The 57671-nt window shown below is 69.7% G+C and carries 46 protein-coding genes; 23 read left to right on the top strand and 23 right to left on the bottom strand.

Annotated features, from left to right (window positions below; translation table 11 throughout):
• The first annotated feature begins 672 nt into the window (after positions 1–672).
• The 4 genes from ABT170_RS26140 (at position 673) to ABT170_RS26125 (ending at position 4663) form a co-directional block, all read left to right on the top strand.
• Positions 673–1635: a 3-oxoacyl-ACP synthase III family protein gene (locus ABT170_RS26140; RefSeq protein ID WP_329943629.1), complete on the top strand. Its 963-nt coding sequence runs from the start codon at positions 673–675 to the stop codon at positions 1633–1635.
• The gene (locus ABT170_RS26135) at positions 1628–1888 is read left to right on the top strand and encodes an acyl carrier protein (protein ID WP_329943630.1); all 261 of its coding nucleotides are present in this window, start codon (positions 1628–1630) and stop codon (positions 1886–1888) included. Before ABT170_RS26140 ends, ABT170_RS26135 begins: the two co-directional genes overlap by 8 nt.
• Positions 1878–3443: an amino acid adenylation domain-containing protein gene (locus tag ABT170_RS26130; RefSeq protein WP_351871250.1), complete on the top strand. Its 1566-nt coding sequence runs from the start codon at positions 1878–1880 to the stop codon at positions 3441–3443. Before ABT170_RS26135 ends, ABT170_RS26130 begins: the two co-directional genes overlap by 11 nt.
• A 74-nt stretch (positions 3444–3517) precedes the next feature.
• Entirely contained in the window at positions 3518–4663 is a 1146-nt protein-coding gene (locus ABT170_RS26125; protein ID WP_329943632.1) for an acyl-CoA dehydrogenase family protein, read from the top strand.
• Positions 4664–5139: 476 nt separating this feature from the next.
• Here ABT170_RS26125 and ABT170_RS26120 read toward each other — a convergent pair whose 3' ends face one another.
• On the bottom strand, positions 5140–5583 hold the full coding sequence (locus ABT170_RS26120; RefSeq protein WP_351871247.1) for a GNAT family N-acetyltransferase: 444 nt from the start codon (positions 5581–5583) through the stop codon (positions 5140–5142).
• Positions 5584–5945: 362 nt separating this feature from the next.
• Between ABT170_RS26120 and ABT170_RS26115 the strand changes: the two genes are divergently transcribed.
• Both ABT170_RS26115 and ABT170_RS26110 read left to right on the top strand, forming a co-directional pair.
• Positions 5946–9560, top strand: a complete 3615-nt coding sequence (locus tag ABT170_RS26115; RefSeq protein WP_351871244.1) for an nSTAND1 domain-containing NTPase — start codon at positions 5946–5948, stop codon at positions 9558–9560.
• Entirely contained in the window at positions 9553–9978 is a 426-nt protein-coding gene (locus tag ABT170_RS26110; RefSeq protein WP_351871241.1) for a CU044_2847 family protein, read from the top strand. Before ABT170_RS26115 ends, ABT170_RS26110 begins: the two co-directional genes overlap by 8 nt.
• Before the next feature lie 414 nt (positions 9979–10392).
• Here the strand turns inward: ABT170_RS26110 and ABT170_RS26105 are convergent, their stop codons facing one another.
• Entirely contained in the window at positions 10393–11064 is a 672-nt protein-coding gene (locus tag ABT170_RS26105; RefSeq protein WP_329941780.1) for a TetR/AcrR family transcriptional regulator, read from the bottom strand.
• Between the two features lie 61 nt (positions 11065–11125).
• On the opposite strand from ABT170_RS26105, the gene ABT170_RS26100 reads away from it, so the two are divergent.
• The 6 genes from ABT170_RS26100 (at position 11126) to ABT170_RS26075 (ending at position 16624) form a co-directional block, all read left to right on the top strand.
• On the top strand, positions 11126–12538 hold the full coding sequence (locus tag ABT170_RS26100) for an MFS transporter (protein ID WP_329941781.1): 1413 nt from the start codon (positions 11126–11128) through the stop codon (positions 12536–12538).
• 182 nt (positions 12539–12720) lie between these two features.
• A complete protein-coding gene (locus ABT170_RS26095) occupies positions 12721–13356 on the top strand; it encodes a TetR/AcrR family transcriptional regulator (protein ID WP_351871237.1) in 636 nt (211 codons plus the stop codon).
• Between the two features lie 122 nt (positions 13357–13478).
• The gene (locus ABT170_RS26090) at positions 13479–13961 is read left to right on the top strand and encodes a nitroreductase family deazaflavin-dependent oxidoreductase (RefSeq protein ID WP_329941783.1); all 483 of its coding nucleotides are present in this window, start codon (positions 13479–13481) and stop codon (positions 13959–13961) included.
• Positions 13962–14309: 348 nt separating this feature from the next.
• The gene (locus tag ABT170_RS26085) at positions 14310–14933 is read left to right on the top strand and encodes a hypothetical protein (protein ID WP_351871233.1); all 624 of its coding nucleotides are present in this window, start codon (positions 14310–14312) and stop codon (positions 14931–14933) included.
• Positions 14934–15247: 314 nt separating this feature from the next.
• Entirely contained in the window at positions 15248–15544 is a 297-nt protein-coding gene (locus ABT170_RS26080; RefSeq protein ID WP_329941785.1) for a hypothetical protein, read from the top strand.
• 177 nt (positions 15545–15721) lie between these two features.
• The gene (locus ABT170_RS26075; protein WP_351871230.1) at positions 15722–16624 is read left to right on the top strand and encodes a serine hydrolase domain-containing protein; all 903 of its coding nucleotides are present in this window, start codon (positions 15722–15724) and stop codon (positions 16622–16624) included.
• Between the two features lie 20 nt (positions 16625–16644).
• Here the strand turns inward: ABT170_RS26075 and ABT170_RS26070 are convergent, their stop codons facing one another.
• From ABT170_RS26070 to ABT170_RS26045, 6 genes are all read right to left on the bottom strand, one after another.
• Positions 16645–18321, bottom strand: a complete 1677-nt coding sequence (locus ABT170_RS26070) for an ABC-F family ATP-binding cassette domain-containing protein (RefSeq protein WP_351871227.1) — start codon at positions 18319–18321, stop codon at positions 16645–16647.
• A gap of 79 nt (positions 18322–18400) precedes the next feature.
• Complete coding sequence (abc-f, locus tag ABT170_RS26065) at positions 18401–20035, bottom strand: ribosomal protection-like ABC-F family protein (protein ID WP_329941788.1); 1635 nt, start codon at positions 20033–20035, stop codon at positions 18401–18403.
• Positions 20036–20357: 322 nt separating this feature from the next.
• The gene (locus ABT170_RS26060) at positions 20358–20792 is read right to left on the bottom strand and encodes a spore-associated protein A (RefSeq protein ID WP_351871224.1); all 435 of its coding nucleotides are present in this window, start codon (positions 20790–20792) and stop codon (positions 20358–20360) included.
• 387 nt (positions 20793–21179) lie between these two features.
• Positions 21180–22388: an NADH:flavin oxidoreductase gene (locus tag ABT170_RS26055; RefSeq protein WP_351871222.1), complete on the bottom strand. Its 1209-nt coding sequence runs from the start codon at positions 22386–22388 to the stop codon at positions 21180–21182.
• Between the two features lie 428 nt (positions 22389–22816).
• Positions 22817–23398 (bottom strand): snapalysin family zinc-dependent metalloprotease, encoded by a 582-nt coding sequence (locus ABT170_RS26050; RefSeq protein WP_329941791.1) that lies wholly within the window; start codon positions 23396–23398, stop codon positions 22817–22819.
• 994 nt (positions 23399–24392) lie between these two features.
• On the bottom strand, positions 24393–25352 hold the full coding sequence (locus ABT170_RS26045) for an Lrp/AsnC family transcriptional regulator (protein ID WP_351871218.1): 960 nt from the start codon (positions 25350–25352) through the stop codon (positions 24393–24395).
• 119 nt (positions 25353–25471) lie between these two features.
• On the opposite strand from ABT170_RS26045, the gene ABT170_RS26040 reads away from it, so the two are divergent.
• Entirely contained in the window at positions 25472–27016 is a 1545-nt protein-coding gene (locus ABT170_RS26040) for an MFS transporter (protein WP_351871215.1), read from the top strand.
• Between the two features lie 151 nt (positions 27017–27167).
• Positions 27168–28115, top strand: a complete 948-nt coding sequence (locus tag ABT170_RS26035) for an isopenicillin N synthase family dioxygenase (RefSeq protein ID WP_329941794.1) — start codon at positions 27168–27170, stop codon at positions 28113–28115.
• A gap of 207 nt (positions 28116–28322) precedes the next feature.
• Here the strand turns inward: ABT170_RS26035 and ABT170_RS26030 are convergent, their stop codons facing one another.
• From ABT170_RS26030 to ABT170_RS26020, 3 genes are all read right to left on the bottom strand, one after another.
• Positions 28323–28874 carry a hypothetical protein gene (locus tag ABT170_RS26030; protein WP_351871211.1) on the bottom strand — a complete coding sequence of 184 codons (552 nt, stop codon included), beginning with the start codon at positions 28872–28874 and terminating at the stop codon, positions 28323–28325.
• Between the two features lie 452 nt (positions 28875–29326).
• Positions 29327–30670, bottom strand: a complete 1344-nt coding sequence (locus ABT170_RS26025) for an outer membrane protein assembly factor BamB family protein (RefSeq protein WP_351871208.1) — start codon at positions 30668–30670, stop codon at positions 29327–29329.
• Between the two features lie 316 nt (positions 30671–30986).
• Positions 30987–31670 carry a hypothetical protein gene (locus ABT170_RS26020; protein WP_329941796.1) on the bottom strand — a complete coding sequence of 228 codons (684 nt, stop codon included), beginning with the start codon at positions 31668–31670 and terminating at the stop codon, positions 30987–30989.
• Between the two features lie 336 nt (positions 31671–32006).
• Here ABT170_RS26020 and ABT170_RS26015 point away from each other — a divergent pair, with 336 nt between their 5' ends.
• Positions 32007–32222 carry an Lrp/AsnC family transcriptional regulator gene (locus ABT170_RS26015; protein ID WP_329941797.1) on the top strand — a complete coding sequence of 72 codons (216 nt, stop codon included), beginning with the start codon at positions 32007–32009 and terminating at the stop codon, positions 32220–32222.
• On the opposite strand, the gene ABT170_RS26010 is transcribed toward ABT170_RS26015, so the two are convergent.
• Positions 32186–32818: an SMI1/KNR4 family protein gene (locus tag ABT170_RS26010; RefSeq protein WP_329941798.1), complete on the bottom strand. Its 633-nt coding sequence runs from the start codon at positions 32816–32818 to the stop codon at positions 32186–32188. The two genes, ABT170_RS26015 and ABT170_RS26010, sit on opposite strands and share 37 nt — an antisense overlap.
• Positions 32819–33254: 436 nt before the next feature.
• On the opposite strand from ABT170_RS26010, the gene ABT170_RS26005 reads away from it, so the two are divergent.
• Positions 33255–33980, top strand: a complete 726-nt coding sequence (locus tag ABT170_RS26005; RefSeq protein ID WP_351871203.1) for a dienelactone hydrolase family protein — start codon at positions 33255–33257, stop codon at positions 33978–33980.
• A 250-nt stretch (positions 33981–34230) separates the two neighbouring features.
• On the opposite strand, the gene yidD is transcribed toward ABT170_RS26005, so the two are convergent.
• Entirely contained in the window at positions 34231–34683 is a 453-nt protein-coding gene (gene yidD, locus ABT170_RS26000) for a membrane protein insertion efficiency factor YidD (protein WP_351871200.1), read from the bottom strand.
• 153 nt (positions 34684–34836) lie between these two features.
• Between yidD and ABT170_RS25995 the strand changes: the two genes are divergently transcribed.
• The 3 genes from ABT170_RS25995 to ABT170_RS25985 are packed head-to-tail and all read left to right on the top strand — an operon-like array spanning position 34837 to position 38491.
• Positions 34837–35262, top strand: coding sequence for a hypothetical protein (locus ABT170_RS25995; protein WP_329941801.1), 426 nt, complete (start codon positions 34837–34839; stop codon positions 35260–35262).
• The gene (locus ABT170_RS25990) at positions 35259–37418 is read left to right on the top strand and encodes an NACHT domain-containing protein (RefSeq protein WP_351871197.1); all 2160 of its coding nucleotides are present in this window, start codon (positions 35259–35261) and stop codon (positions 37416–37418) included. The genes ABT170_RS25995 and ABT170_RS25990 overlap by 4 nt, the downstream gene beginning before the upstream one ends.
• A complete protein-coding gene (locus ABT170_RS25985; protein WP_351871195.1) occupies positions 37418–38491 on the top strand; it encodes a DUF6801 domain-containing protein in 1074 nt (357 codons plus the stop codon). Before ABT170_RS25990 ends, ABT170_RS25985 begins: the two co-directional genes overlap by 1 nt.
• A 24-nt stretch (positions 38492–38515) precedes the next feature.
• On the opposite strand, the gene ABT170_RS25980 is transcribed toward ABT170_RS25985, so the two are convergent.
• On the bottom strand, positions 38516–39466 hold the full coding sequence (locus ABT170_RS25980) for an aldo/keto reductase (protein WP_351871192.1): 951 nt from the start codon (positions 39464–39466) through the stop codon (positions 38516–38518).
• Entirely contained in the window at positions 39466–41361 is a 1896-nt protein-coding gene (locus tag ABT170_RS25975; protein ID WP_351871189.1) for a DUF8034 domain-containing protein, read from the bottom strand. The genes ABT170_RS25980 and ABT170_RS25975 overlap by 1 nt, the downstream gene beginning before the upstream one ends.
• Positions 41362–41522: 161 nt before the next feature.
• Between ABT170_RS25975 and ABT170_RS25970 the strand changes: the two genes are divergently transcribed.
• Both ABT170_RS25970 and ABT170_RS25965 read left to right on the top strand, forming a co-directional pair.
• On the top strand, positions 41523–42389 hold the full coding sequence (locus ABT170_RS25970) for an amidohydrolase family protein (protein ID WP_329941806.1): 867 nt from the start codon (positions 41523–41525) through the stop codon (positions 42387–42389).
• A gap of 303 nt (positions 42390–42692) precedes the next feature.
• Positions 42693–43424 (top strand): GntR family transcriptional regulator, encoded by a 732-nt coding sequence (locus tag ABT170_RS25965; protein ID WP_329941807.1) that lies wholly within the window; start codon positions 42693–42695, stop codon positions 43422–43424.
• A 279-nt stretch (positions 43425–43703) separates the two neighbouring features.
• Here ABT170_RS25965 and ABT170_RS25960 read toward each other — a convergent pair whose 3' ends face one another.
• From ABT170_RS25960 to ABT170_RS25945, 4 genes are all read right to left on the bottom strand, one after another.
• The gene (locus tag ABT170_RS25960; RefSeq protein WP_351871185.1) at positions 43704–45695 is read right to left on the bottom strand and encodes a right-handed parallel beta-helix repeat-containing protein; all 1992 of its coding nucleotides are present in this window, start codon (positions 45693–45695) and stop codon (positions 43704–43706) included.
• A 41-nt stretch (positions 45696–45736) separates the two neighbouring features.
• Positions 45737–46576 carry a carbohydrate ABC transporter permease gene (locus ABT170_RS25955; protein ID WP_329941809.1) on the bottom strand — a complete coding sequence of 280 codons (840 nt, stop codon included), beginning with the start codon at positions 46574–46576 and terminating at the stop codon, positions 45737–45739.
• A gap of 81 nt (positions 46577–46657) precedes the next feature.
• On the bottom strand, positions 46658–47611 hold the full coding sequence (locus ABT170_RS25950) for a carbohydrate ABC transporter permease (protein ID WP_329941810.1): 954 nt from the start codon (positions 47609–47611) through the stop codon (positions 46658–46660).
• Positions 47590–48837, bottom strand: coding sequence for an ABC transporter substrate-binding protein (locus ABT170_RS25945; protein WP_351871180.1), 1248 nt, complete (start codon positions 48835–48837; stop codon positions 47590–47592). Before ABT170_RS25945 ends, ABT170_RS25950 begins: the two co-directional genes overlap by 22 nt.
• 528 nt (positions 48838–49365) lie before the next feature.
• Between ABT170_RS25945 and ABT170_RS25940 the strand changes: the two genes are divergently transcribed.
• Positions 49366–50175: an RraA family protein gene (locus tag ABT170_RS25940; protein ID WP_329941812.1), complete on the top strand. Its 810-nt coding sequence runs from the start codon at positions 49366–49368 to the stop codon at positions 50173–50175.
• Between the two features lie 67 nt (positions 50176–50242).
• On the opposite strand, the gene ABT170_RS25935 is transcribed toward ABT170_RS25940, so the two are convergent.
• The 4 genes from ABT170_RS25935 to ABT170_RS25920 all read right to left on the bottom strand — a co-directional run bounded on the left by ABT170_RS25935 (position 50243) and on the right by ABT170_RS25920 (position 54919).
• The gene (locus ABT170_RS25935; protein WP_329941813.1) at positions 50243–51547 is read right to left on the bottom strand and encodes a BNR-4 repeat-containing protein; all 1305 of its coding nucleotides are present in this window, start codon (positions 51545–51547) and stop codon (positions 50243–50245) included.
• Positions 51548–51701: 154 nt separating this feature from the next.
• Positions 51702–53003: a sugar ABC transporter substrate-binding protein gene (locus tag ABT170_RS25930; protein WP_351871176.1), complete on the bottom strand. Its 1302-nt coding sequence runs from the start codon at positions 53001–53003 to the stop codon at positions 51702–51704.
• A 69-nt stretch (positions 53004–53072) separates the two neighbouring features.
• Positions 53073–53993 (bottom strand): carbohydrate ABC transporter permease, encoded by a 921-nt coding sequence (locus tag ABT170_RS25925; protein ID WP_329941815.1) that lies wholly within the window; start codon positions 53991–53993, stop codon positions 53073–53075.
• Positions 53993–54919: a carbohydrate ABC transporter permease gene (locus ABT170_RS25920; protein WP_329941816.1), complete on the bottom strand. Its 927-nt coding sequence runs from the start codon at positions 54917–54919 to the stop codon at positions 53993–53995. The genes ABT170_RS25925 and ABT170_RS25920 overlap by 1 nt, the downstream gene beginning before the upstream one ends.
• Before the next feature lie 344 nt (positions 54920–55263).
• On the opposite strand from ABT170_RS25920, the gene ABT170_RS25915 reads away from it, so the two are divergent.
• Positions 55264–57552 (top strand): FAD-dependent oxidoreductase, encoded by a 2289-nt coding sequence (locus ABT170_RS25915; RefSeq protein ID WP_329941817.1) that lies wholly within the window; start codon positions 55264–55266, stop codon positions 57550–57552.
• The last annotated feature ends 119 nt before the right edge of the window (positions 57553–57671 follow it).

Below are 57671 nucleotides of genomic sequence, written 5' to 3'. Positions count from 1 at the left end.
GGACTTCCTCGCGGAGTCCTCCCGTCCGAGGAGGTGGCCTCTGTCCTTTGGAGCCGGCACCGCATCGAGGCGGGACGGCGGGCGTGGCGGGCGGCGGCGTGGCGGACGGCGGCGTCCGGCTCCCGGACGGTGGGGCGGATCTCCGTGAGCCCAAGGGTGGGCGGTCGGTCGGGCGTACCCGATTCCTGGCCATCGCGCGGACCTTGCCGGTGGAGTACCCGCCCGGACGCCCCCATGGCCGATATCAGGGCTGAGAAAGTTCCTATTCAGTCACCGCGCAAGCATCTCTCTCGAAGAGGGCGGCATTTTCCGAGGTGGCCCGAACGGCTTTCCGGCCATTCTCGCTCCTTGGACATTTTACGAGGTCTTAACAGTGGTAACGCGTGAGACGTGAGGGAACTCAAGTGGCGTGTGTGGTTTCCTATTGGCCCGCACAGTTGGCCTGAAAATCAACCTCCTGTCGCTCCGGGCGGAACGAGTCGGCTGTTAGTGTGAGGGCGCCAAATACCCAGGAGGGTGGTTATGCGTTCCGTTGGAATACAGGCCCTATCCGTTCATCTCCCGGACACAGTGCGCACCAATAAATGGTGGGGTGCGGATTCCACTTCCGTGGAAAACTCGCAGCCCGCGCAGCCGTCCGGACCGAGGCCACGAAACTTATTCGATGCCGCAATGCAGCCGTACATCGACGATCCGTTCTTCGGGAGCGTCGAGCGTCGAATAGCCGATCCGGGAGAGGGATCGGTTTCGCTGGGCATCAAAGCCGCCCGCAGCGTGCTGGAGACCGCGAACATCACGCCCGGCGACGTGGACGGCCTGATCTCGGTGTCCATGTTCCCCGACCGGGTCGGCGCGGGAGACGCCGGTTACCTCGCCCAGGCCCTGGGCACGGCCGGTGGCGCCTTCAGTCTGGAGGCGACCTGCTCCGGTTCCATGTCCGCGCTGCTGACGGCCAGTTCGCTGGTGCGGTCGGGGCTCAAGGAACGGGTCCTGGTCGTCGTCGCCTCCATGCTCTCGCGGGCGATCGACGCGGACGATGTCACGGCGCGACTCTGCGGAGACGCCGCTGCCGCCTTCCTGGTCGGTCCCGTGGACGAGGGCTACGGGCTGCTGGGTTCCAAGACGCTGCAGACGGGCGAGACGTGCGGCACCTGGCTGCTGGACACCGTCGAGGAGCCCGAGGGAACCACCGCGGGGGGCCGCCGAATCCGCCTGCGGGTCGATCCGACCATCACACACGTCCTGCGCGCCACCGCGAAACCGTATCTGCTGGGGACGGTCGAGGGCGCGCTCGAAGCCGCGCAGCTGAAGATCGACGAAATCGACGTGGTGGTACCGAACACCCCCACCGCCTGGCACGCGCGGTTCAGCGCCGACACGCTGGGCGTGGACCCGGACCGCGTGGTGAACACCTTCCCCAGCGTGGCCAATATCGGGCCCGCCCTGATGCCGGTGAACACCCACCTCGCCGCGGTCGAAGGCCGCATCAAGCCGGGCGACCGGGTGCTGCTCTACACCTTCGGAGGCCAGGCGGAGGCGGGAGCCGCCGTCTTCCGCTGGCCCTCGGTACTCCTCGGCCCGGCGCCGGCCGGGGCGACCACCACTCTGAACTCCGTCGGAGGCAACCATGGCTGAGGTACGCGACCAGATCCGCTCTTTCATCATCAAGGAGATCCTCAAGGGCGGCAGCGAGGACGACCTGTCCGACGACTTGAACCTGCGCGAGTCGGGGGTGCTGAACTCGCTCGCCACCATGCAGCTGGTGACGTTCATCGAAGACGAGTTCGGTATAGATGTGGCACTCCAGGACCCCCGGCTGCACTTCACGACCGTCTCCCACCTGACGCAGTACGTGAAGGATCGGCAGGCGCAGCCTGATGAGCGATAACTCCGTGCAGGCGTTCGAGGAGGCCGACCTCGCGGAGTACCTCGACGCCGCCGCCGAGCGTGCACCGCTCAACCGCGCCGTCGTCGGGCCGGACGGGCAGTCACAGACCTACGGCGAGTTCTCCGCGCAGGTCGACCGGGTGGCGGCCGTCCTGCACGGGCGGGGCGTCGGCCAGGGGGACAGAGTCGGGCTGCTGATGCCCAAGAGCGTGCATTCCGTGGCCCTGATCCACGGCATTCTCCGGCTCGGGGCGGCCTATGTGCCGGTCGACGCGTACGGATCCCCGCAGCGTGCCGCGACCATCTTCGAGGACTGTCAGGCGCGCATCGTCCTGGCCGACGAACGGTCCGCGGGGCGGCTCGGGGAGGCTGCCCCCTCTCTCACCGCACGCACGCTGATCAGCGACGGCTCCTGGCCGGACGCGGACGCTTCGGGGGAGCCCGACTACCCTCGCGCGGAGAGGGACCCCGACCGGTTGGCGGCGCTGCTGTACACCTCGGGGTCGACCGGGACGCCCAAAGGCGTGATGATCACTCACCGGAACGCCGTGGCCTTCGTCGAGTGGGCGTCGGCCACGTTCGGGATCACGGAGACCGATGAGGTCGCCAGTCACGCGCCCTTCCACTTCGATCTCTCGGTCTTCGATCTCTTCGTGGCCGTCAAACACGCCGCGTGCGTCCACCTGATCGACACGGATCTGGCGGCCAGCCCCCGGCACCTTCCCGCGTTCATCGCCGAGTCCGGCATCACCGTCTGGTACTCGGCCCCCGCGATCCTGGGAATGATCGCCGAATCACCCAGACCGGAGAGGTTCCCCGCGAACAGGCTCAGGCTCGTCCTCTTTGCCGGTGAAGTCTTCCCGATCGACAAGCTGCGGCGCCTCCTGCACCTCTGGCCCACGCCCCGTTACTACAACCTGTACGGCCCGACCGAGACGAACGTGTGCACCTACTACCCGGTCCCCGCACAGATCCCGGCCTCCCGCACGGCCCCCCTGAGCATCGGCCATGCCTGTTCCCACTGCGACATCATCGTCGTGGACGAACAGCTGGAGCCCGTCCCCTCCGGACAGTCGGGGTTCCTGAGCGTCGCCGGCCCCTCGGTCTATCCGTCCTACTGGAACATGCCCGCGCGTACCGCGGAACGCACATTCCACTTCGGGGGGCGCCGCTGGTACAACACCGGCGACATCGTCCGCGCGACGCCGGAGGGCTACGTGTTCCTCGGACGCGCGGACCGCATGGTCAAACGCCACGGCCACCGCATCGAACTGGACGAGATCGAGCACAGCCTCCGGCACAACGACGCGCTCGCCGACGCGGCGGTCGTCAGCACCGGAGTGCCCGGCGACGTCACCATCACCGCCTTCGTCGTGGCCCCCGGCACCGCGCCCACCAGCGTCGAGCTGCGCCAGTACTGCCACAGCAGGCTCGCCCGCTACATGGTGCCCGACGACTTCCAGTTCCTGGACGAGCTCCCCCGCACATCGACCGGGAAGACCGACTACCAGGAGCTGAGCAGGCGCTGCCGCACCGCCGAAGCGATGAGCGGATGACCGCGGGAAAGACCTCGACCACCAGTCCTCACGAACGAGCGGGAGGACACGATTCAGTGAACGCAGGGGTGGCTATGTGGAGTGGATGGGACGACCACCGCTCAGCTCTCTATCAGGGCGCGGATCGATTCGCCCGTGAGGTCCTGAGCACCGACATCGCCGAACGCGATGCGAGCGGGGAGTTCGACCGGGCCGGCTGGAAACAGTGCGCGGAGTTCGGACTTCTGAGGATGCCCGTCCCCGTGGACCACGGCGGCACGGGCGCGCCTCTGGGTGATCTCCTCGCCGTCATGGAGGGACTGGGACACGGGACGGAGGACCAAGGGCTCCTCTTCGCACTCAACGCCCACCTGTGGACGGTGGTCCTGCCCCTGTCCGTCCACGGAACACCGGCGCAGCGAGCCCAGTACCTGCCGATGCTGATGCAGGGATCATCCATCGGTGCGAACGCGTCGACCGAGGACGAGGCCGGGTCGGACGTGTACGCCATGCGGACCCGGGCGACGAAGGACGGCGACAGCTACGTCCTGAACGGCACGAAGAGCTACATCACCAACGCGCCCGTGGCCGACCTCTTCGTCGTGTACGCGACGGTGGACCCGGCGCTGGGCGCCCTGGGTGTGACCGCCTTCCTGGTCGACGCCCGGACGCCGGGACTCCACAGGAGCCCCCCGGTGGAAAAGATGGGAATGCGCACAGCCCTCATGGGACGCATCACGCTGAAGGACTGCCGCGTCCCGGCGGACGCCGTTCTCGGCCGACCGGGACGCGGTGTCAGTGTCTTCGACGGCGCGATGGAATACGAACGAGGCTGCATACTCGCCACCGCTCTGGGCGCCATGCAGCGTGAACTGGAGCAGTCCATCGAGCACGCCCGCACCAGAAAGCAGTTCGGGCGCCCGATCGGAAAGAACCAGGCGGTCTCCCACCGCATCGCAGACATGAAAGTCACGCTGGATGCCGCTCGCGAACTCACACACCGCGTCGGTGTGCTCAAGGATTCCGGAAAAAGCACTGCACTCGCCTCGGCCAGCGCGAAACTCTTCGTATCCGAGGCCTATCTGAAATTGTCCGTCGACGCCCTGAGGATCCAGGGGGGCCGAGGCTACCTCACCGGAACGGAGTCCGAACGGCACATGCGGAACTCGGTCGCGTCCGTACTCTATTCAGGAACGTCCGACATCCAACGCAATCTCATCGCCACCCATCTCGGCCTCTGACCAAGACCTCACCGAAGCCCGGCGAGGTACGAACCCTTCGCGGAAACGATCGGTGCTACGTCCGATGTCGCCCGCACCTTCCGGGTGGCAGCCGGACCCGGAGACGGCAGAGGGCCCTCACCCACGGGATCCGTGGGTGAGGGCCCTTTGGCGTGGGACGGCAACCGAGGTCGCGGTGCGGTGCCAGCGGTCGGTGCCGGACGAGTTGGGGGAGTTGCTTGATCCGGGCCCGTCCGGTCCGCGCGCTCTCCGACCGCATCGACCGCTTCCAGACCGCTGACGGCCGGGCGCCCTGAACCACTCATCCGCACGGGCGGACCGCGAGCCGTTTCGGGCACCGTGGCACCAACTGCGGCTCGGCGGCAGAGACGTGCGAAGCGACCGAGGCGACCGAGGCGTGCGAAGCGACCGAGGCGACCGAGGCGTCCGAAGTGACCGAAGGGGGTGTGGCAGACGGCACGCCGATGGTGCGTCGGTCAGTCCTGCCGGCGGAACATGACGATCAGGTGGTGCCCGGTTTCCTCGTCCAGGCGCCGACTCCGTTCCTCGAAGCCCATGCGCTCGTAGAAGCCACGCGCTCCGGGATTGGCCTCGAACACCTCCAGGAGCAGTTCGCCTCGCAGCGCCGCCGCATGGTTCACCAGCGCTCGCCCGATTCCCCGCCCCTGACACCGGGGCGCGACGAACAGACCACCGATCTCGCTGCCGATCATGCCCAGCAGGGCAACGGCGACCCCGTCCTCCTCCGCGACCCAGTTCTCGGCCTCGCGCAGATAGACCTCCCGGACCTTGAGCGCCCGCTCGCCTTCTCCCTCACCCGGGATGAACGGGTGGGCGAGTTGTGAGGCACTCGACCACAGAGCCATGACCTCGGCTTCGTCGGATACTTCGTAGCGTCGGATGACAGGCTTGGTGTCCATCGTGCGGACGCTATGCAGACTCTCCCGTTCGATCAAATGAGTTTTGACCCGGACGATCCCTCTGTGAAACGGCACGCATCGGGCGGAGGAAGGCCGATCCCGCGCCGCGCCTGGGGGAGCGGGTCGTGCCGCGTCACCGCGGGGCCTGCACGGCACGGCGCCCGGCCTGTCGCAGGCATGGTCATGTTCGTCGAGGTCCCTTCCTCGTACGTGAGTCCACGCGTGCTTCCGGCGTACCGGTCGCAGGGGAAGACGTCCGGACGGCCGCCGAGGAAGGAGGACACGGTCGAGACGGAGTGCGGACGGGGCGGGGTCGGGGCCCGTGTCCGGAATCGCCCCTGGACATTGGTGGATACCTGGATATGCTCAGCGCCTTCACATGGATCTGGTGCACGGGGGTGGACACCATGGAACCGGGAAGCGCAGCGCTCAGTGATGCCTCGGTGGCACGGATCCTGGGGGCCGACGGGAGCCCAGAAGGGGCCGGGTTCCGCGCCGGGCAGCGCGAGGTCATCACCTGTGCGCACGTGGTCGCCACGGCGCTCGGTCTGCCGCCGGACACCCAGAAGTCACCCGGCGGCCGATTATGGGTCGACTTCCCACTCGCCGAGCGCGGCACCCGGGTGCCCGCGCGGGTCGGCTCCTGGACACCGGTCCGGCCCGACGGCTCCGGTGACATCGCCGTCTTGGAACTTCTCGTCGATCCACCCGTGAAGGCTCCCGTAGCCCGCCTCGTCGAGGACGCGGCCGGCCCCGACCGCAGGGTACGCGCCTTCGGCTTCCCCCACAGCTACGACGACGGCGCCTGGAGCGTGGGCTGGCTGCGCGGCGCGACCGGCGCCGGCTGGCTCCAGTACGACACCGATCCCGCCAGCGAGCACCGGGTCGAGCAGGGCTTTTCGGGGGCCCCGGTCTGGGATGTCGCCGAGGGCGGCGTCGTGGGCATGGTGGTCGCCGCCGATACGCGGACCGATGTACGTACCGCCTATCTGATTCCGGTCCGGACCCTGCGCGAGAGCTGGTCGGCACTGGCCTCCAGCACTCTGCCCGCCTGCCCCTTCCGGTCCCTGGAGCCCTTCGGGGAGCAGGACGCCGCCCTTTTCCACGGGCGCGCCGAACCCGCCGACCGGATCGCCGGCCTGCTCGCCCACGCCCCGGCGACCAGCCTCGTCGGACCGTCGGGCTGCGGCAAATCGTCCCTCCTGCACGCAGGCGTGCTGCCCCGGCTGCGCGAGCGGACCGAGCTGGAGATCGTCGACTTCCGCCCCGGGCAGCTCGGCCGCGCCCCGCTGGACGCCCTCGCCCTCGCCCTGCTGCCCCGGCTGGAGCCCGACCTGACGGAAACCGCCCGACTCGCCGAACTTCCGGCTCTGGCAGGGCTGTTACGGGAAGGGCAGCTCCCCGCGGTGGTGGAACGGCTGCTCGCCCGGCAGGGCAAGGAGCAACTGCTCGTCGTCGCCGACCAGTTCGAGGAAGCCCTCATCGGCACCGGCGCCGCCGCCCGCGACGAACTGGACGCCCTGGCCGCCGCGTTGGCGTACTGCCTGCAGCCCGGGTCCCGGATGCGGCTCGCCACCAGCCTGCGCGCCGACTTCCTCGCTCCCGCCCTCGCCCACCCGGGCCTCGCCCCCCTGCTCTCGGGCGAACGGCTCTTCACGGTGGGCGCGATGTCCGACGCCGAACTCCGGGCCGCGGTGGAGCTGCCGCTGACAGGCACGGGCGTCACCTACGAACCCGGACTCGTCGACCGTATCCTCAGCGATGTCGGCAGCGACCCCGGCCGGTTGCCGCTGCTTGAGTTCACCCTGACCAAACTGTGGGAGCGCCAGCGGCACGGACGCATCGGGCACACCGCGTACGAGTCCCTCGGGCGGGTCCATGACGCGCTGGTCACCCACGCCGAACAGGTCTGGACCGGCGCCCTCGCCGAGACCGAGCGGCAAGCGGCCCGCGCCCTCCTGGTCCAGCTCGTCCACCCCGGTGACGACGGTCTCGCACCCACCCGCCGCACACTGGCCCGCTCCGAACTGCGCCCCGAGCAATGGAGGCTGGCCCAGCGCCTGATGACCACCCGCCTGCTCGTCCCGGGAGAGGACTACCGGCCGGACTCCGGTCCGCCCCAGGAGACCGTCGAGCTGGCCCACGAGACGCTGCTGACCCATTGGAACCGGCTGCGCACGTACGTGGCGAGGGACCGCGACTTCCGCATGTGGCAGGAAGGGCTGCGCCGACGCATCGCCCTGTGGTCCGCCGACGACCGCCCCGCGCGGCGGCTGCTGCGCGGACAGGACCTCCGTGACGCGCGCCGCTGGCGCGCCGCCCGCACCGGCGAACTGCGCCCCGCCGAAGAGGCGTTCATCGACGCGAGCGGCAAGGGAGCCCGGCGGCGCCTGACCGGGCTCGCCGCCGTGGGTGTCGTCCTCGCCCTGCTCGCTGGGCTCGGCAGCTGGGCCTGGCGCGAGGACATCAGCCAGGACGCGGCCACCAAGGCATCGGATGTGCTGATCCAGCAGTCCCGCGACGCCGACGCGGGAGGGAACCCAGCGGACTTCGGCATGTCGTACACCGCGCTGCTGCTCGCCCTGCGCGCCTACCGCACCCAGGACACTCCGCGCACACGGGAGCGGCTCGGGGAGATGCACGCCCGGTTCGGATTCGCCGACCTGCTCGCACCCCGGTACAAGAGCCCCACCAACGCTGTCCTCGAACCGCTGAGCCTCCCCGTCGAGACCGTCGTCGACGGGGAGGGGAAGGTGGTCGCCGCGCGGACCGGTGACGGCGAACTCGTGGTCCTGCGTACGGACGCCTCGGGGATCCGACGCGTGGAGACGCGGCGCAAGGGGGACATCACGGCGGTCAGCCGCGACGGCACGATGGTGGCACTGGCGGATTCGACGGGCCTCTCCCCGGACTTCACGAAGCCGCCGGACCCGCGGCGGACGGCGGCCCGACTGCTCACCGTCGCGACAGGCCGGATCCTGGACCTCGAAGCCCCGCAGGGCGGAGATCCGTTCCCCAAGGACATTGACACGGGCCCGGAGATCCCCGGACTTGAGATGCCCACGCTTCCCGACATCCCCGGACTGCAACTGCCGACCCAGTACGCCCGTCTCGCCTTCGACCAGGGGTCCAAGGTGCTGCTCGGGCAGACCGGCCTGTTCGGGGAGGGCGGCAGGCTGGTGCTCTGGAACACGGCCGACGGGCGGATCAAGAAGGTCATGCCCGGCCTTCCGGACGCTGTCGAGCAGCTGTGGCCGACGGACGGGGGCGACCGGCTGTTCACCATGGCCAACGAGAGCGTGTCGCTGACGGAGACGGTCATGGTGGTGAAGTCCTGGGACCTGACCGGAGAGGCGCCCGTCGGCCGGGAGGTGCTGCGCTGGCGGAGCGGCACGGACAAGACGGTCTTCATGGATGTGAGCCCGGACCTCACCCGGTTGGGGCTCGTCGAGACGGACGTGGGCAGTGGGAAGGGGCTCTCGTCGCCGTCCCACCGCATCGCTGTCCACGACCTCGACGACGGCAGACTCCTGCACCAGGAACGCAGCGGACAGCTGATCGCGGTCAGCGGGATCGCGATGGGTTCCGCCGGGGCGAAGCCGCTGGTGTACTTCTTGGCGGGCGAAGGGCCGCCGGGTGCGTACTCAGCGGGCGACGGGCCTGTTCGCATGTTCGGCCAGGGGCAGACCTGGACGGGCCTGGACCTGATCGGTCCGGCCGACAGGCCTTCCGTGGTCCTGCACTCGATGGGCGTGGTCGCCGTGGTCGGGCCGGGCGACGGCGATCCGCTCGCCCGGCTCCCCGCCCCCGGGGAAAAACCCGTGAAGGCGCCGTCCGTCGACAAGGCGGGCGGGTGGATGACAAGGCTGTGCCGGATCCTCGGGGACGAGACGCTGCCACCCGCGGTGAACGAGAACGTGCCGCCCGGTGCCTACCGGGGGCCTCTGTGCGAGGGAAGGAACCGGACGCGTGGGTGACAACGCGCAACTCATCTGGGTGCCGCTGGACGGCGAGGGCCAGGGCGAGGGCGAGAGTGCGGGCGAACGAGTGGCGGTGGAGGTGTCGTCCGGCAGCTCCGGGATCGTACGCGCCGCCCGGCCCGGGGAGATCGCGGGTACGGCCGCGCGCTCGTTGGCCGAGAGTTTCGACCAGGTGCGGGCCGCCGCCGCCCTGCTGCTGGACCGGATGACCACCATGCCCAGCCCGCCGGACACGGTCGAGGTCGAGCTCGGAGTGAAGATCAACGCCGAGGCGGGCGCGATCATCGCCAAGACGGCGGCGGAGGGAAACTTCACCATCCGGCTGACCTGGGAACGGGGGGAAGGCGTAGCGGCGGGGGAGCAGGAGGGACCGGGCCGTCCGGCCGTACCGGCAGACTCCTCGGCCAACGGCTGAGCCCCGTCCCGCGTTCGACTCGGTCCACCACATCTGGACGCCTCCGCGCGTGACCAGGCCGACGCGGGGTGACGCCGGAGGTGTTCGTCACCCGCTCGTTCCCGTTCCGCGGCGAGGGCCACCAGCACACATGCCGCCGCACCTGCTGCTCAACCGGCTCGCCCTCGTGTCCGAGAACCGGAACATCATGGTCACCCGCGACAGCTGACCGGCCTCGCGCCCGAAGCCCGGCCTTCCGCGTCCACGGCCCCCGTGTGAGTAGTACGCCGCGGCCTTCCTGACCGTCCCGACTGCGGCGGCCGGCGCCCCCATTGTGGCGAGGGCACATGGGGGCAGAGGGCGGCGGCGTCATGATCATCGGCTGACGGCTGACGGCGGCCGACCGGGACGAGGCGGAGCTCGGGACGGCCCGCATCACCCCGTGTGGCGGTGGTGGATCTGCGGATCTCCATCCCTCTTGCGGCTGATCTCGACCAGCTTCGGATAGTCGACCGCGACTCCCCGCAGCAACGTGTGCACAGCCTGCTCCACTTCGTCGTCGCTGGTGACGGCGTGGCCGAACAGGGCGCGGTAGTGGACCAGCGAGGCGAGCAGGTCGAGCAGCAGGTCCCGGTCGACGTCGTCGCGCAGGTCGCCGCGCGCGATGGCGGCGTCGAGCGCCTGGCCGACGGCGGTCCGGGGCGGGTCGAAGAGGGCGGCCATGAACGTCTCGCGGCGTTGCGGATCGTCGCCGTAGTCGGCGAGCAGTGAGGCGAGTGCCTCCGGTGGCATGCGCTGGAATGCGGCGACGTACAGCTTGATCGCGTCGCTGAGGTCGCAGATCGTGCAGTCGGTCGCGGGGGGTTCGAGATGGCCCAGGCGAGCAGTCAGGGCATCGAGCACCAAGCCGGGCAGGGTCTTCCAGCGCCGGTAGACGGCAGGCTTCGTCGTGCCGGCGTGCCGTGCCACGGCCTCCACGGTGAGGCGGGCGTATCCGACCTCGTCGAGGAGGTCGAGCACCGCGTCGAGGATCGCCCGGTCGATGGACGTGTCGCGAGGACGGCCGCCCGGGGCCCGACCTCTGGGTGCATGTTTCGCTTCAGCCATTCCGCCAGTCTAGTGTTAGATTCCGTTCCGGTACGTAATGAATCTCTCGGAGGGGAATCGCGTGACGACCAGAAGCGAGGAGCCGGCTGCGGCACCGTCACCAGCCGGATGGGGAGCGTTGCTCGGCCGTGAACACGGAGAGGTCGCGGCGACGCTCGCGGCCGGAGTCGCGCTGCATGCCGTGAATGTCTACCTGGCGACCACCATTCTGCCGTCGGTCACCGCCGACATCGGCGGATCGCATCTGTACGCCTGGGCCACCACGATCTTCGTGTTCGCGTCCGTGCTCGGGTCGACGGCCGCGTCCGCCGTGCTCGGAGCCCGCGGCCCGCGCTCCAGCTACCGCTTCGCGGCACTGCTGCTCGCGGCCGGAACGGTGATCTGCGCACTCGCCCCGACGATGCCCGTCCTGCTGGCCGGGAGGCTCGTCCAGGGCATCGGAGGCGGACTGCTCTTCGCCCTCTCCTACGCCATGGTCCGCATCACGCTGAACGAGGCGCTGTGGCCGCGCGCCATGGCGCTCGTCTCCGCCATGTGGGGCGTCGCGACGCTCGTCGGCCCCGCCCTCGGCGGCTTGTTCGCCCAACTCGATGTCTGGCGCGGCGCGTTCTGGGGGATCCTGCCGTTCCTGCTCTTCTTCGCCTTCTGGGGCGCGGCGCGACTGCCCCGGGGGGCGGAGGGGGAGTCGGTCCCGCGCATTCCCTGGGCGAGCGTGAGCCTGCTCGGCCTGGCCGTGCTGCTCATCTCCGCGGCCAGTATCTCGTCCCGGCTCGCCATCAATGCCGCTGGTCTCCTGGCGGCCACGCTGCTCCTGGTTGTCTGGCTGCGACGTGAGCGGCGTACGGGGCTCCGGCTCATCCCGGCCACCGCGTTCGGCCCCGACGCGCGGCTGCGGCTCGTCTACGTCACCATGGCCCTGCTGGTGCTCTCCAGTACCGTCGAGGTGTACGTGCCGTACTTCGGGCAGCGGCTTCAAGGGCTCGGCCCTCTGGCGGCCGGGTACTTGGGCGCTGTCCTCGCGGCGGGCTGGACGCTCGGCTCGATCGCGTGCAGCGGCATGCAGCACCGCAGAGGGCTGATCATCGGCTCCGGTCCGGTCTTCTCCCTGATCGGGCTCGTCGTCCTCTTCTTCGCCGGCCCGGTGCACTCGGGCGCGGTCACGACCGTCGTGGCGGCGGGCGCCGGGCTGCTCCTGCTCGGCTGGGGCATCGGCATGGCATGGCCCCATCTGCTCACCAGGGCCCTGCAGTTGACGCCGAAGGAGGACCAGGACCTCGCCGGTTCATCGGTCACGACCATCCAGCTCACCGCGACCGCCTTCGGCTCGGCGCTGGCCGGGATGGTCGCCAACGTGATCGGGTTCTCCGACAGCGCGGATGTCACCGATCTGCAGAGCACGGCACGCTGGATGTTCGGCCTGTTCATGCTCGCACCGTTGGCGGCCGTGATGACGGCGTGGCGCGCCCGCCGTTGAGCCGTGACTGCGCGCCGTAGTGCCCATCCATGCGGTGCGCCGCGCGGGACCTGGCCGGTGGCGGGCCGGCACCCGCCACCTCATGGCCGACCCCCACTGCCGGCCGGCCGTCCGCCGATCACTGGCGGCCGGGCCGTCCGCCGATTTGCCGCCCCATTGAACGTGCGTTTAGCATGTTGAACATGCGTTCAGCCTCTGAGGACAGGACCACCCGCGCGGTCCTCCGCGATGAATCACTCCGTCTCTTCGCCGAGATGGGCCCGGACAACGTCTCCGTGCGCCGGATCGCCACCGCTGCCGGGGTCTCTCCCGGCCTGGTGCTGCACCACTTCGGCTCCAAGGACGGGCTGCGCGAAGAGGTGGACCAGTACGTACTCGACGCGTTCGACCAGATACTGGGATCAATCACCGCGGACGGCGCGCCCGGTTTCACCGATCCGGCGGCATACGGGTCGTTGACCGAAGCGATGCTCAAGCACCTGCCGGCCGATTCCCCGATCCCCTCCTACCTCTCACGGCTCCTGCTGTCCGGCAGCGACTCCGCGCGGCGGTTCTTCGCCCGGCTCTACGAATTGAGCCGGGCGACTCTCGACGCGATGGCCGGGGCCGGGCTCGCCGCGCTGGGCCCCGACCCGGCGGTGCGCGCGGCGATTCTGATAGCCAACGACCTGGCCGTGCTGCTGCTGCGCGACCACCTCACCGACGTCCTGGACACCGACCCGCTGTCGGCCGAGGGCATGGCCCGCTGGGGGCCCGAGGCGCTCGCGATCTATTCGGGCGGGCTCACCGCCACGCCCGAAGGGGATGTTGCTCCATGACCACCGCGGCGAACGCCGTACCGAGTGCCACGGCCGTGCTCGAAGCGTGACACGAGGCATACGGACCTCGCCCCGCTGCGGCGGCACCACCAGTAACCTCGCCCGCACCTGAAGGACCCTCCATGGAGATCACCGAGCGCCCCGCCCCGCCCACCGGCATCCGCCGCTTGCTGTTCCGCGCCCCCATCCGCCTCTACCGACTGCGCCTGGGCTGGCTCTTCGGCGGCCGGCTGCTCCTGCTCAACCACACCGGACGCGTATCGGGAAAGAACCGCCAAGTCGTCATCGAAGTCGTCGAACACGACCGGACCGACGGCAGCTATGTGGTCTGCTCCGGCTTCGGCCCCAAAGCCGCCTGGTACCAGAACCTCCTCGCCACGCCCCGGACCAGCATTCAGGTCGGCCTGCGCACCATCCCCGTCACCGCGTACCCACTCGACGCCGACGAAGGCGGCGACTTCATGGCCCGCTACGCACCCCGCCACCCCCGTGCCGCACGCAAACTCGTACGCTTCATGGGCTTCTCCGTGGACGGCACACCGGAGGACTACCGCGCGGCCGGATGCCAACTGCCCTTCGTACGCCTCAGCCCACGCCGGCCGTGAAGCAGCCACACGACCGCAGGTCTCGACGACGGCTCGGACAGAAACGGCCCCCGCGACCCGAACCATCCGCACCACGGCTCAAAGGGTCCTGGACCTGTACGCCCGCACCCTCGAAAGCGTCCCGCTCGGCACGGGCGAGTGCGTCGTCCTGACACTGTGCGCGCCCGGAACACAGATGCACGGCTCGGAGTCCCGGCCTTCGGCTTCACGCCGCAGGCGGCGGAGAAGCCCATGGAGTTGGCCGAGGACGCCGTCCATCTGTCAGGCCGCGACGTACCCGTACACAGAGTGGCGCCCCGTACCCATCCCGGATCGGACCAAGTCGGTGCCTGGTGACAGGATCCCAGGGTGCTGATCAAGGGATACGACGACGGGCCGCTGGTGGCGGGCGAGTCACTGCCGGCCCGACCGGGCTTCTGGTCGAACTACCTTTTGGCGATGTGCGGTGACGGGGCATGCGCCGAGCCGCCGGCCCCGGAGTGGTTCGGCGATGACGGGGCCGATGCCGATGCCATGTCCGAGGTCCTCTTCGATCCCGAACACTGGCCGGTGTTCCGGGTGTCGGCCGCGGAGGGTCCCGGAGCTGTGGTGATCTACCGCAACCTGGTCGGCGACTACGGCACCGACTACCTGCTCACCCATCCTGACAAGGGCGACGCCCAGCAGATCGCCAGCTGGGAAGGAGACTTCTCGGGGATGGGGCTGACATGGCGCGAACTGGTCCGCATGGCCGACAACCCTTCCGCCACGGCCGAAGGCGTCCAGGACACAGCCGCCCGCCTCCTGCTGGTCCTTCCCCTCCTTACCGACCTGGACCTGCCGGAGGCGGCCCCGGCAAGGCTCACCGCCGCCCTGACCGCGGCCGGCGCGCCGCAGGACACGGCCTCCACGGCGGCGGAACACCTGCTGGCCCACCTGGAGAGAAGGTCTCGACATGATCCCGCGTGGAAGTCTCCCCTGAGCGGCAGCTGAACAGAAGGCCAACTCTCCTGGACAGCCCGCGAGAGACCGGCCGGAGCACGGACCGCGGGGGTTCCCCCCGGTAGGGCTGAGGGCGGCGTCGGCGGGGCTGGGGGAGGGTGCTCCTGCTGCGGAAGCACCGCGTTGTCGGAGGTCAAGTGGCATGGGGAGGTGCGCGTGCAGCCAGGAGAGAGCCGGCTGCGGGCAGGTACGATATCGCCGTAACCAAGTGAATTTCGAACTCATGGCGGAGCTCGGCACCCTGGTTTGGGAGCCCTACGAGCCGCCCGCGCCGATGCCTCCGCGACCACCGTGTCGGGAGAGACATGCCGAGCCACGCTCAAGATGAACAGCTGCGGGAGCGGACGAAGAACACGGTCGTCTCCTCCACCAGGTCACTCCTGCTCATCGTGCCGGCGCTCCTGCTTCTGCGATTCCTCGGGCAGCACGCATGGGCCTACTGGAGCGCGGCGGCCATCGGAGGAATCGGAGCGGTTCTCGCGGTTTTCGACATCGTCAGCCAGGTCCGGCTGCTGCTACGCCGCCGAGGGGTGGCGGCCCCGGTCCGGGGGATCCTTGTGCTGATCGCGGGCGTCTTCGCGCTGGGCGCACGACTCATCTGACAGCGACGCGGTGGGGACGGGGCTCAGAGAACTGACACCGAGTGGCCTTACGTTCTCCGGTGCGGGACGTGCCGCGGATGCCGGGGCCCGGATGCTGTTGCCGCGGCTGCCCGGAGACCGGCGCCCACGCGGTGTGCTCTCTTCTGGGAACACTCCGCCGGTGGTTGACTGGCCTTCATGGAGTCGACCACAGAGGTGCTGGTGACCCGTGGCCCCGCGGTCGTGCACGAGAGGCGCACGGGTGCTGTCGGCGTGGGGAAGCACTTTCAGATTGCCTCCCTGAGCAAGCAGTTCGCCGCTGCCGCCGCGCTCCTTCTCGCCGAGGAAGGAACCCTGGCCCTGACGGACCAACTGGTCGACCGGGTTCCCGGCTGCCCGTCGTCGTGGGCCGGTATCACCCTGCACCACCTGCTCGCACACACCTCCGGTCTGCCCCACTGGGACCCCGGCCCCGGACCCAGCCCCCGCCCGCCACTGTCCCGCGCGGACACCGTCGCCCACGTCATGCGCCTGCTTCCATCGACCGCGCCTGGACAGCGGTGGCACTACAGCAGCCCCGGATACGTCCTTACGGCCCTGCTGGTCGAGCACACCACCGGGCGCCCCTACGCGGACATCCTGCGCGAGCGGGTCCTCGGCCCGCTCGGTCTGTCCCGCACCCGGACGGCTGCCCCGGGCCACCGGGACGGAACGGGTACGGAGGTGATGGACCCCTCCTGTCTCCCGGGCGCCGGCGACCTGTGGTCCACCGCCGGCGACCTCGCGCGCTGGGCCCGCGCGCTGGAGCGGGGCCACCTCCTCGGTCCCGACTCCCTCCGGGCGATGTTCACCTCCCACATCACTCCCCGCATCCAGCACCCGATGCCGCTCACCGTCACGGGATACGGCTACGGAGTATTCCTCGGCACCTTGGCCGGACACCCGGCACGCTTCCACCACGGAGACAACCCCGGTCACCGCTCACTCCTGGTCCGGCTTCCCGACCGGGACACCAGCATCATCGTCCTCACCCGGGGCAACCACACCGACCCGTACGCGGTCCTTTCCGCCCTCCTCACCACGCCGGCGCTCCGCCTCTGAACCCGTAACTCCGAAGGAGGTCAGCCGACAGGCGGCGCTCCTCCTGCCGCCGGCCGTGTTTCCGGCTCCAACCGGATCTCGCGCCCCTGCCACCTTCGGCGGAGCCAGCGGTCGTGGCTGGCCAGGACGATCGCTCCGGGGCCGGTGTGGAAGGCATCCTCCAGCTCGTCGCACAGACGCGGGGAGAGGTGGTTGGTGGGTTCGTCGAGCAGCAGCAACTGGGGCGGACGCGCCACCAGGAGGGCCAGTGCGAGCCGACGGCGCTGGCCGACTGACAGCTGCCCGACGGGTTTGTCCACATCGGCCGTGCGCATCAGACCGAGCGAGCTCAGCGGCACCTTCTCGGCCCGAGCCGTCCCCAGCGACATCTCATAGGTGTCGCGGACCGTGAGGTCGTCCCGGTCGAACACGGTGTCCTGGGTGAGCAGCCCCACCGTCAGCCGACTCCGCCTGCGTACCTCGCCCTCGGCGGCAAGCCGTCCGGCGAGCACGGCGAGCAGCGTCGACTTGCCCGCCCCGTTGCCGCCCGTGACCAACAGCCGGTCGGTCGCGGACACCTCCAGGGCGTCCAGAGTGAGCCGGCCGGAAACCCGTACGTCCCGCAGGGACACCAGGGGTACCAGGGGAACCAGGGACCGAGGATCTCCCTCCGCCGACGCGGCCGGTTCCCCGGCCGTGAACCGCAGAGGGTGCGGTGGTTCGGCGACCTGGGTGCGCTCCAGTTCCTCCAGCCGCCGGGTGGCATTGCGCACCCGGCGGGAAATCTGGTTCTGTACCCGTCCCGCCCGGTGGCCGTAGCCCATCTTCTCGTTGTCCTTCCGTTCCCGGCCCGGCGCGACCAGGCGCGCTGTCACGCCCGCCGTGTGACGTAGTCCCTCCAGTTCCTCCTGCTCCTCTGCGTACCGCCGCTCCCAGCGCTCCCGCTCGGCTCGCTTCTCACCCACGTAGGCGCTGTAGTTGCCGCCGTAGCGGACCGGGCCGTCCACCGCCGGGTCGAGGTCGACCAGGTGGGTGCAGACGGCGTCGAGGAACGCCCGGTCGTGACTGGCGACCACGACGGCTCCGGGCAGGCCCCGGATCTGTTCCTCCAGGAAGGTGGCGGCGCTGTCGTCGAGGTGGTTGGTCGGCTCGTCGAGCAGCAGCGCCGACGGCCGTCGGACCAGCAGCGCGGCCAGGGCGAGTCGGCTGCGCTGTCCGCCGGACAGGGAGCCGAGTGTCCGGTCGTGCCCGACCGCGCCGAGGCCCAGCCCGTCGAGCATCAGGGCCGCGCGGCGATCGGCGTCCCAGGACTCCCGGTCCTGTGCCTGTTCAAGCCGCCTGCTGTAGGCGTCGAGGAGTTCCTGATGGCCAGGGGCCTCCTCCGGGACCCGGGCGAGTTCCTCGCCGAGCCGTTCGAGCTCCGTGACGTCCTCGCGGGCCTCGAACAGCGCCTCGTCCATCACGGCCGTGAGCAACGAGGCGGCTTCGAAAGGCATTTCCTGGTGCAGGAAGCCGATGTCACCGGGGCGCGAGACGCTTCCAGTGTCAGGTTGGTCCACGCCGGCCAGAACACGCAGCAGGGTGGATTTGCCTACACCGTTCTCCCCGATCAGGCCGATGCGGTGGCCGGGGGAAGCGGTCAGGGAGACGCCGTCGAGGACACGTCGGCCCCCGAGGCTGCGGACGAGGTCGTGGGCGAGCAGAGCGGGCTGGGGCACAGGGAACCTCTGGACGTCATCGATGTTCGGCCCGCCGGGCACAGGGCCTCGGGCGCGGGCCACTCAGTACGCCGCCGGCTCACACCGCGGGGGCTCCGGTCTCCTTGAGGGTTCCGTCGGTGATGCGCAGCCAGCGGTTCACCCCGATCTCGGCGAGGAATCGCTCGTCGTGGCTGATCACCATGAAGGCGCCCCGGTAGGAGTCGAGCGCGCTTTCGAGCTGGCCCGCACTGACCAGGTCGAGGTTGTTGGTCGGCTCGTCGAGCAGGAGCAGATGGGGGGCCGGCTCGGCGCACAGGACGCACGCCAGGGTGGCGCGCAGCCGTTCACCGCCGGAGAGCATCCCCACCGGCAGATGCGCGCGGGTGCCCCGGAAGAGGAATCGGGCGAGCAGGTTCATCCGCTCGGCCTCGGGCCGATCGGGGGCGAAGGCGGCGAAATTCTCCGCCACGGTACGGCCCAGGTCCAGCAGGTCCAGGCGCTGCGAGAGATAGGCGATCCGTCCGTCGCCGCGCGTGATCTCTCCGCTGTCCGGCTCAAGATCGCCGGTGATCAGTCGCAGCAGGGTGGTCTTGCCGGCACCGTTGGCCCCGGTCAGCGCGATCCGCTCGGGGCCGCGGATGGTCAGGTCGACGCCGCCGTCGGCGAACACGGCCCGACCGGAGTGGTGCACCTGCATCCCCTCGCCGAGGAAGAGGTTGCGCCCCGCGGGCACCTGGGTGCCGGGCAGCTCAAGAGTGAGGCGCTGCTCCTCGCGCAGGGCGCGTCCGGCCTCGTCGAGCCGTGACTTGGCCTCGCTGACCCGGGAGGCGTGCATCTGGCCGGCCCGGCCCGCGGACTCCTGCGCGCCGCGCTTCATATTGCCGGCGAAGATACGGGGCAGGCCCGCGTTCTTGAGGTTGCGGGCGGCGTTGCTCTGGCGGCGCTCGGCCCGCTCGCGGGCCTGCTGCATCTCCCTCTTCTCACGCTTCAGTTCCTGCTCGGCGTTGCGGACGTTCTTCTCCGCGGCCTCCTGCTCGGCACGCACGGCCTCCTGATAATCGGTGAAGTTGCCTCCGTGGAAGCGCAGTTCGTCTCCGTTGAGTTCGGCGATACGTTCCATGCGGTCGAGCAGCGCGCGGTCGTGGCTGACCAGCAGCAGACAGCCGTTGAAGTCCGCCAGCACGTCGTAGAGCCTGTGCCGGGCCTCCAGGTCGAGGTTGTTGGTCGGCTCGTCGAGCAGCAGCACATCGGGGCGCCTGAGCAGCTGGGCGGCGAGGCCGAGGGAGACGACCTGGCCGCCACTGAGCGTGCTCAGGCTCCGGGTCAGCTCCAGGCCGACGAGTCCGAGACGGTCGAGCTGGGCGCGGGTTCGCTCCTCGATGTCCCAGTCGTCACCGATGGTGGTGAAGTGCTCCTCGCTCACGTCCCCGGATTCGACGGCGTCGAGGGCGCGGATCACGGGGGCGATGCCGAGCACCTCGGCGACCGTGAGGTTTCCGGTCAGGGGGAGGGTCTGTGGGAGGTAGCCCAGCGTTCCGTTGACGGACACCGAGCCGGTGGCGGGCCTGAGTTCGCCGGCGATCAGTTTGAGCAGTGTGCTCTTGCCGGAGCCGTTGGGAGCGACCAGACCCGTGCGGCCGGCAGCCACGGTGAAGGACAGGTCGGTGAAGACCGGGGTGTCGTCGGGCCAGGCGAAGGAGAGGTTCGAGCAGATGATGGCAGCGTCGGACATGGAGCGACCTCGAAGAACTAAGGGCAGACAGACCTCTGCCCTGGACAGTGTGGGAACAAGGGGAACGACGAATAAGCCACGCCGACAGCTTTACTGACCGCTGTCCGGTGGCCTGTCACATCCGGATCTCACCCGGAGATGTCGTCTTCACCCGCCACGTCTGCCACTCCTCGATTCCGACAATGCGCAACTCGCACCGTAGCACCCCCGGAGGGCGCCGTCACCCGTGGGGAACCACCCGGAAGCTCCTGCTTCCACAACCCGAACGGCCCGCCGAAAGGACGACGGGCCGTCGGGAATGATCGAGGTCAGGCGCGGTTGCTCATCCGCAGTTCGTGCCTTCTCCAGAGGCATACGTCGCGCCGATTTCGCCCCGCCAGTCGATGCACCTGCCCGAGGCACCCGGGAGATAGACGGGGCCCGCGTAGTACTGGTACATCCCGAAGTCGTGGTCGTACCAGGCTTGCCCCGAGTAGCCAACCCAGGCCCCCAGTTCATATATGGAGCCGTCCTGTGTCGCCCTGATGGCGACAACGCAGTTCTTCTGCGCGGCGGGACTCCACGTCACGTACACGGTTCCCCGGCCGAACTGCGTGTCCTTCCAGTTCACCACGTTGTAGCCCGAGCCGCATTTCCCGTTGTAGGCAACGTTGGGAGAAGCGGCGGCACTTGCGTTTGCCGTACCCGGGAGCCCTACGAGCATGGCGAGCGTCAGCAGAGGAGCGGACAGTCCAGCGAGCGTTCTTCGTGACAGCATTGACGAAACCCTCCTGATGAAAGCGGTTCACGGCAACGCGGATCCGTCCCCGTGGAGTACACCCCGGCGGAGCGGCTTCACTATGCGAGAACCAAGGGCCCGGTGACAAGAAGGCATCGCCCGCCCCGGCAGCTCCCGTGGGTCCGGGACTCTGCCCGCCCTGTCCCTCGCCCACGGAGAAACACGGCGCGTGCTGCGGGAACGGACGATCCGCTCCACCACCGGTGCCGACAGGCCTCGCTCCGTCATCGCGCACTCGTTCGGGGCGAACCACTCGGGCGGCCTGGCGAAGGCCGCGCCCGGCCGTCGCCGTTCGGGAGCCGGACGGCGGCTGCGGACTGCACGTACCGGTGGTCGGCACTGTTCACCACCCCTCGGCTGGGCGGTCTACGGCCGGGGCGTGGGCACACCGGGTTCGACCACGGGGCACCGCGTGCCCGAGTAGATGGTGGGCATGCAGCGGTTGCAGTGAATGCAGCGCGAGACGGCCGCGGAGTCCGCGGTGATACGCCTGACCAGATCGGGGTCGCTGAGCAGTGCCCGAGCCATCGCCACGAAGGCGAAGCCCTCGGCCATGGCGAGGTCCATGGTCTCCCGCCGGGTGATGCCGCCGAGCAGAACGAGCGGCAGGTCCAGTTCGGCGCGGAAGCGCCGGGCGTACGCCAGGAGGTAGGCATCCTCGTACGGGTAGTCACGCAGGAAGCGGTCGCCCGTCAGCCGGATGCCCCAGCGCAGCGGCGGAGGGAAGGCGCTGGCGAAGTCGCGGACCGGGGCGTCGCCGCGGAAGAGGTACATGGGATTGAGCAGCGAACTACCCGCGGTGAGTTGCAGGGCGTCGACCGAGCCGTCCTCCTGGAGCCAACGGGCGACCTGCAGACTGTCGTCCACGTCCAGGCCGCCGCGAACGCCGTCCTTCATGCCGAACTTCGCCGTGACCGCGATCTCGGTGCCCACCTCCTCCCGCACCGCGCGGGCGATATCGCGGGCCAGCCGGGCCCTGTTCTCCAGGCTGCCGCCGTAGGCATCGGTACGACGGTTGAGGCGGGGGCTCAGGAAGGAACTGGCCAGGTAGTTGTGACCGAGGTGGATCTCCACCGCGTCGAAGCCGGCATCCACGGCAAGGCGCGCGGACGTGGCGTGGGCCCGGGTGACGCGTTCCAGGTCGCCGGCGGTGGCCGCCCGGGTGCGCCGCATGCCGAGGGGGTTGAAGAAGCGGCCCGGCCCCAGGGCCGCAACGCCGTTGGAGGCGGCGTCGGCCACGGGGCCCGCATGCCCCAGCTGCGCACAGACGGCCGCCCCCGCGTCATGCACGGCGTCGGTCAGTCTGCGCAGCCCAGGCAGCGCCTCCGGCCGCAGGTGCAGCTGACGGCGTTCGGTACGGCCTTCACGGGACACGGCGCAGTAGGCCACGGTGGTCATGCCGACGCCACCAGCAGCCACCTGCCGGTGGAACTCGATCAGTTCGTCGGTCACCAGACCGTGCGGGGTGCGCCCCTCGAACGTCGCGGCCTTGATGATCCGGTTGCGTAGACGCAGCGGGCCCAGTCGGGCCGGGGCGAGAAGATCCGGCCCCGGTGTTGCTCCTTGGTCCGACATCACGCTCTCCTTTCGCCCACGTACCACCGATCAGACACCGACGGCCGCCTTGCGACGGCCATGGGTACCACGCGCCCGGTCAACTTGGAAGCGACGGCGGGCTGGGCGGGGCCTCGGGGAGGACGATCTTCGGTAGCGCCCCGGACAGGGCTCGACCGAACGGGCGCCATCGATCGCCCTCCACCGAGCCCTCACGCGCTGCTGTTCCACCACCCGCCACCGCGCTCGCGCGAGTCCTCTGCCGGGCGAAAGCGATCCCGCTGCTTCCCGGATGCCTTCTATGAGAGTGCGGCGTTCGAGGTGGGGGCCGGTACTCCATGACTGTGCCATGGCTGAGGAGGCTGGACACCGGTGTTCGGACGGGACGGAGGCCCGGGTGAGGTGCCCCGCGGTCCGGCGGTCGGGAGGCGGTGTCCAGCCCCGGGCGGTCAGGGAGCGTCGACCAGCAGGCGGCCTTCGGACGGGGTGCGCGTGGTGGCGCGGCCGGCGTAGGCGGACTCGACGCGGGACCGTTCGGCCGCGTTGGGGACGGGGTTCTTGCAGCTGATACCGGCGCTGGAGCCTGACATCAGCTGGGAGCACGGTCCGGGCTTGGTGTCCGGCAGACCGAGGTTGTGCCCGATCTCGTGCGCGGCGATGCGGGTCTTGTCGTGTCCCTCGGTGACCGCCAGGCTGCCGAGTTCAACCCGGCCGAGGCCGCCCGGTCGGACCGGGCCCAGCGTGGCCTGCGGCCAACCGCTGGTGGCGACTATCTGTATCTCGGCGCGGGTGCCCGGCTGGGCCTTTGCCAGCTTGACGTTGCTGACGTTCGCGTTCCAGGTGGCGACTCCGGCCGTGATGGCGGCTTCCCAGCCAGGGGCCCGGGTGTCGTCGTAGTAGAGGGTCGTGGCTGCGGAAACGCTGATCGGTGCAGCCGTCGCGGGCGCGGGAGCGGCGTGCGCCGCGGGCATCACGATCATTGTGAGGGCCGCGGCGGTGCCGGCTACGGCGAACCACTTCGAGTGGGGCATGGCTGTCCTTTCGCTGGGCGGGTCTCCGTGAGAGGGCGGCGGGGCCGGTGGCGCGGGCAGTGGGCACCGCCCCCTCGGGGGAACGGAACGAGCAATCCATCTTGTCGATGCACTGTCAAAGTGTCGTGATGGGGAGTATGCGGGCGCAACGCCGACTTCCGCCAATGTCGGTCGGCCATAACATTCGTGGATGCGCGCGTCGCGGTCGGCCGTCCGGCCTGGACCGCTTCAAGGGCCGCACTCGGGGCCGGGGCATCGCCTCGTCGCCCTCGTCACCGCTGCCCCGGCATTGCTCACCCCTCTGGAGGCTCGACCCGGAACCACGCGCACGGTGAGACGGTCGTGGTCGGCAATGACACAGTCAGCCGCCGTGCAGGCGTGGTGCGAAGGGCCGGGACGAACAGTGCCGACGCATAGCCGCAACGGGTGACCTGGCCGGGAGCCGGAACAAGGTTGGCCGGCCCGTGGGGTCGGCGCCTTCCGGACGACGGGTGTCGGGAGCGTCGGTGATTGACCGGTATGGATCTGGGCGGTCATGCCTGTCTGCCGGAGGATTCGTGAGTGCAACACGTGTGCCCGAAACGTCCTCGAATCGAAGGGGCTTGACGTGACAGCAGTACGTTTTCTCGCGGTGGCGGCCCCGCTGCGTCCGGGGCGAGTCAGGGCATGAAAAAAGCCTCCCTGGCGGAGTCGGGGCCCGGCCGGGAAGGCTTGAGTGCTGACGGACAACGTATCACCGGCATGGTACGGGCCCCGGCGCCGGGGGGACGTACTTCTTCTGCGGTGAAGGAGGCGAGGAACGTCCCATTCTCCACGCTGACTCCGAAGGAGGCTCTGTTCTGGTCGCGATCGGCTTGCCCGTACCGGGCCGGGAGGCGTCGGCCGTTGCCGGGGGAGTGATGCGTGGGCGCGCGTATCTGGTGTGGTGGGGCCGGCTGCCGGTCGGCTGGGGAGGCCGCCAAGGCGGGCGCGACCGGCGAGGAGGAACCCGCGCTCATGTCACGCCGGGAACGAGCCGTTTGACTTCCCGCAGAGTGGGAGCGGTTTCGATGTTCTGGATGCCAGGGAGCGGGCCGATGCGCTGGTCGATGTAGTCGTACAGGTCGGACGGATCGCGGAAGATGCCGCTGGCGACCAGGTTGGAAGTGCCGGTGACGGCCGCGGCGAAAGCGATCTGCGAGTGGGTGGCGAGGGCTTCCCCCACGACGCGGAGGTGCGCGGGGGTGACGTTCAGCCAGATCCGGGTGGCCATGTGGTAGCCGAGGAGCTGCGGATCGAAGTCGACGGAGAGGTTCAGGGCACCCTCGCCGCGGAGGCGGTCGAGGTGGCGCTGGACGCTGGAGGGGGAGCGGCCGGAGGCCGCGGCGAGTTCGGGCAGCGTCGCACGGCCGTCTCGGGCCAGCTCGGTGAACAGAACCCGGTCGGTCGCGTCCAGGCTGAGCGGGTCGGCGGTGGATGAGCCGGAATCCACCGTGGCCGCGGTGGCCTGCGGCTCGAACCGGGTGGCGTGCCAGGTGCTGGTCGCACCGACGAAGATGCGCATCATGCAGTGAGCGCTGACGGAGAGCACCTGAGGGGTGCGGGGGAGCTTCTCCAGCAGCAGTACGTTGCGTTCCTCGACCGTACGGGCGCTGAGCGCGCAGTAGAGCTCGGTTCCGCCGGAGGCGAGGGTGACCCAGGTGGTGTCCGGGCGGCGGGCGAGCGCGTCGGCGATGGTTCCGGCGGCGTCCGGAGTGCAGTGCAGCCGCAGCAGCCACCGGGTCAGGCCCAGACGGGAGGAGACGGGCAGCCCGATGATGCGCAGGCCGAGGGTGCGCAGCCGTTGGTAGCGGCGGGCAAGGGTGCGTTCGGAGACACCGAGGTCCCGTGCGATGCGGCTGAAAGGAGTGCGGCCGTCGAACTGAAGGGCCCGGAGCAGGTGCTGGTCGAGGTCGTCCATGGTGTCGTGATCCACCGGTAAACCTCATTCCTCCGCCGGATGATCCCGCTTTCCAGCGTACGGCTTGGGCCGGAGCGGGAGGGGCCTGGATGGTGACCGGGTCGTTCTGCATCCGGTGTGGGGAGAGGGAACCTATGCGTATCTGGGGACCGTTGGCCGCCGTCTGTCTGGGCACGTTCATGTTGCTCGTCGACGTCACGATCGTTCTGGTGGCGTTGCCCGCCATGTCGGATTCGCTGGGCTCGTCACTGTCGCAACTGCAATGGGTCGCCGACGGCTACGCGCTCGCGGTGGCGGCCGCCCTGCTGGGCGCCGGGATGCTGGCAGACCTTCACGGCCGGCGCCGCATGTACGTGGGCGGACTGGTCGTCTTCGCCCTGGCCTCGGTCGCCTGTGCGCTGTCGCCGAACATGGCCGTACTGATCGCCGCCCGCATCGTGCAGGGACTGGGCGCTGCCGCGATGTTCACGACCACGCTGTCTTTGATCAGCACCCTGTACTCGGGGCGCCGCCTGGCCCTGGCCTTCGGCACCTGGGCGGCCGTTGCCGCCTCCGCCTCCGCCCTGGGGCCGGTCCTGGGAGGCCTGCTCACCCAGGCCTTGGACTGGCGATGGATCTTCTACGTGAACGTCCCCGTCACCGTGACCGCCCTGGCCATGACCTTCCGATGTATCCCCCGCACCCCACCACCGGTAGGGGACACCTCACGGCGTCTCGACGTTCCCGGCGTCGTGCTGTTCGCGATCGGTGCAGGGGGGTCCGTCCACGCGCTGACCGAGGCGCACGCCCAGGGGTGGGTGTCGGCAGGGACGCTGGTGCCACTGGGAGCGGCACTGGGCGCGTTCGTCGCCTTCCTGCGAGTGCAACAGCGCCGCCGGCACCCGTTGCTGGATCTGTCGCTGTTCCGCCGGCCCGCGTTCACCGCTGCGATGCTCACGATCGCGATCGGCGAGGGCACCGTCTACGGGATCATGCCCTACACCTCGCTGTGGCTGCAGTCCGTGCAGCATCTCTCCCCTCTCGCCGCCGGTCTGGTCGTGCTGCCGCACGCGCTGGCTGCCGCATCGGTGGCGGTGCTGGGCGGACGCAGAAGACGCAAGCCCTCCCCCCGTACGGGCGCTGCCCTCGGGCTCGCTCTCGCCGGTCTGGGGGTCGGGTCCCAGGGGTTCCTGGCGCCCGGGTCGGGCTGGCCCGTCCTGGTGGGGGGCCTGGCCCTCAGCGGGGTCGGCATGGGCCTGATCTTCCAGGTCGCGGCGACTCTCGCGCTGAGCTCCGCTCCGGCCGAGCACGCGGGTACCGCCAGCGGCACCTACAGCACCTTCGAACAGCTCGGTTACGCCTTCGGAGTGGCTGTCTTCGGCGCCCTGGCCGTCTCCACCATGACCACGTCCCTCCAAGGCAAGGTCACCGATCCCGCCGCCACCGCGCAGACCCTGTCCGGTGGCGGTGCCGACAGTCTCCTGGCCCGCACCCCGGCTACGCAGCGCGCCTCTTTGGAACACACACTCCATGCCGTGTTCGCCACCGGGCACAACACCCTCGCGCTCACGGCCGGTGCCGTCGCCCTGGCCGGAGCCGTTCTCGTGCTGTGGCTGTCCCGCCAGCCCCGGGAGAAGCGTCCAACCGCCCCGGACGACACCATTCCTGACGCCCGCCCGGCCACAGCCGCCATCGAATGAGCACGGCGGCAATCCTGCCGCGCCAGGCGACCCGAGTCAGGACATACCCAGTGAGCACGTCCTGACCCACGCCGTGCTCCCGCACCTCACCGGCCGTCTTCAGCCTCACTCGTATCCCGGCCCGACCACCGACCTCAATGAAGGACTCAGCATGGCCACCACTCCGATTCCCGTCATCGACCTCAGCCGCTGGACATCGAATCGCGGCACGGACCGGGAGCGGCTCGCTGCCCAGGTCGACCTCTCCCTGCAGTCCACCGGCTTCCTCCTGGTGACCGGACACGGCGTCGAACCGGATCTGCCCGACCGAGTACGCGCCGCGGCAGGCGACTTCTTTCATATGCCCCAGGCGGCCAAGCGGCACTACGACCAGGACCGACGTGGCTGGATCGGCCGGGAACGGGTGACCACCGCCCGGTCCGAGGGCGCCCACACCCCGCCGGATCTGCTGGAGGTCTGGTCATGCGCCGTCGACTCCTCCGTACGGCCCGGCAACGCACACCGGACGCCTTGTGACTGGCCCGTCGAAGTCCCCACCCTGCGCCCGCTCGTCACCGCGTACACCGACCGGATGCGCACCCTCGCCGACACGCTCCTCGAAGTCATGGCGACCGCCCTGCGTCAGCCGGCCGACTTCTTCACCCGCCACACCACCCGCCCGCACTGGGACTTCACCATCAACTGGTATCCGGCGGCCCACGAGACCGGTGCCGCCGCACCGGGCCAGTTCCGCGTCGGACCGCACACCGACTTCGGCCTCATCACTCTCCTGAACCGGCAGCCCGGCAAGGGCGGCCTTCAGATCTACGACGATGCGTCCGGCTGGCAGGACGCCCCCTACGAGCCCAGCGCCTACACGCTCAACATCGGTGACCTCATGGCCCGTTGGAGCGGAGACCGCTGGCGCTCCGGCCGACACCGCGTTCTGCCGCCGCCCCCCGAGGCCCCGCAGGAGGAGCTCACCTCACTCGTGTACTTTCACGCCTGCGCACCTCACACCCGCATCACTTCGCTGCCGGCACCCCTCGGCCTCAGGTCCTACAGCCCTGTACGTGCCGGGGAGTACCTCCACGACAAGATGCAGGCCATCCTCGGTTGACGTTCGACCGCTCCTCGGCCGGCGGTCCCGGCGCGGAAGCCGGCGGATGGCCAGTGCTTCCGTTCGCCGGGACCGTGGGCACCTCACCGGGCGATACCCAGGTGATGCCCCGCACCGGCGAAGCTGTCGGAGCCGCGCCGAGCCGCTGCTCCCACTTGTCCCGCGCCTGCCTCGCGGGCGGCGCCGAGACCGTCGGCACGGTCACCTTCAAGACCGTCCTCGCGTGCGGGCCACGGGAGTCAGCCCGGCCATGAGGAGCAATGCGCCGATCGGCAGCAGATCCAGGTCGGCGGCGAACAGAAGGAAACCCGCGAGTACCAGCAGGGGACTCCAGGCGGGCAGCAGACGCGGTTCGGTGTACGCCAGCATGACCAGCAGGGTGAGCCAGCCCAGCTGGAACGCAAGTGGGCCGATCATCTTCAGGGGTTCGGGCAAGGGCGCCGCGGCGTCCAGGTCTGCGAACAGATCACCGAGAATCACCCAGAGGAAACAGGCGACGCCGAACAGGCCGACCGCCGCCGCCATGTTCGCGAGGAAACGCCTGCGTACGGCGGTGGCGGGTACGAGCTGCCGCAGCCTGACCGTTACCGCGCCGAACAGCGCGAAGCCGATGAGGAACAGTGTGTGTCCGAGGTTCCAGGCGAGCCCGGGTCCGTGCTCCCCGTCCAACCCGTCGATGAGTCGCAGCAGGCCGTACAACAACAGCATGAGCGGAGCGATGAGCGCGGGGCTCTTCACGCCCACGAGTCTGGAGGTCATACCGGCAGACTCACAGTCCGCCTGCCTCCGGCCCATCGGGGGCGGCCCCCAGCGAACCCTGGAATGTGCCCCGTAGGGGCCGCGTGCACCCAGGAGACACGGTGGTCTGCCACCGCGTCCCCCACCACAATCGCCGTCCACCGGAACCCGGCCCACATGCCCCGAACAGGCATCACCGGTCGACCAGAAGCATCACCGTTCACGACGGCCGGGCGGGGACAAGCACCCGGTGCGGTCCCGTTCGGGACGCCGACGTCGTCGAGAGGGCTGCACCACCCACCGCGACTCACCCGCGGACGCCATCGCCGAAAGGACCCATCAGCGGATACGCCGGCGCCGAAGGCCGGGATCGGAGCGCCGGGCCGGTGAGCCGGCGTTGGGGAGGTGAGTCACCGACACCACCACCGACAACGGCGGCCGGCGAAAGCGATCCGACCGGACCGACCAGCCGCTCACCACCGCTCGAAGGCGGTGAAGGTGGGGCCGCCGCCCCACCCGGCGACGATGATCCGTCTGTCGTGTTCGTAGATGGCGGACATGGAGCCGGGCACGTCGTCGCGGAAGTGACGTTCGTCGAGTTCCTCGCCGGTGACGGCGTCGTACTCGAACAGGTCGCTGATGCGGGAGCTCTGGGTGGACCACTCGCCCAGGACGGTGATCCGGTCACCTCGCGCGGACAGTGCGGCGGCAGGGTCGTCCAGGGTCACCTTCCACGCTTCCTCGCCGGTCGTCAGATCGAAGGCGACCAGCCGGTGCCGCTGTCCCTTCTGCCGGAATCCCGCCAGTGCGTACATCCGCTCACCGACGATCGCCGTCTGTGAGGCCTCGGCCGCGGCGATCTCGCCGTGGTCGCCGTTGAACTCGATGCCGGGGCGTGGCCGTCCGTCCTTGTCGAAGGAGAAGTACGTGCCCGTGTCGAGGCTCATGGACCGTCCGACCGTGAGCACCAGCGGGTCGGTCGATTCGATGGCCACCGTGGCGGAGCCCAGGTTCAGAGGGCGGCGGGCGTCCATGGGGACATGCCAGTTCAGCGCGCCGGTTTCGCGGTCGAAGGCGGCCATCATCAGCTCGGCGCCGTCGATGCTGCCACTCGTGTCCTCGCCGCCGCACTCCAGGACGGCGAAGACCTGGTCCTTGCCGACGGAGACCTCGTGCGTGCCGCATGCGCCGGGCATGCCCGCCGTCCACCGGGACTTGCCGGTGCGCAGGTCGAGGGCGCGCAGAGAGGTCCGGCCGTCCTCGGCCCGCGCCCGCAGGGCGTCACGGTGGTCATGGGCGACCATGGCGATGTCGCCGCCCGCGTCCAGGAACTGGGAGCCCCGCTCGAACCGGCCGGTCGCGACCTTCCGCTGGACGGTCCACAGCTCCCGCCCGTCCTTCACGTCGAGCGCGAGAACGGTCGCACAGCCCTTTCCCGGAGGGGCGGGTTCGCTCGTACCGCCGTCTTCCTCCCCGTACGCGACGAGCAGGACCGACGCGTCCGCGTGCCGCGCGCTCCCGCAGATCTGTGAGCGGCCGGGAGGCACGTACTCCCAGATCTTCGTGCCGTTCTTCCCGTTCGCGAGACCGAACCCGGTCACCGCGTCGAACCGGCTGCGGACCGCGACGTCACCGACGACCCACGTACCGTCGGCGCGGCCGTCGGTGGCCCGGTCCTTCGTGGCCGACCAGGCCCGCACCATGGCGTCGCCCGGCAGATAGCCGTTGTACGACAGGACCCAGGCCGTGATGGACCCGATCACCGCCAGAACGACGACGGTCGTCGTCATCGCCCTCGCGAGCGTTCTTCCCGACATCACGCGGCCCCCCTCGTGCTGTGCATGTCCCCAACCCCCAGGCCGGCGGCGCCGCTTGGCGCGCGTCCGCCACTATCCTGATCGCCGATCTGCGAACGATGATCAGGATAGAGGTAATTGTCCTACTGCGGCGTCGGGCGGCGGCCCTCCTGATCTTGCGCGGAGGACACCCCTGATGACCTGATGAGTCGTCGAACGCGGGCGGTCGCTTCCCGGTGGGGGAAGAGCCCGCCGTTCATGGTCCGGGGCGGGAAGCCGGGGGAGGGGCCGGTTTGCCGGCTCACGGGGTCGGGCCCGGGGGAACGGTTTCCCCGGGTCACTCGACGGGCTGGAAACCCAGCCCGTATCCCTGCGCGCCCATCGTGAGTCTCAGGGTCGCGTAACCGGGTTCGCCCTTGTCGGCGAACTTGCTCCAGTACTGGCAGGTGTAGCCCGTGTCCTTGCCCAGGGGGACCGCCTTCGCGGCGGGCATCTCCTCGCACGCGAGCTTGCCGGCATCGGTGCGACCGGACTCGGAACCGTAGCTCTCGTTGAACGAGTCGTAGACCGCCTTCGCCACCAGCAGACCCTTCTTGGGCGTGGTGTCGAAGAAGATGAGGGAGCTGCCTTCCTTGGCCGATTCGCTGATCTTCACCTCGTAGGGAACATCGACCCCTTCGTACGTGGCGATGCACTGGCTGACCGCGCCGGCCTTCTCGTCCACGCCGTCGGGGCATTCGGCGCTGGTCTCGCCGGATACCCGGGCGGAGCGGAGAACAGCCTCGCGCAGGTTGTGTTCCACCTTCTCGACGAAGGGCGCGTCCATCGCGGGGAGCGGGGTGATCTTGAGCTTTTCGCCCGCTTCGCGCTGCGGGACGACGTCCTTCTGCGGTCCGTCGACGGCGACCGGCAATGCCTTCTGCGTGGCTCCACCGGCGCTGTCCCCGGCGTCGCTGGAACCGCAACCGGCGGTGATCAGAACGGCCGTGACCAGGCCGACAACAATCTTGGCGTTTTTCATGGGGTGAGAGTAGAGGCCGGCACTGACAGCGCGTGTGTGAGCGCGCGCTGTTGGCTGACTGTGCCACCGGGCACTGCGTCGTTCACGGGTGGCCGAGGGCACGGGCTCACCGCGCCGCGGTCGGTGCCGGACGGGTGTGCCCCGGTGGACGCCAGGTGTCTTTCTTGGACACGCGTGTGGCGTAATCCGTCATGTTCCGGCCATCCGTGTGCACGGGCCCAGCTGCGTTCTTTCCCCCTCCGCAGCGCCGCGGCTGCGGTATGAAAAGGCTTTGACCAGCGATGATGCAGGATTCCTTCATTGAAGGTAGTGAGGGTGATCGTTACCGTCGGCACCATGAAGCACCAAGCCCCCGCGGGCACCATCGACGAGCTGGACCAGCGCATCATCGCCGAGCTCCAGCTCAACGGTCGTGCCCCGTGGAGCGCGGTGGCGCGCTGGGTGGACGCCTCCGTGAGACGTAGGAGCGGTCGGGTGGTTCGCCTCGGCTCGGCGGCGGTCCGCGCGGCCGGTGGTCACGGCAGCCCGATCGGTGCGGACGTCAGCGGGTGACCGTTCAGCTCGCCGGAGCCGTCCGCGTCCCACCACATCCCACCTTGCGCGGTGAGGTAGGGGTGCAGTCCGCGGACGTCTCCGCCTTCATGAAGTGCTTGCGCGACCGTGTGGAGAAGGCTCGCCAGATCAGGCCAGGATTCGGTGAAGTCACCGCCACCGCTGTGGCCCGCCCAGCCGAGACGCCCCGTGTCAGGACCAGGACGTCGGTCGATGACCTGCGCCGTGCCGTCGGCGCCCTCGGCCCAGGGGACCCAGAGGCTGTGCCACCAAGGCTCCTCCTCCCAGGGGCGAGGGGTCAGGCCCTCGTTCTCCGCCGCGACGTCCATGCGGGTCTGCCAATGGTCCACGATGCCGCTCACTGTGAGCGGGGACTGCTCCGGCAGGATGGTTGTCCAGGCGCTCGCGCCGTTGTGGCATTGCAGGGATTCAGCGAGGTCATCCGGCAGCCGGGCCCCGAGGATCCGTTCCGCGTCTCGGATCTCGTCCGGTGTCGCGGGCGGATTGAGGAGTGCGAGACCCGACGCCACGTGCGTGGCCAGCCAGGCGTCGATCAGGCGCCAGGACTCCGACGGGGGCAAGATCTGCTGTGGCATGGCATCATCCTGCCCCACATGTCCGACAAGGCGAATCGGGGCCGTGCCGACCGGGGAAGCGAGGTCGGCCGGCTACCTGCAGTCCGGCTCGGGCGCCAGTGGTGGCGAGGGCGGGAGGCGGTGCCGGTCTCGATGGTGCCGCAGCCGAGGGCTAGGCGGTCGACGACCGACACGCAGGGGCGCCGGTCGGTGAACGTCCTCGTCCACCCGGAGAGGGGAGTGGCCGAGTTCGAGTCGGGTGGCGCCGCGGGCGATGAGACGCCCGTGGCGGGCGGCTCCTCTCGGCCGTCGTGGACCACCGGTCCAGAGGCGCCCGGCATGACGCGACGGTCCGCCCGACCAGGGGACCGGCACCTTTCGGAGGCACACCCGGGCCGCTCTGCCAACGGCAGAACACCGGCCCGACCGGGCTCGACGATCACTACAGTCCAGTCTCATGACGACGATGACAACGCGCACGGTCGAGTATTCGGCCGACGGCCTCACGATGACCGGGCACCTCGCGCTCCCGGCCGGTGCCGGCCGCCGGCCCGCGGTGCTGGTCGGACCGGAGGGCCTGGGGCTCAGCGACGTCGAGCGCCGCCGTGCCGATGCGCTCGCCGAGCTGGGCTACGTAGCGCTGGCCTTCGACCTCCACGGCGGGCGCTACTTGAGCGACCCCGAGGAGATGCTGGCCCGTTGCATGCCGCTGCTCGCCGACCCCGACCGGATGCGGGGCATCGGCCACGCGGCGCTCGACGTGCTGCTCGCCGAACCGCGGACCGACCCCGACCGGATCGCCGCCGTCGGCTACGGCACCGGGGGCGCCATCGGGCTGGAGCTCGGGCGCGACGGCGTCAACCTGCGGGCGATCGGTACAGTCAACGCGGTGACCACCGGCCGACCGGGCGAGGCGGCGCACATCCGCTGCCCGGTATGGGCCGGGGTCGGTTCGGAAGACCCGATCATGCCGCCCGCGCAACGGGAGGCGTTCACCGCCGAGATGCAGGCCGCGGGCGTCGACTGGCGCCTCACGGTCTACGGCGGCGCCTTGCACGCCTTCCACCACCCGCCGGTCGACCACACCGTGCTCCCCGGCGTCGGCTACCACCCGCGGCACGCACAGCGGGCGTGGCGCGACATCGTCGACCTGCTCGCCGAGTGCCTGCCCGTGACGGAGTGATCCGGTCAGCTCACCGCGAGACGACCGACAGCATCACGTGGGACGACAGGGCCTCCGCGTCTCATCCGGGCTTGCATCTCCGCAGGTGGGGCCAACGCTCGGAGCCGAGCCCCGCCCGCGAGGACCACGGGGCGGAGCAGCCCGGTAGCTCGGCTCATGGTCAGGAGGCCGCAGGTTCACGTCCTGTGCCCGCAACGGGAAGAGAACGGGGCCCGGCATCGGCCGGGCCCCTTCCTCCTGTCCAGGCCGGTCAGCCGGGCACCGGGTCATGGAGGCCCCGCCGGCGGGCGGCTCCCGGCCGGCACCGCAGCAGACGCCCCAGCACCAGCCGGCCCCCGCGCAGCGCCCCATGCCGGTGCAGCGCCTTGACGGCGTAGGTGGAGCAGCTCGGCGTGTAGGGACAGCACGCCGGCAGCCGCGGGCTGACCGTCGTCCGGTAGTGGCGGATCACGTCGTACAGCGCGCCTGCGGCCCGGCCGCCCGGACGGGGCGCCGCCGGGTCCGCTCCAGCGGATCGTGAGAATCCGGCTCCCCGGCTCAGGACAACGAAGAGGAACAGGGCGACCCACATGTCGGGGCAGCACGTACGGTTCCAGAAGCAGCTGTCGCCGCACGCGTCGGCGCAGTTCTCCTTGCGGCTGCTCTTCCTGGTTCCCTTGCGTCGCCCCGCCACCTGAACTGCCCCTTCGTCGGCTTTCACCATGATCCTACGGACGTATGGGGGCGAGCCCGAAGGGCCCCGGCGATCCCGCCGCCACGGGAGCCGTCGGCGCGTGCTGGGTGATTGGGCTGATAGGGCCCGGCCGATTTCAGTAGCATTTGATTCTGTACTGGGTTGCGTGACGGGGGTAATGCTGTGCTTGAGATCGATGGGCTGCTCGATCAGATCGTGCCGGCGGCTGAAGCGGCCGTCGTCGCCTACGGTGTGGGCGTGCTGACCACGGCGCGGGACGAGACGGCCGGGGCGACCGTGCGGCTGGGGCAACGGCTGCTCGCCAGGGTCATGAACCGCGGTGCCAATGCCGACGCCGTCGAAGCCTCCGTCACCGGCCTGGCCGAGGCGGGCGAGGACCGGGATGTGTACGGCCTGCGGCGCATGGAGTTGAGGATCGCCCTGCGGGACGCGCTCAGAGAGCATCCGGGGCTGGCCGATGAGCTTTCGGCGCTGCTGCCGGAAGGTCCCGCCGCTCAGGCCGGGGGTGAGCGCAGCGTCGCAGTGGCCGGGAACAGCTCCGGGATCATCTCCACCGGCGACGGCGCGCACAACACGCTGCACCGGTGAACGGCGGAACCGACCCGCAGCAGCCCGACCACACCGGACCCGGACCCGGACCCGGCTCCGTCCGGTCGGGCGGCGACAGGTCGGTCCACGTGCGCGACAACTACGGCATCATCAACACCGGCGACAACGCGCGGCTGTTCATCGAGCCCCTGGCTCCCCCCGCCGAGAACTCGGTGGCCGGGAAGGCCAACCTCCTCGCGGACAGGGTCAGCGACTTCCTGAAGCGCGAGGAGGAGCAACTGCGGTTGTGGGATCCGGTCCCGCTGCCCTTGCGCTGTCGGCCGGTGCCACGGACGTTGGCGGACGGCCGGCACAGCGGTCTCGGTCCCTGGGCCGGGGCGGAGGCTGTGCTTCCACTGGATCTGGAGGGTCCATTGGAGGATCTCGCGGTTGTCTACGAGGGGACAAGGCCCGGCAGGCTTCTGGTGCTGGGCCGGGCGGGTTCGGGGAAGACCATTCTGATCCGTCGTTTCGCGAAGGCCCGGCTGGAGGCCCGCACGCCGACCGGCGAGGCACCGGTACCGGTGATCTTCAGCCTGGGGTCCTGGAATCCGGCCACCACCCCTTTGAGGGACTGGCTGATCGGCCGATTGGAGCGGGACTATCCCTTTCTCTCCGGGGCCGGGCCCGATGGGGCGACGACGTGGGCCGAAGCGCTGATCGGCGCCGACCGCGTTCTGGCGATCCTGGACGGATTCGACGAGATCGCCGACGGTCTGCACAAGGACGCGCTGCGGGACCTCACGACCACCACCGTGCCGTTGCTGATGACGAGCCGCCGCCCCGAGATCGAAGACGCCGTGAAGACACCCATGTTCTTCGCCGGTATCGAACTGACCGACCTCACCCTCGACGACTCCGTCGACTACCTGATGCCGGCGTCCGTCACAGCCCGCCGCACCGAAGCGGGCACCACCCCCACGACCGGGTGGGAGTACGTCCTGAACAGGCTGCGCCTCCACCCCGACGAACCGGCCTGCGCCAACCTCTCCGCTGTGCTGACCACTCCACTGATGGTCACGCTCGCCCGCGCCGTCTACTCATCCGGCCGTGATCCGGTGCGGCTGCTGACGGACGAGAAGCTCAGCACCCGCGAGGCCCTTGAGGACCATCTCCTGGACAACTTCGTCCCCACCGCGTACGCCCGTTTCCTCAGCCACCGGCCTGTCACGAAGCGTCGGCCCTGGCGCTCCGAACGCGCACAGGACTGGCTCGGATACCTCGCCGGGCACCTGAAACAACTCGACACCCACGACATCGAGTGGTGGCGGCTGGGAACGGCCATGAGTCTCCCTTCGCGCATGCTCGTCTCAGGGGTCATGACCGGGCTCGCGACAGTTACCGTGCTCGCACTCGCCCCCGGGTTCGCGACACGTCGAGAAACTGCCTTCAATCTGCTGCTGCATGTGCTGGGATTCGGACTGGCCTTCGGCCTTTTGCACGGAGTCATGTCAAAGCTCAGGGTCGGCGGCGCATTCGAACCGTCACGCATGCGCATACGAATCCGCGGCGGCTCGAAGAGAGTGAAAGAGAATCTTCTCCCCAGAATCTGCGGTGGCCTCGCGGGTGGCCTGGTGTTCGGGGTCGTGTACGGCCTCGGACTGGCGGTCTACTTCACTGCTCTGGGCCATCCCTGGCTCGTGGTCGTACTGATCTTCGGGGAATGGTCCCTGGTCGGGCTCGGGGTCGGGCTGGGAGCCGGGCTCACCCTCGGGCTCATGACCGGGGTCGAGGCTCTCATCGAGACGAAATCCTCGGTCAGCCCGTCGGACCTGCTGAACACGAACCGTACGACCGTGCTCGCCCAGGTCCTCGCGATGGGCCTGACGGTCGGCCTCGGGTACGGCACCGTCGTCGCGACCATCAACAATCCCACCCTCGGGGTGGCGAGCGGGCTCGTGACGGGGGTCATGGTTGCCATCGGGGCGTGCACGTTGACCGCTTGGGGCCGGTGGGTCGTCCTGGTCCGCATCTGGCTGCCCCTGACCGGGCGGCTTCCGCGGGCAGTGAACGCCTTTCTGGACGACGCCTACGAGCGAGGTGTGCTGCGTCGGGCCGGCGCGGTCTATCAGTTCCGCCACGCGCGGCTCCGGGACCGCCTGGCCGAGGCCCACGGGCACCACGAGACGCCGACGACAGCGACAGGAGACCGCTGATGAACGACGGGGACCGAACAGCACGCGGCACGAGGGGATTCGGGGCCTGTACCGCGCTGGGCATCGCGGCGGCGCTGGCGACCGCCGCCCTGGGGGTGACGGGATCCCCGACCGCTTCGGCGGAACCGGTCGGGCTCACCCTGCGCTACGCCTGCGCGTTCTCAGGGCTCGGCAATCAGCCCGTGACGATGCGGCTCGACTCGGACATCCCGGACTCGATCCGGGTCGGCAGGGCCAGCCCACGATCCGCCCTGAACGGAGTGGCGACAGTGAGTGCGGGCATCACGCGGCTGGCCGCCGCGGTCGGAGCGAAGACCGTTGAGGGCTCCCTGGACGGGACCGCCACCGTGACCGCACCGCAGGGCGACATTCCCCTGGCCGTGCCCATGACGATCCCCCGGACCGCTGTCCCGGCCTCCGGTTCGTTCGACGTCACCGCCAAGGGCACCGCGCCCTCGCTCACGTTCACCCGACCGGGCAACGCGAAGGTCAGAGTCGGCGACCTCACCTTGAGCCTCACCCCGAAGCGTGCCAACGGCACGACCCCCGTGGGGCAGCTCCACGCATCCTGCACAGTGGCACCCGGGCAGCACACGGTCCTGCAGTCGCTCGCCATCACCGAGCCGGTGCAGGCAACCGCGACGGCGACCGGCGGGAACTCCGCCGGGGGGACCGGGGGCGGGAGCGGCTCCGGAGCGACCGGAGGCGGAACGGGCTCCGGGTCGGGGCCCGGAACCACTGCGGGTACGGCCACGGGCACGCGGCCCGGGACCGGGGCCGGGACCGGTCGTCCGGCGTCGGCTTCGTCCGATGCCTCGGCTACGCAGCGGGCGCCGGCGCCGAGCGCGACCGGGACCGCACCTCGCACGCCGAGCGCGTCGCGAGGAGCACCGGCCATGGATACGCCACAGGACGACGCGACCAATGCCGCCATCGACAGCGCGGCCGACGACCTCAACCCCAGGAATCCATTCGTGCTGGTGACGGGCGTCCTCGTCGTGGCGGGCGCCGCCGCCCTCGTCGCATTGGGCCCATGGCTGAGGAAGCGGCACTCCGACGGCCCGGACAGCTGAGCGGGGCCTGGCAGAATCAATTGCTCATGAGTCCGCCGGCCCTGGGGCGGGAACCAACTCCGGCGGGACGAAGCCCTCTTCGGCCAGTCGCGCCCACAGTTCGGGCGGGACAGGACAGCGGGCCCCCGCCGCGTTCGCCGTGACCTCCGCGGCCGACCGGCAGCCCACGATCACCGACCCGACGGCCGGATGCAGCGACGGGAACTGGATGGCTGCCGCGGAGAGCGGAACATCGAACTCCGCGCATAGCCGTCCGCATCGCCGCGCACGGACCAGTTCCCGCTCCGGAACCGGGCGGTAGTTGAACATCGCACCGGGGGAGGGGTCCGCGAGCAGACCGGTGTTGAAGACCCCGCCGACGACGACCGAGGTGCCGGTCTTCGCGCACAGGGGCAGCAGCGTTCCGAGCGCGTCGTGGTCGAGGAGCGAGAACCGCCCCGCGATGAGCACGACGTCCACGTCGAACTCCGCCACGTACGCGGCGAGCGGCGCAGTGTGGTTCATGCCGAACCCGATCGCCCGTACCAGTCCCTCGTCCCGGAGCCGGCGCAGTGCCGGATAGGCCGTGCGCCGGACCTCGTCCGGGAAGTCGTCCGCGTCGTGCAGATAGAGGATGTCGACGGACGACCGCCCCAGGCGGTCCAGACTCGACTCCAGGGACCCGCGGATACCGGCCTCCGTCCAGTCCGTGACCACCTCGCCGGGCGTCCCGTCGGGCCGCGGTCGCAGCAGCCAGCCCGTCTTCGTGGAGATCAGCGGCGCGGTGACGCCCGCCGGTGCCAGGAGACGGCCGAGCCTGTCCTCGGCCTGGCCGTGCCCGTAGCGCGGTGCCGTGTCGAAGTAGGTGATCCCTTCGTCGGCCGCGGCCTTCAGCGTGGCCGCGGCGTCCGCCTCCGTCACCTCCTCGAAGAGGCCGCCCAGCGGTGCGGTGCCGATCCCCAGACGGGGCAGCTCGAAGGGCAGCCGGCCGGTCATCACACCACCTCCCCGGCCGGGGCGTCGCAGGTGGGCCGGCCACCGCGCAGGGTCATCGTGATGGTCAGCCGGACCTGCGTGCCTCCGGGCAGTTCCACGCGGCAGTACGGACCACCGACGTCCCGCGCGGGACCGTCGTCGACCTGCGCGGTGTGCATGACGTGCTCGGCGAACGAGCCCGCCTGCACCACCAGCGAGCGCGCGGTGCCACCGAGGTTGACCAGCTCCACGACGGTGCGGTCGGGGCGGATGTCGGAGACGAGTGCCGCGACGTCCGCGGGAAGACCGGGCCGCTGCCCGGCGGCGTCGTGGTAGCGCAGATGCATATGGGCGAGACCCCCGTTGTAGAGGACCTGGGGGGAGCCGGTGGTCAGTTGCAGCAGCGCCTCGGTGACGACGGGGTTGAGGTCCTGCCAGTGGTGGATGTCAAGGATGTCCGGGCCGACGGCCGGGTCCACCGGGTCGTTCTCGATGGCCTCGACGCGTTCGGCGCAGGAGTCCAGGGCGCTGCGCAGCATGCGCTCGGGGAAACCGGGGTTGCGGCCCTGCAGGAACTCGTACCACGGCTCCTCGTGCCCGGCCTCATCCTTGATCCGCTGGGTGTGCACCGTCCTCCAGTCCCACCTCGCGCCCGCCCGCAGCCGCTCGATGCGCTCCTGGTCCTGCGACTCCCGGCTGAAGTGCCAAAGGGAAACCGGCAGTTGGCCCGGCATCACGGTGAAGTCGAACCAGCCGGAGTCGTTGTGCCGCTGCGGAACCATCAGGGTCCGGTCGGCGTCCATCGCGCGCAGGTGCGGATCCCAGCGTTTGCCCAGGGTGCCCCGCTCCCCGGCGCCGCGCTGCTCGCCCTGGCGCAGTACGGCGTCGAGGGGATTGCGGGCCAGGTCGAGGAAAGCCGCGTCGCCGGTCAGCAGGGCCGCGTTCGAGGCTCCGACGAGCGTGGCGCTGCCCACGGGGGAGAGGCCGTGCGGCCATGACCAGCCGTAGTGCGCGCCGTACCACCGGCCGCCCAGATACTCGCCGACCGTACCGCTCAGGCCCGCGTTGTCGGGGACGACGTCTTGTCCGTCGAGCCGTTCGCGCCATGCGCCGACGTACTCGGCCACCCAGTCCGCGTACCGCTGCTCACCGCTGAGGAGGAAGGCGTTGGTGGCCAGTCCGGTCGCGGCCAGGTTGACGATCGTGTCACCGCGGCCCATCCGGTCCCACATCGCGCGGCCGTAGGAGCGGGCGCGCTCGGGGTCGGCCACGAGCTGATCGAAGGACGTGATGTCGTCCATCCCGTCGAGCGGCAGACCGTACGGGTGCAGGGCGAGGCTCCACGGGAAGTACGGTTCCTCGTCGCTGAATCCCGGGCGCGGACCCGCCGATCCGTTGTGCGGTGCGCGCACCACCCGGTGCTCGGGGTCGTAGTTCGGCCCGCCGGGCAGATAGAAGTCGGCGAAACGGCCCGCCAGTTCGCGCAGTCGGGGGTCACCGGGGTCGGCCAGGCACAGACCGTAGAAGAGCAGCATGCCCTCGCCCTGGTGGAACCAGTCGTAGCCGCGTTCCATGCCCCCCTGGAGCATGCCCATCTCCGTGAGCTGCGCGGATACGCCGCTCCAGTGACGGCGCGCCGCCGGCAGGAGATCGTCGCTGCCGCCGAGGAGGTAGAGCGTCGGCCAGTTGAAGAACGGTTCGTAGAAGTCGTCCACGCCGTCGCGGCCGTCCGGGCCCACGCCGAGGCTGTCCCGGAAGACGAGGCGGCCGTCGCCCTCGGTGTAGCGGTCGGCGAAGAGGCGCCAGGCCTTGTCCTGACGGGCGAGCAACTCCCTCTGGAGTGTGGCCCATCGGGGCGCCTCGGCGACGCGGCGGGTCGCCCGGAGCCGGGGGCCGGTCACGGTGACGGACGTCATCGACCCGCTCCTTCCCCTGTGTTCGAGCCGCTGGTCCATTGGTCCCTGAACATCAAGAACATTCGCCCCTCGCAATCGCCCATCGATAGCCGATGGTTAGACTCACCGGCGCGAGCCACCGTGTCAATACTCGGGAACGGCACCTCAGGAGGATTCCGACCATGATCGACTGCCATGTCCACCTGTGGGACCCGTCGGCGGGATTCCCCTGGATCCGCCCCGGCGGCGTACACCACAGGGCGTTCGGCATCGACGACCTGGCGGCTTCGGGGCCCGCCCCCGCCGCGGCCGGGGCGATCCTGGTCGAGGCGTCCCGCGGCGACGCCGGCGAGACGCTCGCCCTGCGCGAGTGGAGCCTTCGCCGCCCCGACCTCGTCGCGGGGTACGTGGCGAACCTGCACGTCCACGGCGACGGTGGCCCCCACCGCTTCCGTGCCCTGCTGGACGATCTCGGCGACAGCCGGCCGAACGGCATGCGCCTGGGCGGTGCGAGCTGGGGGGACACCCCGGAATCGGCCCGTGCGCTCGTCCCGGAACTGGCCGCGGCCAGGATGGTGCTGGAGCTGAATCTGGGTGCCGGGGCGCTGCGCGCCGCGGCCGAGGCGACCACCCGGTACCCCGGGCTCACCGTGGTCGTCGATCACCTCGGGAACCCGCCGAACCTCCGTGCGGACCCGGGGGAGTGGTACCGGGACCTGGAGCGGGCCGCCGCGGCGCCCAACGTGGTCGTCAAGATCTCCGGCCTGCTCACCCAGCAGCACGGCGTGCCGCCCGAACGGACCGCCGAACTGGTCCGGCGCGCGGTGGACGCGCTCGGCCCCGACCGCTGCCTCATCGGCTCCGACTGGCCGATCTGCCTGCCCCGCGGCAGCCGCGCCGATTCGCTTGAGCTCTCCGTGCGCGGTCTCGACCGGCTGTCGGAGGACGAGCGCGAGCTGGCACTGCACACGAACGCCGTCCGTGTGTACGGGCTCCGTGGCCGGCAGCCGTCGAATCACCCTGATGCACATTCCTTCGATGATCGATAGACGATGAAAACGGCCGTGGACCGGACCCGCCCGACGTCTGCGGAGGGGCGGCATGACGTTGCACCCGGGCCGGGCGGATCGGACCGGCAAGCGCATACGCGGGCCATCCGGTCAACGATCATGAAGGCGGCGGCCCGCCCACGAGGCCGTCACAGCGGAAATGGCCGGGCCGCGCGGTCGGACGGTACGGAATCCGTCAATTCTCGGGGTTGACGACTCTTGCACCCCACCGAGATTCCATCGATAGGCGATGACCGCGTACCATGACGTAACTGGCTCGCCTCATCGCAGGATTGGGAATTCATGGCATCGAATGCGTCGGCTGGATTCGTCTCCACGCTGGCCACCAACAAGGACCGGTTCCGCAAGACTCTGATCTCCGACCAGGTCTACGACCTGCTCCGCCAGGCCGTCGTCGGGGGCGACCTCGCGCCCAACGAGCGCGTCGTCGAGTCGGAAATCGCCCGACGCCTGGGGGTGAGCCAGGCCCCGGTGCGGGAGGCGGTCAAGCGGCTGGCCCGCGAGGGCCTGCTCATGCACGTCCCGCGTCGCGGCCACTTCGTCGTCGAGATCTCCGAGCAGGACGCCGAGTACGCCCGGCAGGTACGCGAACCGCTGGAGCGGCTCGCCGCGCAGCTCGCCACCGAACACCTCACCGACGACCACCTCCGTGAGCTCGACGCGCTGGTCGAGCGGATGCGGGACGCCGTGGCCGCGAATGATGTCAGCCGGTTCCGTGATGCCGACATCGAGTTCCACACGGTGGTCAGCCAGATCTCGGGCAATCCGTTCCTGGCCCGGATGTGGGAGGTCATCGAGCCGAGCCTGCGGACCCTGCGGGCCATCTCCGACCCCCTCTTCGAGGGCGACTGGAGCGCCATGGCCGAGGAGCACGGCCGGCTCGTCGGCCTGTTGCGGTCCGGGGACGCCGAGCTGGCGGCCGCGGCGTTCGCCGACCACGCGGCAGGCCGCGGGCCCGTGCCGGACGCGCGCGAGGTGAAGAGGAAGCCGCGCAAGGCCGCGGCCAGGAAGTGAGCACCGCCCCAGCACCACAGGCCCGAGCCGGACATCCGGCTCGGGCCTTTTTCGCGGGGAAGTGCTCGGGCCTTTCTCGCGGGGAAGCGGTCGTGGGCGACGAGCCCGTGCGTGGCTCAACGCCGTCCCGTCATCCCTGACGGGCGCGCGACGACGGCTGCGGCATCACGCGGCGTTGCCGGAACATCCGCATGCATCCCGTATGCGGATGTCTCTCCGCCTTGCGGCGCACCGCGTCCGCCGCCGCGCGCTGATCCGCCAGGCGCGACGGGACAGCCGTCAGCGGCGCGCGCCCGCCGTCCACTTCGGCGCCCCGTACTGGTACGCGCCGAGGCTGGGCGTCGCGTCCGTCGAGCCGTCGTTGATGCCCGGCAGCGCGATCGCCTGATGGCGCGCGGGAGAATCGGCGGTCAGCCGGTAGTCGTGCCCGGCCGCGTCGGCGAAGAGCGGGTCGGTCTCGCCTGGCAGGTTGTTCGAGAGGACGAGCCCGCCGTCGGTGGCACCGGCCAGACCGCGAATGGTGCCGATGTTGTTGTAGATCTTCGTGCCGGTCGACTGCCCCGGTTCCTTGACGTAGAACAGCGTCATCCCACCCGTGTTGTTGTACACGCCGTTGTCGTGCGAGCCGGTGCCCAGACCGTTGAGCATCACCGTGCCCTCCCGGTTGCCCCAGCCCACGTTGTTCGCGATCACCAGGTCGCTCTGGCCGTTGTCGGCGTAGACACCCGAGATCCCGAAGGTGGTGAGAGTCGTGGCCGGCTCCGGATCGTGCAGCACGTTGTGATCGATGGACGTCCCCATCATCCAGGCGCTGCAGCAGGTGTAGATCGCGGCGACGTCGAGGCTGAGACGGGCGTACCCCGAGATGTCGTTGTACGCGATCAGGTCCTTGCCCGGGGTGAGGCCCTCCACGGTGTTCCACTGGAGGTTGATGCCGCTGCGGCCGACCCGGCTGATCGTGTTGTGGGTGACCGTCTGGCTGTTGCCCTGGACGGCGATGCCCGCCGCGTACGTCCCCATGTAGTCGACATCGTGGATCACGTTGTTCGTGGCGGTGTTGTTCTGCCCGCGCAGCGCGATGCCGTTGCCCGCGCTCAGCGACAGATCGCTGTTCACGATGCTGTTGTACGTGCCGTCGAGGACGATGCCCGTGTCACCCACGCCCCGCGTCACCGTGCTGCCGCAGTCCGTCGTGCCGCGCGTGATGTCGGTGTAGTGCGACAGATACGTACCGGTGAGGCCGTCCAGCGTCACGCCCGTGCTGGTCGGGCCGGTCCTGATGGTGGAGGCGAACAGCCCGACGCCCGCCACCGTGGTGTGGCTCGCGGCCGTCAGGTCGAAGGCCAGGGACCGGGTCTTCGCCTCGATGGTGTGCGCGGCGGGGCTGTCCTCGCTGTAGAGGTACAGGCGCTTCGCGGCCGGGTCGTAGAACCACTCTCCGGGGCGGGCGAGTTCGCCGATCTTCCCGGCGAGGGCGTACCGCGTCTCCTTCGGTACGACCTTGTGCACGCACGGCGGCGCGGCGTCCAGCGTCACCGAGCCGGCGGCGGAACTCTTCACGGTGCCGGTCGCCGAGACGTACCAGTAGCCGGTCAGGGCCCGCGCGCCGTCCCAGTACCCGGCGGGCCGGGTCAGCGCCTCGTCCCTGATCGTCGCCTCCGCGCTGCCCGCGCCCGCGTACTGCAGCGTGGGGTCCAGCAGGTCGAGCCCCGGGTAGGGCCACTGCGCCTCGATGTTCGCCTTCCTGTCGGTGAAGACCTGCACCGTGGTCACGTCGGAGCCCAGGTCGACGGACGTGCTGTAGACGTGTCCGGCGGCCACGGCGTCACTGAACGCCGAGTCCTGGGCGTACGGATCACTCTTGGCGATCTCCGCGACGTCCGCGCCGGTGACGGGTGCGAAGCCGCGCACCGGCGCGGTCCCGCTCAGCGTCACCTTCGCCCCGGGCGCCGCCCGGTAGGTGATCGGCAGCCCGGCGGTGCCCGACCGGGCCGGAACGACCGTCTCGTCGTACGTACCGGACTGGATCAGACAGGTGTCCCCGGGCTGCATGACGTCGGCACACCGCTGGATGTGCTGGAACGCCCGACCCGTGCGGGTGCCCTTGTTGGAGTCCCGGCCCGAAGGAGCGACGTAGTAGACCTCTCCGGCCCGGGACTTGTGCGGAAGCGCGACGGCCGGTACGGCCGCCGCCACCACGGACAGCGAAGCGAGCAGGGCGGCTGCGGACCACGACCCCCTACCGGGGCGTGGCCACCATTTCCTCGACACTGGACGGTCCTTTCTTCTCCGGTGGAACACGGTCCGCCCGCTCATCCCTTCACCGCGCCCACCGTCAGACCGCTGATGATGTGGCGCTGCATGTAGATGAAGAAGATGATCACGGGCGCGATGGCGAGCAGAAGGTTGGGGAACACCTTCGTCAGATCGGTGGAGTACTGGCTGATGCCGGCGTAGATCGCCGTGGTCACCGTGTAGTGCCCGGACGAGGGGCTGAGCAGGATCTGCGGCGAGATGAAGTCGTTCCAGATCCCGATGGAGTTGAGGATCAGAACGGTGACGACCGCCGGACGCATCAGCGGGAAGATGATGGTCCAGAAGGTCCGGTAGCGGCCCGCGCCGTCGATCGTCGCCGCATGGTCGATGTCCACCGGAATCGTGCGGATGAAGCCCACGAACAGGAAGATGCTGACCGGCAGCGTGGACGCCACATCGTGCGCGACCAGACCGGTCACGGTGTTGGCGAGACCGACCTCGCGCAGTACGTAGATCACCGGAATGATCACGGCGGCGCCGGGGATGAACGTGCCGGCCAGGAAGTACAGCAGTACCAGCTGCGTCCGCTTCTTGAGGCTGCGGGCGATCGCGTAGGCCGCCGGTCCCGCGAGCGCGATGCAGAGGATGTCCACCGTGATGACGAGGAACAGCGTGAAGCCGTAGCCGCCGATGACGTTGTACTGCGGATTGCTGATGGCGGCGGACATGTGCTCGAAGGTCATCCCGCTCAGGGGGATGGAGAACGGGCTGTCGAGGATGTCCTGCTGCGACTTGAAGGCGTTGACGACGAGCAGGTACACCGGCACGATCATGACGACGAACAGCAGGCCCAGGAGCGCCCAGCGCAGGGGCGAGCGGGACTCCCGCTGTTCCATCGGTGAGACCTCCGAGGCGGAAGCCGGTGCGGTCCGCGGTCTGTCGCGGACCTTTGGTTCAGTGACGACCACCATCGGCTCCTAACCGGTCGCAGCTTGGTCCTGGCGGTTGCGCAGCGCGGTCACGACGAGGGCGAGCGCGGCGGAGACGACCATCAGGAACACCGCCTGAGCCGTCGCGTAACCGACCTTGGTGCCCTCGAAGGACCGGGCGAGAATGAGATAGGTGAAGGTCTGCGTGGAGCCGGCCGGACCTCCGCCGGTGAGGCTGACCACGATGTCGTACGCCCTGAGCAGACCGACCAGGTTCAGCACGGTCGCCACGGTGATCACGGGCGCGATCATCGGGACGACGATGCGCAGATTGATCTGCCGCCTGCTGGCGCCGTCCATCGCCGCGGCCTCCAGGAGCTCGGCCGGGACGGTCTGCAGGGCGGCCACGAACAGCACGACGTTGAAGCCGAATCCGGCCCACACGATGACGCCGATCAGGGTGTACAGCGCGAACTTCTCGTCGAAGAGAAAGCCGATCGGCTCCATCCCGAACGTGGCGAGGGTGTTGTTGACCGCCCCGTTCGTGCCGAGGATCGCCGCCCAGAGATAGCCGAGGATCAACGCGCTGATCACATGCGGGAAGTAGGCGACGGCGCGGAAGAACGAGTTCGTACGCGATCGGCCCTTGAGGATCAGCGCGTACACCAGGCCCGCGCCGACCATCAGGGCGGTGCCGATCGCGGTGATCATCGCGGTCACGTACCAGGCGTCCGTCGAGCTCGGGTCGTCGAAGAGGTGCTGGTAGTTCTCCCACCCGATGACCTGCGCCGTGGAGAAGCCGTCCCAGTCCGTGAAGCTGAGGTAGATCGCCACGCCCACGGGCACGACCGTCAGCACGGTGTACAGGAGTACGGCCGGGCCCATCATGCCGAACGTGACGGCCGCCTCGCGGACATGGGCCCGCCTGCGGCCGGAGCCGGGGGCCGCCGGGGCGGCGCCGGAGCGCGGCCCCCGCCGCGTCAGTTCTGCGAGTTCCACCACTTGTCCAATCCGCCCGCGGCATCCTTCGCGGAGGTGCCTGTGTACAGGGACTGGACCTGCTTGTTGAGCTCGTCGCTGAACCCGGCGACCGGCTGGTTCTCGCCGGACTTCACGAGTACCGACGGTGTCCCGTCGAGGATCTTCTGCACCGAGGTGCCGAGGCTGGACATCGGATAGCTGAAGCCCGTGCGCAGATTGCCGTCGGCGGCGAGCTGGCTCTTGATCGCTTCCTCGTCGGTGACCAGCCACTTCACGAGGTCGATGGCCTCGGTCTTGTGGCGCGACTGTTTGACCACGGTGTAGGGGTTCGAGATGTTGCCGAACTGGCCGGACGGGTAGGCGCCGTCGGTCGGCATCGTGAAGACACCGATCCCGTCACTCTTCTTCGCCGCGTCCGCCGCGGGCACGAAGAAGGAACCCATCATGTACATCGCCGACTTGCCGTTGAGGAAGGCGGTCTGCCCGTCGGCGTACGTCAGACCCAGCGCGCTCTTGTCGAGGTAGCCCTTGTCGATCCACTGCTCGTAGCGCTTCAGGTACGGCACATAGCCGCTGTCGGCGAAGGAGACCTCGCCGTCGTTGCGCTGCTTGATCCACTGCGGGTTCCCGGTGAGCACACTGGCGTCGGCCATCATCGAGAACTGCCCGCCCGTCACCCACTGGCCGGCGGTCTGCAGCGGCTTGTAGCCCGCGGACTTCAGGCTGCCCATGGCGGCGGTGAACTGACTCAGCGTCCGGATCTGCGAGGCGTTCACGCCCGCCTTCGCGAAGGCCTCCTTGTTGTAGAAGACCAGCGACTGGATCTGCTCGCCCACGCCGACCATGTACGTCCTGCCCCCGACGGCGTACTGGTCGACCAGCGGTGTGTCCTTCGTCCAGGCCTGGTCGGACAGGTCCTCGAAGAGTTTGACCGTGTCGGGTGCCGGGATGATCTGCTGCGCGATGTCGGGCGGGTCGCCGGCGGCGAGGTCCTGGGTGAGCTTGGCGTTGGCCGAGATCGTCCCGGTCAGCTCCAGCTTCACCGTCACGCCGGGATGGCTCTTCTCGTACTTCGCGAAGAGGCCCTTCCAGTACTGCTCCGTCAGGTTCGGCGAGATGTTGACGATGATGCGGAGAGTCGTGCCCTCCGCGGCCCCGTCGGACCCGCTCGCCCCGCAGCCGACCGCGGAGGCCAGTACGAGCGGAGCCAGAGCGACTGCGGAGGCTCGGTGCCACATGGTTCTCATCGGACACGCTCCATTGCGTAGTCGTGAATAATCGATAGCTGAGATGCGTTGTAAGTGTTCGTGCGAGTTCGGCCGGAAGGGGAGGGGCGCCACGGTCCGAACGGTGCGGTCGGGGCCCGGTAGGCGTCCATTGCAATCGCCTATCGATTGCTGATGCTATGGGCGGCACCCCGCATGTTCAAGGGTGCTGCCGAAACCGCTTGCTCCCGTTCGTCCGCTGCCGGTGCGCGGCGACGCGGTCCGCCGGCCGGAAGCCGGAGAACCGTCGGGGCCGGACGGGCCGGGCGCCCCCAAGTGCGCGGTGGCAGCGGGCATTCGGGGTCCCGCGGATCCCGGTCCGGGTCCTCGCGGACACCGCGCTCTCCGTCGCGGAACGCCCCCGCCCCCGCCGGGGCGAGCGGCCTCGGTGCAGTGGGCACGGGAGACTCCTGACGGATTGACAGCACTAATCGATTGGCTGTTATCTACCATCGATAGACGATGATGTCACTGGCGTTGCGTGCGGGGAGCGCGCGGAGAGGCACGTGAATGAACCCGAACAGGGATCAAGGAACGCCGTCGGCGGGGGAGACCCCGGTCTACGAGTCGATGCGGTCGCCGGTCCACACCTCGTCCTTCCGGCGGCCGACCCGGCGGATGGTGGAGGCGCTCAAGGAGGTGAGCGCGGCGACGGCCTGCGCGAAGCTGCACCAGATGGGCATCACCCGGACCTTCATCGACGGGCCCGTGCCGCTGCACCGGGAACCGGACGTCAAGGTCACCGGTGGTGCGGTCACCCTTCAGTTCCTGCCACAGCGCGAGGACGTCTTCAACGGCGCCGCGCAGGAGGACATCGAGCGCAAGACCCCGCTGTGGGGGGTACTGGAGTCGATCACACCCGGCGATGTACTGGTGATCTCGGCGCAGGCGAGCCATTTCACCGGCTGTCTCGGCGACATGCTGGTGCGTTATTTCAAGCTTCGCGGCGGCGCCGGGATCGTCGTGGACGGGCGGGTGCGGGACGCGGCGCGGATCCGGGCCCTCGGCGTCCCGGTCTGGTGCACCGGAGTCACCCCGCACTACGCCTCGCAGACGGAGCTCTTCCCCTCGGCCTTCAATGTGCCGGTGGGTGTCGGAGGCACCCTGGTGACGCCGGGCGACCTGATCGTGGCCGACGAGGACGGAGCCGTGGTCGTACCGCAGGACCGCGCGGTCCCGCTGGCCGAGGACTCCCTCCTGCACCAGGACCGTGAGGCGTTCGCACGCCGCCGCCTCGACGAGGGCGGCCTGCTCTCCGACTACTATCCGCTCACCGGCGAAGGGCTGGACGAGTACCTGGCGAGCAGGTCCGCGAACTGACCGCTCGCGCGCACCCGTACGGGGACGGCTTCGTCCCCGTACAGGACGCGCGGGCGGCGCTGTGGCGTCAACGGAGGCCGTAGTAGAGGGTGTTGTGCGCGGTGTCCGGAAGATAGAGCACATCGTTGCCGTCCGAGTCCCGCCGCACCGCGAGCCGGTCCGCGCTCACGCCCGGCGCGGCGGACTGCGCGCTCCAGGCCCCGTCCGCCGACTGCGTCGCGGCGAAGACCCGGTCGGTGCCGGAGGCGGTCACGTAGTAGATCCGCTTGGTGTCCGTCTCGTCCCACGTGATGCCGAGGGCGGCCGAGGTCTGGCCGCCGGCGTACACGGTCTTGCTGACCCAGTCGCTGCCGCTCGGATAGGAGTAGTACACGCGGAAGTCGCCGCCGCTGTCGGCCGAGCGGTAGCGGTAGGCGACCTTCGGGACGGAGCCGTCGAGGGTGAGCTTGGCGCTCTGGACCGCGGGACCGGTGTACGCGTTGTCGATGCTCCACTCCTCGCCCGCGGTGAGCTCCTGGATCACGTCGGAGGTGTCGGGCGTCACCGGGACGGTGAGCGCCGCCCCCGTGCTGTCGGCGAAGTCGCCGGTCGCCGGGTCGTAGCGCAGGTAGGACAGCTTGTGGCGGAACGCGGTCGCCGGTGCCTTGGCCCACTCGTACAGCAGATGCACACGTCCCTCGGCGTCCACCGTCAGGTCGTCGGGATACACGGAGCGGTTCAGCGAGCCGGCGAAGGTGGCGACCACACTCCAGCGTGCCGCCGCGTTGTCCCAGCGATAGAGCTTGCCGGGGCGCTGGTCGGCGCCGGCGCCGACACGGGCGGCCAGGTACAGATCGCCGTTGGGCGCCGTGGTGACGATCGGATAGGTGATGCCCTTGCCCTGGTCGGGCAGTTCGGCCGCGTGGTCGGTGACGTCGCCGCCCGGGGCCTCGGTGCGGAAATAGCGCCAGGAGTCGGCGTGCATGGAGGCGAACACGTGCAGACGGCCACTGCCGTCCCGCGCCACGGAGGGCTGGTTGTGACCGTTGTCGTCGGGGAACTCGGCCCGTGCCCCGCTCCGGTCGCGCAGCGGAAGAAGGCTCCAGACCCCGTCCGGGTCGCGCCGCGCGATCGCGGGCCGGTGCGTGGCGGCCGTCGAGCCCGGCTCGTTGAAGGCGAAGTACGTGTACTGGCCCCGGCCCTTGTACGTGGCGACCGGCGTCCACCAGGCGGCCTGGTTCGACGAGTCCATCGCGTACGGGACCTTCTCCAGCACCGTCGCCGAGGCCGCCGTGCTCTGCCCGGTGTCGGCACGAGCGGCTGTGACGGGTGAGAGCAGGGCGGCCAGGGCCGCGGCCGAGGCGGTGTACGTGCGTGCCGTGGGACGTCGCAAGGTAGGGCTCCTTCGCGGGTGCGTGCTCGGGCATGGAGTCGACGCGGACGGCAGCGGCCCGAGGGCCGGCCGACGCGGTCGTCGTACGGGATACGGAGCAGGGCCCGGCGAGGGTCGTTCGACATTCACCGGGCCCGGACAACGGCGCTCTGTGTCAGCGCTTGATGAGCGCGGCGGCCTCCTCGCCGGCCTGCTTCATCGCGTCCTTCGGCTTCGACTTGCCCACCAGGACGGCCTGCACCTGCTTGGCGACGGCCTCCTCGATCTGGGCGTTCTGCGCGAACTGCCAGAACGGGTTGCCGGTCGCCGTTCTGGTGATCTTCTCGGTCCACTCCGTGGTGAAGGTGTCCTGGGCGACCTTCGGGTCGGCCAGACCCGCGGTGGTGGACGGCGGCAGGGCGCGTGCGGCGAAGTACTCGGACGTGGTGGCCCGGTCGCTGGTGGTGTGCAGCGCGAACTCGGTCGCCGCGTCCTGCCCCTTGCCCTTCACGATCGCGATCACACCGCCCCACAGCAGCGCCTGCGGTGTGTCCCCGGCCTTCAGCACCGGACGCTCCATGGGCTGCATGGCGTCGGCCAGCGTCTTGTCCTTGGACTGGGCGGAGGTCACGCCCTTGCCGATGATGGCGTCGTCGTAGAAGGCCGCCTTGCCCTGCCCGAACAGGGCGCGCGCGTCGAAGCGGTCCACATCGGCGGCGATCAGCTTCTCGTCGTGCAGCTTCTTGTACCAGGTGACCGCGTCGACCGAGGCGTCGTCGCCTATCGTGACCTTCCCCCCGTCGAGCAGCGTGCAGCCGAAGGTCTGCATCCACGGGAAGATGTCCTTGAGCTGCGCGACCTTGGTGGCCGCGGCATACGGTACGACACCGCCGCCGAGCCCCTTCAGCTCCCGCAGCGCGGCTTCGAACTCCTCGACGGTGGTGGGGTGCTTCTTGATCCCGGCCTTCTCCAGAAGCTGGGAGTTGGCGATCACACCGATCGATCCGGTGTTCCACGGCAGGCCGTACTGCTTGCCGTCGTACTTTCCGCTGTTCAGCGCCACGTCCGTGTAGCCGCCCTGGCCCGCCGTCGATCCCAGGTCGGCGAGCTTGCCCATCTGCGCCACCGCGGCCAGCCAGGCGAGGTCGAGGTGCACCGCACCCGTCGTCTCCCCGCCGCCGAGCTTGAGGGTGAGCTGGCTCAGATACTCGTTGTACGGGTACGAGACCGCGCGGATCTTGGACTTCTCGGCCTTCTCCCACGCCGCGATGATCTTCTCGATCGAGGGCTTGGCCGCTTCCTCGTTGAGCGACCAGGAGGTGAAGTCGAAGTTCTTGGACTTCGGGTCGCCGCCGTTGGAGGTGCTGCCCGCGCCGGACGGCGCGCACGCGCCGAGCACACCGGCGCCGGCCACACCGAGCGCGCCGATGCCGAACATGCGCAGCGCGCCGCGCCGGCTGATGCCAGAGGTGGTCATGATCTCTCCATGAGGGAGTGGGCGGAAGGGGAGGTACGTGGGGGAGGGGTGCGGGCCGATGCCGCGAGTTCAGCTCTTGACCGAGCCGGCGGTCATGCCGCCGACGAGGTAGCGCTGGAGGAACATGAAGGCGACGACCACCGGGATGGACACGATGAGCGAAGCCGCCATCAACTGGGGCCAGGCGGTCTGGAACTCGCCGATGTAGGTGGAGACGAGGCCGGGGGGCAGGGTCTGCTTCTCCTTGTCGGCCAGGGTCAGCGCGAAGATGAAGTCGTTCCAGCCGCGCACGAAGGCGAACAGCCCGGCGGCGATCATCCCCGGCGCGGCCAGCGGCGCCACGATGGAGTGCAGTGTGCGCCACCGCGACGCACCGTCGATGGACGCGGCCTCCAGCAGGGCGTCCGGGATGGTGTCGAAGATGCCCTTCAGCATCCAGACGCACAGCGGCATGGTGAACGTGGTGAAGGAGAGCACCAGGGCCGTGTACGTGTTGAGCATGCCGAAGCTGGAGAACACGGTGTACAGCGTCACCAGCAGAAGGGCCTGGGGGAACATCTGGGAGGCCAGCACCAGATGCATCAGCGACCGGCGTCCGCGGTAGCGGAACTTGGAGAACGAGTAACCCATGTATGTGGCGACGACCACGCTCAGCACGGCGGTGATCGAGGCCACGATGAGCGAGTTGACCATGTACTTGATGAGCTGGTCGTTCTCGGCGAGTGCCGTGAAGTTGCTGAGGGTGAGGTCGGTGGGTATCAGCTTCGGCGGGAACTGGAAGGTCGACTCGGGGGTGCTCAGCGCGGTGACGAGCAGCCAGTAGACCGGCAGCAGGCCGAAGGCGCCGATGACGACGACCGCGCTCCAGGCGGCGATGCGCGAGCGCAGCAGATCCTTGCGCATACGGCGCCGTGTGGTGCGCCCGGCCCGCTCGGCGGACGGCCGCGGACGGCCGGCGGCGGACAGCGGGGTCGAGGTGGTGGAGGTCATCAGGCGTCGCCCTTCCGCTCGGTGATCCTGAGGTGGATGGCGACGAGGAGGAGCAGGAGCAGCATCCACAGCCCGCCCAGTGCGGTCGCCCGGCCGATGTCGAAGCCCTTGAAGGCGGTCTGGTACACGGCGGTCGCGAACGTCTCGGTCGTACCGGCCGGTCCACCGCCGGTGAGGACGTAGATGGTGTCGAAGTGCTGGAAGTTCCAGATGAACTCCAGCAGCAGAACGATCGAGGCGACACCGCGGACCTGCGGCCAGGTGACGGCGAAGAAGCGCCGGATCGAGCCCGCCCCGTCCATCGAGGCCGCCTCGTGCAGCTCCCGGGGCACGGTCTGCAGACCGGCCAGGAGCATCACCATCATCCAGGGGAAGCTCGCCCAGGTCTTGGTGACGATGACGGCGATCATCGCGGTGCCGGGCTGGCCGAGCCAGGCGACGGACTCGTCGATGAACCCGGTCTTCATGAGGACGCCGTTCAGCACCCCGTAGTTCGCGTTGAAGATCCACATCCACAGGAAGGAGACCACCACGCCCGGGATCACCCAGGGAAACAGGAACAGGCCGCGCAGGAAGCCGCTGCCCTTGAGGCCGGTGTTCAGCGCGAGCGCGAGCGCGAAGCCGAACACGAACGGGACGAGCGTCGCGCCGACGGTGAAGGTCAGCGTCTGCTTGAGGATCGTGAGGAAGTCGCCGTCCAGCCAGTACGTGAAGTTGTCCAGGCCCACGAACTCCCGGCCCGGCAGTCGCAGGTCCTGCTTGAAGAAGCCGGTGAACAGCGCGGACAGCAGAGGGTAGAAGATGATCGCCGCGAACAGGGCGAGTCCCGGTGCGGTCAGCAGCAGGGCGAACGCACCGTTGGAGAGCCGTCCGCCGGTCCGGTCACGGGGCGGGGGCGCCTTCTGGGGAGGTGCGGCCGTACTCATGGGTGTGTCCTCTCGAACGGGGCGGGAGCGCCGGAGCCCTGCGTGAACGCCATCCATGCTCCAGTGAATGCAAGTTGCAGCATGCGGGATCGTTCTCCATATCGTGCGATGGCGTCAACCCTTTTGGGCGGTGACTTGCCGGTTCTGTGCAGCGCCGACGAACTTGCCCCACCTGCTCTGAACTTGCACTTCGGCTTGCGACGGCCAGGTCGATGGCCGTGACCGAAACTTACAACGGATCCCACTGGCTGAACAGTGGTTGCACAATGTGGATGTGATGTACGTTCAAGGCGGCTCCGCTCTGGCGGGGAGTATCCGAGCTTCACCACCAAGGAGGCCGCACCGTGCGGGAAGAAGAGGTCCATTACGACATCGCCGTGATCGGTGGCGGATTGGCGGGGACCTGCGCGGCCATCGCAGCGGCCCGGCTCGGCCGACGCGTCGCCCTGGTCAACAACCGGCCCGTCCTGGGCGGCAACGCCAGCAGCGAGATCCGCGTCTGGGTCTGCGGCGCCACCGCACACGGCGTGCACCGCTGGGCCCGCGAGACCGGGATCATGGGCGAGCTGTACACCGAGAACCAGTTCCGCAACCCCGAGGGCAACCCCTACTACTGGGACCAGGTCGTCCTCGACGCCGTCCGCGCCGAACCGAACATCGACCTCTACCTCAACACCGACGTACGCGAGGCCGACGCGAGCGGCCCCGAGGACAACCGCGAGGTGCACTCCTGCACCGGCTGGATGATGGGCTCGGAACGCCGCATCACCTTCCACGCGCGCCAGTTCCTCGACTGCACCGGTGACGGCCTGCTCGGCCACCTCGTCGGCGCCCGCTACCGGATAGGCCGCGAGGCGCGGGCCGAGTTCGACGAGCCCTGGGCACCGGCCGAGGCGGACCGGGCACTGCTCGGCTCGACGATCCTCTTCCACACCAGGGACACGGGCCGGCCGGCGAAGTTCGTACCGCCCGCCGGCGCCAAGGACCTGTCGACCACGCCCATCCTGCGCAACCGCGTCCTGCGCACCGGGGACAACGGCTGCGACTACTGGTGGATCGAGTGGGGCGGCGAACTCGACACCGTCCACGACAACGAGCGCATCCGTGACGAGCTCCAGTCCGTGATCATGGGCATCTGGGACCACATCAAGAACTCCGGCGAGTACCCCGACGCGGCGAACCTCACCCTGGAATGGGTCGGCAGTCTCCCCGGCAAGCGCGAGTACCGCCGCTTCGTCGGTGACTACATCCTGACCCAGCAGGACATCCTCGAACAGCGCCAGTTCGCCGACCGGATCGCCTTCGGCGGCTGGTCCGTGGACCTCCACCCCGTACAGGGCATGTACGCGGATGAGCCCGGCGCCCGCCAGCGCTACGCGGACGGCATCTTCCACATCCCGCTGCGCTCCCTGTATTCGGCGAACGTCACGAACCTCCACTTCGCCGGGCGCAACATCTCCGCCACCCACATCGCCTTCGGGGCCACCCGCGTCATGGCCACCTGCGCGACGCTCGGCGAGGCCGCGGGCACCGCCGCCGCCCTCTGCGTCGCCGAGGGCCTCACCCCGCGCGAACTCGCCACCCGCCGACCGGAACTGGTACGCCACACCCTGCTGCGCCAGGACGCCTCCGTGATCGGCCTCGCCGACGACGACCCCGGAAACCTGGCGCGCGCGGCCCGCGTCACCGCCTCCTGCCGACTGACCCGCCTGGCCGCCGAACCCACCGCGACCGGGCCCGGCGCCCCGTACCCCCTCACCCGGGACCTCGCCCTCCTGCTGCCGGTCGACCCCGCACTGGACACGGTCGACCTCCTCGTCCAGGGCGCCCCGGACGGCCGGTCCCGCGACCTCACCGTGGAACTGTGGGGTACGGGCCACCCCGAGAACGCGGTCCCCACCGACCACGTCCTCACGACCACCGTCACCGTCCCGCCGGACGGCCCCCACTGGGTCACGGCCCATCTGGACCACCACCCGGACACCCCCCGGAACGCGATCCTCATCGTCCGCGCCTGCCCGGACACGGCCCTGGTCCTCCTCCCCGAACGCACCGACGGTGTCCTCGCCCTGCGCAGGAAGGCCGAGGGGGACGCGGCCGTCGACCACGACATCCCGGAGGAGGACGGCCAGCCGGTCCTGGAGTGGCAGGCCCGCGGACTGCGCCGCCAGACCTTCGCCTTCCGCGCGACCCCCGACACCTCCGCGTTCCACCCCGAACGGGCCGTGGGCGGATACCAACGCCCCTACGGCGGCCCGCACATGTGGTCCTCCGGGCCGGCGGGCGCCCCTCGGTGGCTCCGTCTCGAATGGGAAGAGGAGCAGGAACTCACCGAGACGCGCCTGGTGTTCGACGACGACGTCGACGAGTACCTCAACAACCTGCACCGCCACCGCACCCCGTACGAGGTCATGCCGGAACTCGTACGCGACTACCGCGTCCAGAGCCGCGACGCCGACGGCACCTGGCACACACTTCTGACGGTGACGGACAACCGGCGCCGCCACCGCGTACACGAGCTGAGGGCCGCGGACGGCCGCCCCGTCCGCACCGACGCGCTGCGGCTCGTGGTCGACGCGACGCACGGGGCACGGCACGCTCACGTGATCGCCTTCAAGGCGTACGGGGCATAGCCGCACGGCGGAGGGGGGGGGGGGCGCGGCTACTAGGGACACCCGTAGACCCCCCCGCAGAGACGCCGGCGCCCAGATCCGGCATGGGCAGCGAGGGACGTGAGGCCGGAGGCCTGAGC

This window comes from Streptomyces sp. NPDC001787 (assembly GCF_040297465.1).
Taxonomy (GTDB): domain Bacteria; phylum Actinomycetota; class Actinomycetes; order Streptomycetales; family Streptomycetaceae; genus Streptomyces.
The sequence above is the reverse complement of the archived record's forward strand: the minus strand, read 5'-3'. Positions and strand labels throughout refer to the sequence as shown.

Excerpts from the sequence above, each read along its gene's own strand:
- ABT170_RS26140 (WP_329943629.1), top strand. The coding sequence starts at position 673 with ATGCAGCCGTACATCGACGATCCGTTCTTCGGGAGCGTCGAGCGTCGA.
- ABT170_RS26135 (WP_329943630.1), top strand. The coding sequence starts at position 1,628 with ATGGCTGAGGTACGCGACCAGATCCGCTCTTTCATCATCAAGGAGATC.
- ABT170_RS26130 (WP_351871250.1), top strand. The coding sequence starts at position 1,878 with ATGAGCGATAACTCCGTGCAGGCGTTCGAGGAGGCCGACCTCGCGGAG.
- ABT170_RS26125 (WP_329943632.1), top strand. The coding sequence starts at position 3,518 with ATGTGGAGTGGATGGGACGACCACCGCTCAGCTCTCTATCAGGGCGCG.
- ABT170_RS26120 (WP_351871247.1), bottom strand. The coding sequence starts at position 5,583 with ATGGACACCAAGCCTGTCATCCGACGCTACGAAGTATCCGACGAAGCC.
- ABT170_RS26115 (WP_351871244.1), top strand. The coding sequence starts at position 5,946 with ATGCTCAGCGCCTTCACATGGATCTGGTGCACGGGGGTGGACACCATG.
- ABT170_RS26105 (WP_329941780.1), bottom strand. The coding sequence starts at position 11,064 with ATGGCTGAAGCGAAACATGCACCCAGAGGTCGGGCCCCGGGCGGCCGT.
- ABT170_RS26095 (WP_351871237.1), top strand. The coding sequence starts at position 12,721 with ATGCGTTCAGCCTCTGAGGACAGGACCACCCGCGCGGTCCTCCGCGAT.
- ABT170_RS26090 (WP_329941783.1), top strand. The coding sequence starts at position 13,479 with ATGGAGATCACCGAGCGCCCCGCCCCGCCCACCGGCATCCGCCGCTTG.
- ABT170_RS26080 (WP_329941785.1), top strand. The coding sequence starts at position 15,248 with ATGCCGAGCCACGCTCAAGATGAACAGCTGCGGGAGCGGACGAAGAAC.
- ABT170_RS26075 (WP_351871230.1), top strand. The coding sequence starts at position 15,722 with ATGGAGTCGACCACAGAGGTGCTGGTGACCCGTGGCCCCGCGGTCGTG.
- abc-f (WP_329941788.1), bottom strand. The coding sequence starts at position 20,035 with ATGTCCGACGCTGCCATCATCTGCTCGAACCTCTCCTTCGCCTGGCCC.
- ABT170_RS26060 (WP_351871224.1), bottom strand. The coding sequence starts at position 20,792 with ATGCTGTCACGAAGAACGCTCGCTGGACTGTCCGCTCCTCTGCTGACG.
- ABT170_RS26055 (WP_351871222.1), bottom strand. The coding sequence starts at position 22,388 with ATGTCGGACCAAGGAGCAACACCGGGGCCGGATCTTCTCGCCCCGGCC.
- ABT170_RS26050 (WP_329941791.1), bottom strand. The coding sequence starts at position 23,398 with ATGCCCCACTCGAAGTGGTTCGCCGTAGCCGGCACCGCCGCGGCCCTC.
- ABT170_RS26040 (WP_351871215.1), top strand. The coding sequence starts at position 25,472 with ATGCGTATCTGGGGACCGTTGGCCGCCGTCTGTCTGGGCACGTTCATG.
- ABT170_RS26035 (WP_329941794.1), top strand. The coding sequence starts at position 27,168 with ATGGCCACCACTCCGATTCCCGTCATCGACCTCAGCCGCTGGACATCG.
- ABT170_RS26030 (WP_351871211.1), bottom strand. The coding sequence starts at position 28,874 with ATGACCTCCAGACTCGTGGGCGTGAAGAGCCCCGCGCTCATCGCTCCG.
- ABT170_RS26025 (WP_351871208.1), bottom strand. The coding sequence starts at position 30,670 with ATGTCGGGAAGAACGCTCGCGAGGGCGATGACGACGACCGTCGTCGTT.
- ABT170_RS26020 (WP_329941796.1), bottom strand. The coding sequence starts at position 31,670 with ATGAAAAACGCCAAGATTGTTGTCGGCCTGGTCACGGCCGTTCTGATC.
- ABT170_RS26015 (WP_329941797.1), top strand. The coding sequence starts at position 32,007 with ATGAAGCACCAAGCCCCCGCGGGCACCATCGACGAGCTGGACCAGCGC.
- ABT170_RS26010 (WP_329941798.1), bottom strand. The coding sequence starts at position 32,818 with ATGCCACAGCAGATCTTGCCCCCGTCGGAGTCCTGGCGCCTGATCGAC.
- ABT170_RS26005 (WP_351871203.1), top strand. The coding sequence starts at position 33,255 with ATGACGACGATGACAACGCGCACGGTCGAGTATTCGGCCGACGGCCTC.
- yidD (WP_351871200.1), bottom strand. The coding sequence starts at position 34,683 with ATGGTGAAAGCCGACGAAGGGGCAGTTCAGGTGGCGGGGCGACGCAAG.
- ABT170_RS25985 (WP_351871195.1), top strand. The coding sequence starts at position 37,418 with ATGAACGACGGGGACCGAACAGCACGCGGCACGAGGGGATTCGGGGCC.
- ABT170_RS25980 (WP_351871192.1), bottom strand. The coding sequence starts at position 39,466 with ATGACCGGCCGGCTGCCCTTCGAGCTGCCCCGTCTGGGGATCGGCACC.
- ABT170_RS25975 (WP_351871189.1), bottom strand. The coding sequence starts at position 41,361 with ATGACGTCCGTCACCGTGACCGGCCCCCGGCTCCGGGCGACCCGCCGC.
- ABT170_RS25970 (WP_329941806.1), top strand. The coding sequence starts at position 41,523 with ATGATCGACTGCCATGTCCACCTGTGGGACCCGTCGGCGGGATTCCCC.
- ABT170_RS25965 (WP_329941807.1), top strand. The coding sequence starts at position 42,693 with ATGGCATCGAATGCGTCGGCTGGATTCGTCTCCACGCTGGCCACCAAC.
- ABT170_RS25955 (WP_329941809.1), bottom strand. The coding sequence starts at position 46,576 with ATGGAACAGCGGGAGTCCCGCTCGCCCCTGCGCTGGGCGCTCCTGGGC.
- ABT170_RS25945 (WP_351871180.1), bottom strand. The coding sequence starts at position 48,837 with ATGAGAACCATGTGGCACCGAGCCTCCGCAGTCGCTCTGGCTCCGCTC.
- ABT170_RS25940 (WP_329941812.1), top strand. The coding sequence starts at position 49,366 with ATGAACCCGAACAGGGATCAAGGAACGCCGTCGGCGGGGGAGACCCCG.
- ABT170_RS25930 (WP_351871176.1), bottom strand. The coding sequence starts at position 53,003 with ATGACCACCTCTGGCATCAGCCGGCGCGGCGCGCTGCGCATGTTCGGC.
- ABT170_RS25925 (WP_329941815.1), bottom strand. The coding sequence starts at position 53,993 with ATGACCTCCACCACCTCGACCCCGCTGTCCGCCGCCGGCCGTCCGCGG.
- ABT170_RS25920 (WP_329941816.1), bottom strand. The coding sequence starts at position 54,919 with ATGAGTACGGCCGCACCTCCCCAGAAGGCGCCCCCGCCCCGTGACCGG.